Annotated in this window: 61 protein-coding genes (2 of these 61 only partly in view); 33 read left to right on the top strand and 28 right to left on the bottom strand. The window is 65.6% G+C overall.

The features are described from left to right. The 3 genes from VO57_002570 to VO57_002580 form a co-directional block, all read left to right on the top strand. Positions 1-157, top strand: the final stretch of a protein-coding gene (locus VO57_002570; protein XBL70240.1) for a DUF2497 domain-containing protein. 320 nt of this gene lie to the left of the window's left edge; 157 of the gene's 477 nt are visible here — the last part of the coding sequence; its start codon lies off the left edge, out of view; its stop codon occupies positions 155-157. Positions 158-246: 89 nt separating this feature from the next. Beyond that, positions 247-2382: a S9 family peptidase gene (locus VO57_002575; GenBank protein ID XBL70241.1), complete on the top strand. Its 2136-nt coding sequence runs from the start codon at positions 247-249 to the stop codon at positions 2380-2382. After that, the gene (locus tag VO57_002580) at positions 2379-2765 is read left to right on the top strand and encodes a (2Fe-2S) ferredoxin domain-containing protein (protein XBL70242.1); all 387 of its coding nucleotides are present in this window, start codon (positions 2379-2381) and stop codon (positions 2763-2765) included. The genes VO57_002575 and VO57_002580 overlap by 4 nt, the downstream gene beginning before the upstream one ends. Before the next feature lie 6 nt (positions 2766-2771). On the opposite strand, the gene VO57_002585 is transcribed toward VO57_002580, so the two are convergent. After that, a complete protein-coding gene (locus VO57_002585; GenBank protein XBL70243.1) occupies positions 2772-3095 on the bottom strand; it encodes a hypothetical protein in 324 nt (107 codons plus the stop codon). A gap of 88 nt (positions 3096-3183) precedes the next feature. Between VO57_002585 and VO57_002590 the strand changes: the two genes are divergently transcribed. Genes VO57_002590 through xth form a run of 3 tightly spaced genes read left to right on the top strand, consistent with a single transcriptional unit; the run spans position 3184 to position 4787 of the window. Beyond that, positions 3184-3615 carry a CBS domain-containing protein gene (locus tag VO57_002590; GenBank protein ID XBL70244.1) on the top strand — a complete coding sequence of 144 codons (432 nt, stop codon included), beginning with the start codon at positions 3184-3186 and terminating at the stop codon, positions 3613-3615. Positions 3616-3646: 31 nt separating this feature from the next. Next, positions 3647-3976 (top strand): iron-sulfur cluster assembly accessory protein, encoded by a 330-nt coding sequence (locus tag VO57_002595; GenBank protein XBL70245.1) that lies wholly within the window; start codon positions 3647-3649, stop codon positions 3974-3976. A 37-nt stretch (positions 3977-4013) separates the two neighbouring features. Then, positions 4014-4787 carry an exodeoxyribonuclease III gene (gene xth / locus VO57_002600; protein XBL70246.1) on the top strand — a complete coding sequence of 258 codons (774 nt, stop codon included), beginning with the start codon at positions 4014-4016 and terminating at the stop codon, positions 4785-4787. 76 nt (positions 4788-4863) lie between these two features. Here the strand turns inward: xth and VO57_002605 are convergent, their stop codons facing one another. The 10 genes from VO57_002605 to VO57_002650 form a co-directional block, all read right to left on the bottom strand. Next, positions 4864-5526 carry a cell wall hydrolase gene (locus VO57_002605; GenBank protein XBL70247.1) on the bottom strand — a complete coding sequence of 221 codons (663 nt, stop codon included), beginning with the start codon at positions 5524-5526 and terminating at the stop codon, positions 4864-4866. A 216-nt stretch (positions 5527-5742) separates the two neighbouring features. Continuing rightward, entirely contained in the window at positions 5743-6081 is a 339-nt protein-coding gene (locus tag VO57_002610; protein XBL70248.1) for a DUF1491 family protein, read from the bottom strand. Continuing rightward, positions 6078-6548, bottom strand: a complete 471-nt coding sequence (locus tag VO57_002615; protein ID XBL70249.1) for a PaaI family thioesterase — start codon at positions 6546-6548, stop codon at positions 6078-6080. Before VO57_002615 ends, VO57_002610 begins: the two co-directional genes overlap by 4 nt. Then, on the bottom strand, positions 6535-6996 hold the full coding sequence (locus tag VO57_002620) for a PTS sugar transporter subunit IIA (protein XBL70250.1): 462 nt from the start codon (positions 6994-6996) through the stop codon (positions 6535-6537). Before VO57_002620 ends, VO57_002615 begins: the two co-directional genes overlap by 14 nt. A gap of 103 nt (positions 6997-7099) precedes the next feature. Further along, positions 7100-7666 carry a ribosome-associated translation inhibitor RaiA gene (gene raiA, locus VO57_002625; protein XBL70251.1) on the bottom strand — a complete coding sequence of 189 codons (567 nt, stop codon included), beginning with the start codon at positions 7664-7666 and terminating at the stop codon, positions 7100-7102. A 49-nt stretch (positions 7667-7715) separates the two neighbouring features. Next, on the bottom strand, positions 7716-8417 hold the full coding sequence (gene dnaQ / locus VO57_002630; protein XBL71383.1) for a DNA polymerase III subunit epsilon: 702 nt from the start codon (positions 8415-8417) through the stop codon (positions 7716-7718). Between the two features lie 37 nt (positions 8418-8454). Continuing rightward, positions 8455-9063 (bottom strand): dephospho-CoA kinase, encoded by a 609-nt coding sequence (gene coaE / locus VO57_002635; GenBank protein ID XBL70252.1) that lies wholly within the window; start codon positions 9061-9063, stop codon positions 8455-8457. Next, a complete protein-coding gene (locus tag VO57_002640) occupies positions 9060-9917 on the bottom strand; it encodes a shikimate dehydrogenase (protein XBL70253.1) in 858 nt (285 codons plus the stop codon). Before VO57_002640 ends, coaE begins: the two co-directional genes overlap by 4 nt. Next, positions 9914-10462 carry a Maf family protein gene (locus VO57_002645; GenBank protein XBL70254.1) on the bottom strand — a complete coding sequence of 183 codons (549 nt, stop codon included), beginning with the start codon at positions 10460-10462 and terminating at the stop codon, positions 9914-9916. Before VO57_002645 ends, VO57_002640 begins: the two co-directional genes overlap by 4 nt. A gap of 38 nt (positions 10463-10500) precedes the next feature. After that, positions 10501-11337: a pyruvate, water dikinase regulatory protein gene (locus VO57_002650; protein XBL71384.1), complete on the bottom strand. Its 837-nt coding sequence runs from the start codon at positions 11335-11337 to the stop codon at positions 10501-10503. A 315-nt stretch (positions 11338-11652) separates the two neighbouring features. Between VO57_002650 and hemE the strand changes: the two genes are divergently transcribed. The 4 genes from hemE (at position 11653) to VO57_002670 (ending at position 15095) form a co-directional block, all read left to right on the top strand. Next, positions 11653-12678 (top strand): uroporphyrinogen decarboxylase, encoded by a 1026-nt coding sequence (gene hemE / locus VO57_002655; protein XBL70255.1) that lies wholly within the window; start codon positions 11653-11655, stop codon positions 12676-12678. Between the two features lie 22 nt (positions 12679-12700). Continuing rightward, on the top strand, positions 12701-13144 hold the full coding sequence (locus VO57_002660; protein ID XBL70256.1) for a CopD family protein: 444 nt from the start codon (positions 12701-12703) through the stop codon (positions 13142-13144). Positions 13145-13306: 162 nt separating this feature from the next. After that, positions 13307-14572, top strand: a complete 1266-nt coding sequence (gene rho, locus VO57_002665) for a transcription termination factor Rho (protein XBL70257.1) — start codon at positions 13307-13309, stop codon at positions 14570-14572. 4 nt (positions 14573-14576) lie between these two features. Beyond that, positions 14577-15095: an AAA family ATPase gene (locus tag VO57_002670; protein XBL70258.1), complete on the top strand. Its 519-nt coding sequence runs from the start codon at positions 14577-14579 to the stop codon at positions 15093-15095. Here the strand turns inward: VO57_002670 and VO57_002675 are convergent. Together VO57_002675 and VO57_002680 are read right to left on the bottom strand one after the other, a co-directional pair. Next, entirely contained in the window at positions 15090-15491 is a 402-nt protein-coding gene (locus VO57_002675; protein ID XBL70259.1) for a nuclear transport factor 2 family protein, read from the bottom strand. The genes VO57_002670 and VO57_002675 overlap by 6 nt on opposite strands. Then, on the bottom strand, positions 15488-16183 hold the full coding sequence (locus VO57_002680; protein ID XBL70260.1) for a dienelactone hydrolase family protein: 696 nt from the start codon (positions 16181-16183) through the stop codon (positions 15488-15490). Before VO57_002680 ends, VO57_002675 begins: the two co-directional genes overlap by 4 nt. A gap of 92 nt (positions 16184-16275) precedes the next feature. On the opposite strand from VO57_002680, the gene VO57_002685 reads away from it, so the two are divergent. The 6 genes from VO57_002685 to VO57_002710 all read left to right on the top strand — a co-directional run bounded on the left by VO57_002685 (position 16276) and on the right by VO57_002710 (position 22143). Then, positions 16276-16539: a DUF6489 family protein gene (locus tag VO57_002685; GenBank protein XBL70261.1), complete on the top strand. Its 264-nt coding sequence runs from the start codon at positions 16276-16278 to the stop codon at positions 16537-16539. After that, positions 16529-17818: a tRNA uridine-5-carboxymethylaminomethyl(34) synthesis GTPase MnmE gene (gene mnmE / locus VO57_002690; GenBank protein XBL71385.1), complete on the top strand. Its 1290-nt coding sequence runs from the start codon at positions 16529-16531 to the stop codon at positions 17816-17818. The genes VO57_002685 and mnmE overlap by 11 nt, the downstream gene beginning before the upstream one ends. A 62-nt stretch (positions 17819-17880) precedes the next feature. Then, positions 17881-19740, top strand: coding sequence for a tRNA uridine-5-carboxymethylaminomethyl(34) synthesis enzyme MnmG (gene mnmG / locus VO57_002695; protein ID XBL70262.1), 1860 nt, complete (start codon positions 17881-17883; stop codon positions 19738-19740). Then, positions 19737-20378 carry a 16S rRNA (guanine(527)-N(7))-methyltransferase RsmG gene (gene rsmG / locus VO57_002700; protein XBL70263.1) on the top strand — a complete coding sequence of 214 codons (642 nt, stop codon included), beginning with the start codon at positions 19737-19739 and terminating at the stop codon, positions 20376-20378. The genes mnmG and rsmG overlap by 4 nt, the downstream gene beginning before the upstream one ends. Beyond that, positions 20375-21154: an AAA family ATPase gene (locus VO57_002705; protein ID XBL70264.1), complete on the top strand. Its 780-nt coding sequence runs from the start codon at positions 20375-20377 to the stop codon at positions 21152-21154. Before rsmG ends, VO57_002705 begins: the two co-directional genes overlap by 4 nt. Next, positions 21151-22143, top strand: coding sequence for a ParB/RepB/Spo0J family partition protein (locus VO57_002710; GenBank protein XBL70265.1), 993 nt, complete (start codon positions 21151-21153; stop codon positions 22141-22143). Before VO57_002705 ends, VO57_002710 begins: the two co-directional genes overlap by 4 nt. A 36-nt stretch (positions 22144-22179) precedes the next feature. On the opposite strand, the gene VO57_002715 is transcribed toward VO57_002710, so the two are convergent. Both VO57_002715 and VO57_002720 read right to left on the bottom strand, forming a co-directional pair. After that, complete coding sequence (locus tag VO57_002715; GenBank protein ID XBL70266.1) at positions 22180-22974, bottom strand: hypothetical protein; 795 nt, start codon at positions 22972-22974, stop codon at positions 22180-22182. Positions 22975-23112: 138 nt separating this feature from the next. Next, positions 23113-23595: a GAF domain-containing protein gene (locus VO57_002720; GenBank protein ID XBL70267.1), complete on the bottom strand. Its 483-nt coding sequence runs from the start codon at positions 23593-23595 to the stop codon at positions 23113-23115. A 70-nt stretch (positions 23596-23665) separates the two neighbouring features. On the opposite strand from VO57_002720, the gene VO57_002725 reads away from it, so the two are divergent. Next, positions 23666-25129, top strand: coding sequence for a sorbosone dehydrogenase family protein (locus VO57_002725; GenBank protein XBL70268.1), 1464 nt, complete (start codon positions 23666-23668; stop codon positions 25127-25129). Positions 25130-25141: 12 nt separating this feature from the next. Here VO57_002725 and VO57_002730 read toward each other — a convergent pair whose 3' ends face one another. Next, complete coding sequence (locus VO57_002730) at positions 25142-26884, bottom strand: acyl-CoA dehydrogenase (GenBank protein ID XBL71386.1); 1743 nt, start codon at positions 26882-26884, stop codon at positions 25142-25144. A 50-nt stretch (positions 26885-26934) separates the two neighbouring features. Here VO57_002730 and VO57_002735 point away from each other — a divergent pair, with 50 nt between their 5' ends. Then, positions 26935-27906: an L-threonylcarbamoyladenylate synthase gene (locus tag VO57_002735; GenBank protein XBL70269.1), complete on the top strand. Its 972-nt coding sequence runs from the start codon at positions 26935-26937 to the stop codon at positions 27904-27906. Here VO57_002735 and VO57_002740 read toward each other — a convergent pair. The 4 genes from VO57_002740 to VO57_002755 all read right to left on the bottom strand — a co-directional run bounded on the left by VO57_002740 (position 27888) and on the right by VO57_002755 (position 30657). Continuing rightward, positions 27888-28214, bottom strand: coding sequence for a hypothetical protein (locus VO57_002740; GenBank protein ID XBL70270.1), 327 nt, complete (start codon positions 28212-28214; stop codon positions 27888-27890). The genes VO57_002735 and VO57_002740 overlap by 19 nt on opposite strands. A gap of 39 nt (positions 28215-28253) precedes the next feature. Further along, on the bottom strand, positions 28254-29015 hold the full coding sequence (locus tag VO57_002745; GenBank protein ID XBL70271.1) for a head GIN domain-containing protein: 762 nt from the start codon (positions 29013-29015) through the stop codon (positions 28254-28256). Between the two features lie 118 nt (positions 29016-29133). After that, entirely contained in the window at positions 29134-29667 is a 534-nt protein-coding gene (locus VO57_002750) for a CarD family transcriptional regulator (protein XBL70272.1), read from the bottom strand. A 207-nt stretch (positions 29668-29874) separates the two neighbouring features. Next, on the bottom strand, positions 29875-30657 hold the full coding sequence (locus VO57_002755) for a YihY/virulence factor BrkB family protein (protein XBL70273.1): 783 nt from the start codon (positions 30655-30657) through the stop codon (positions 29875-29877). 106 nt (positions 30658-30763) lie between these two features. On the opposite strand from VO57_002755, the gene VO57_002760 reads away from it, so the two are divergent. Beyond that, positions 30764-31702: a tetratricopeptide repeat protein gene (locus tag VO57_002760; protein XBL70274.1), complete on the top strand. Its 939-nt coding sequence runs from the start codon at positions 30764-30766 to the stop codon at positions 31700-31702. Positions 31703-31741: 39 nt separating this feature from the next. On the opposite strand, the gene fdxA is transcribed toward VO57_002760, so the two are convergent. Genes fdxA through VO57_002775 form a run of 3 tightly spaced genes read right to left on the bottom strand, consistent with a single transcriptional unit; the run spans position 31742 to position 35024 of the window. Further along, positions 31742-32080, bottom strand: a complete 339-nt coding sequence (fdxA, locus tag VO57_002765) for a ferredoxin FdxA (GenBank protein XBL70275.1) — start codon at positions 32078-32080, stop codon at positions 31742-31744. A 6-nt stretch (positions 32081-32086) separates the two neighbouring features. Then, complete coding sequence (locus tag VO57_002770) at positions 32087-32389, bottom strand: S4 domain-containing protein (GenBank protein XBL70276.1); 303 nt, start codon at positions 32387-32389, stop codon at positions 32087-32089. A 13-nt stretch (positions 32390-32402) separates the two neighbouring features. Further along, positions 32403-35024, bottom strand: coding sequence for a helicase-related protein (locus VO57_002775; protein XBL70277.1), 2622 nt, complete (start codon positions 35022-35024; stop codon positions 32403-32405). A 232-nt stretch (positions 35025-35256) separates the two neighbouring features. Here VO57_002775 and VO57_002780 point away from each other — a divergent pair, with 232 nt between their 5' ends. The 7 genes from VO57_002780 (at position 35257) to VO57_002810 (ending at position 42258) form a co-directional block, all read left to right on the top strand. Next, complete coding sequence (locus VO57_002780; protein XBL70278.1) at positions 35257-36855, top strand: peptidoglycan DD-metalloendopeptidase family protein; 1599 nt, start codon at positions 35257-35259, stop codon at positions 36853-36855. A 43-nt stretch (positions 36856-36898) separates the two neighbouring features. Next, positions 36899-37894, top strand: coding sequence for a porphobilinogen synthase (gene hemB, locus VO57_002785; GenBank protein XBL70279.1), 996 nt, complete (start codon positions 36899-36901; stop codon positions 37892-37894). A gap of 6 nt (positions 37895-37900) precedes the next feature. Beyond that, the gene (locus VO57_002790) at positions 37901-38458 is read left to right on the top strand and encodes a GNAT family N-acetyltransferase (GenBank protein ID XBL70280.1); all 558 of its coding nucleotides are present in this window, start codon (positions 37901-37903) and stop codon (positions 38456-38458) included. Then, the gene (locus VO57_002795; protein XBL70281.1) at positions 38451-39020 is read left to right on the top strand and encodes a GNAT family N-acetyltransferase; all 570 of its coding nucleotides are present in this window, start codon (positions 38451-38453) and stop codon (positions 39018-39020) included. Before VO57_002790 ends, VO57_002795 begins: the two co-directional genes overlap by 8 nt. Then, positions 39017-41224 (top strand): fused MFS/spermidine synthase, encoded by a 2208-nt coding sequence (locus tag VO57_002800; protein ID XBL70282.1) that lies wholly within the window; start codon positions 39017-39019, stop codon positions 41222-41224. The genes VO57_002795 and VO57_002800 overlap by 4 nt, the downstream gene beginning before the upstream one ends. Then, complete coding sequence (locus VO57_002805; protein XBL70283.1) at positions 41224-41802, top strand: gamma carbonic anhydrase family protein; 579 nt, start codon at positions 41224-41226, stop codon at positions 41800-41802. Before VO57_002800 ends, VO57_002805 begins: the two co-directional genes overlap by 1 nt. Before the next feature lie 177 nt (positions 41803-41979). Next, positions 41980-42258, top strand: a complete 279-nt coding sequence (locus VO57_002810; protein ID XBL70284.1) for a DUF167 domain-containing protein — start codon at positions 41980-41982, stop codon at positions 42256-42258. Here VO57_002810 and VO57_002815 read toward each other — a convergent pair. Both VO57_002815 and VO57_002820 read right to left on the bottom strand, forming a co-directional pair. Further along, complete coding sequence (locus VO57_002815) at positions 42248-42889, bottom strand: YoaK family protein (protein ID XBL70285.1); 642 nt, start codon at positions 42887-42889, stop codon at positions 42248-42250. The genes VO57_002810 and VO57_002815 overlap by 11 nt on opposite strands. A gap of 118 nt (positions 42890-43007) precedes the next feature. Next, the gene (locus tag VO57_002820; GenBank protein ID XBL70286.1) at positions 43008-44600 is read right to left on the bottom strand and encodes a cisplatin damage response ATP-dependent DNA ligase; all 1593 of its coding nucleotides are present in this window, start codon (positions 44598-44600) and stop codon (positions 43008-43010) included. A 90-nt stretch (positions 44601-44690) separates the two neighbouring features. Here VO57_002820 and VO57_002825 point away from each other — a divergent pair, with 90 nt between their 5' ends. Further along, positions 44691-44999, top strand: coding sequence for a hypothetical protein (locus VO57_002825; GenBank protein ID XBL70287.1), 309 nt, complete (start codon positions 44691-44693; stop codon positions 44997-44999). A gap of 295 nt (positions 45000-45294) precedes the next feature. Further along, the gene (locus VO57_002830) at positions 45295-45999 is read left to right on the top strand and encodes a VIT family protein (protein XBL70288.1); all 705 of its coding nucleotides are present in this window, start codon (positions 45295-45297) and stop codon (positions 45997-45999) included. A 31-nt stretch (positions 46000-46030) separates the two neighbouring features. Here the strand turns inward: VO57_002830 and VO57_002835 are convergent, their stop codons facing one another. The 3 genes from VO57_002835 to VO57_002845 all read right to left on the bottom strand — a co-directional run bounded on the left by VO57_002835 (position 46031) and on the right by VO57_002845 (position 49814). Next, positions 46031-47065 carry a ligase-associated DNA damage response exonuclease gene (locus tag VO57_002835; GenBank protein XBL70289.1) on the bottom strand — a complete coding sequence of 345 codons (1035 nt, stop codon included), beginning with the start codon at positions 47063-47065 and terminating at the stop codon, positions 46031-46033. Positions 47066-47105: 40 nt separating this feature from the next. Beyond that, positions 47106-49469, bottom strand: coding sequence for an ATP-dependent Clp protease ATP-binding subunit ClpA (gene clpA / locus VO57_002840; GenBank protein XBL70290.1), 2364 nt, complete (start codon positions 49467-49469; stop codon positions 47106-47108). 138 nt (positions 49470-49607) lie between these two features. Beyond that, positions 49608-49814 carry a DUF1192 domain-containing protein gene (locus VO57_002845; GenBank protein ID XBL70291.1) on the bottom strand — a complete coding sequence of 69 codons (207 nt, stop codon included), beginning with the start codon at positions 49812-49814 and terminating at the stop codon, positions 49608-49610. A gap of 103 nt (positions 49815-49917) precedes the next feature. Between VO57_002845 and VO57_002850 the strand changes: the two genes are divergently transcribed. From VO57_002850 to VO57_002870, 5 genes are all read left to right on the top strand, one after another. Next, positions 49918-50931 carry an NAD(P)H-quinone oxidoreductase gene (locus VO57_002850; protein XBL70292.1) on the top strand — a complete coding sequence of 338 codons (1014 nt, stop codon included), beginning with the start codon at positions 49918-49920 and terminating at the stop codon, positions 50929-50931. A gap of 201 nt (positions 50932-51132) precedes the next feature. Then, a complete protein-coding gene (locus tag VO57_002855) occupies positions 51133-52068 on the top strand; it encodes a UDP-2,3-diacylglucosamine diphosphatase (protein XBL70293.1) in 936 nt (311 codons plus the stop codon). Beyond that, the gene (locus VO57_002860) at positions 52068-53141 is read left to right on the top strand and encodes a glycosyltransferase family 1 protein (protein XBL70294.1); all 1074 of its coding nucleotides are present in this window, start codon (positions 52068-52070) and stop codon (positions 53139-53141) included. Before VO57_002855 ends, VO57_002860 begins: the two co-directional genes overlap by 1 nt. Positions 53142-53287: 146 nt before the next feature. Then, positions 53288-54100 carry a DUF1013 domain-containing protein gene (locus VO57_002865; GenBank protein XBL70295.1) on the top strand — a complete coding sequence of 271 codons (813 nt, stop codon included), beginning with the start codon at positions 53288-53290 and terminating at the stop codon, positions 54098-54100. A 58-nt stretch (positions 54101-54158) separates the two neighbouring features. Beyond that, positions 54159-55426 carry the 5' portion of a long-chain fatty acid--CoA ligase gene (locus VO57_002870; protein ID XBL70296.1) on the top strand. The gene runs 400 nt beyond the window's last position, so only the first 1268 of its 1668 coding nucleotides appear in the window; the start codon lies at positions 54159-54161; its stop codon lies off the right edge, out of view.

Raw genomic sequence — 55426 nt, forward strand, 5'->3', positions numbered from 1 at the left:
GCCGCAGATCGTGCGCTCGGGCGAGACCTCGCTCGAAGGCATGGCACGCGAAATGCTGCGCCCGATGCTGGCCGACTGGCTCGACAAGAACCTGCCGCCGATGGTGGAGGAACTGGTCCGCCAGGAAATCGCGCGAATCGTCAAGAAGCAGGGCTGATCACCGCTGCGGGTTTTCGCCCCGGCTCACCCCGACTCGTCACCAGAATTCGCTTGCGAGGCGCAGCGACAGGCTTAGTTTCGCGCGCCATGCGCAAGGCTTTCAAACCGCTCGCCCTTCTCGCCGCCTCCGCGGCGTTCGTCACCCCCCCCGCGATCGCGCAAGAGACTGCTCAGAGCAGCGCCGCCCAGCCAACGTCCCCGCACCCGATGACCGCGCTCGACCTGGTCACCATGCCGCGTCTCGGTGGCCCAAGCGTCAATGATGACGGCACTCTGGCGCTCTATTCGGTCACCACGACCAATTCCGAATCGCTTGCCCGCAGCACGCAGCACCGGGTCCGAACGATCGCCACGGGGGATGAGGTCACGGTGACCATGCCCGAAGGCGCGTCCTCGCCCGTGTTCGTGGGCGATGACGAAGTCTATTTCCTCGCGCCCGGCGGCGAAGGGTCGACCGGCGCACAGGTGTGGCGCGGGGCGCTGCGCGGCGACAGCACGCTGGCCGATCTGCATCAGGTGACCCAGCTGACCCGCGAGGTCGGCGGATTCGAAGTCTCGCCCAATGGCGAAAGCCTCGCGATCTTCGGCAATGTGCCGCGCGGCTGCGCGCAGTTCGACTGCCCCGATGCCACCACAACCGCGACCGGTTCCGGCAGGCTCTACGACAATGAAGACGGCTTCGTACGGCACTGGGATACGTGGGAGACGCCAGATGTGTTCAGCCGCGTGTTCGTGTTCCCGCTGTCGGGCGGCAAGGCGCGCGGCCCGGGCGTCGCGGTCGACGGGCCTGACGGCGAAGGCGCGCTGGTCGGCGACACGCCGCTGCAGCCTTTCGGCGGGCTGGAAGACATGGCGTGGAGCCCGGACGGCAAGACACTCTATTTCGTCGCCCGTGAATCGGATGCGGCAGAGCCGACCTCGACCGACACCGATATCTACAGCTTCACCATGGGGGACACCGCCCCGGCGAGTCTGACCGATGCGAACCAGGCGACCGACGGCACCCCCGCACCGTCTCCCGACGGCAAATGGCTCGCCTATCTCGCGATGGAGCGGCCCGCATACGAAGCGGATCGCCTGCGGATCATGCTGCGCGATCTGGCCACCGGAGAAACCCGCGCGCTGACGCAGGATTTCGACCGCAGCTTCGGCTCGCTCGCGTGGACCCCCGATTCGCGCTGGATCGTGGCCACCGCGCAGGACGTGCTCGACACGCCCGCCTTCCGGATCGACCCGCGCACCGGCACGGTGACCAAGCTCGACCTGATGCCCGGCAACGAAGCGCATATCGGTAACGTTACTCCGCTCGATGGCCAGCGCCTGCTGTTCACCCGCGATTCGATCGCCGCCCCGGCCGAAGTCTACCTGTCGCGCAACTGGGGTGAGGCAGACCGGCTGACCAGCGTCGCGACCGACCGGATCGATGCACTCGCCCCGGTCGAGACCCGGCGGTTCGATTTCGCAGGCGCGAATGGCGATACGGTGTGGGGCCAGATCACCAAGCCTTCCGGCGCCACCGGGCCGCTGCCTGCAATCCTCTACGTCCACGGCGGGCCGCAGGGTTCGTTCAACGATGGCTGGTCGAGCCGCTGGAACCCCCGCGTGCTGGCGAGCCAGGGCTACGCGGTGATCTCGGTCGATTTCCACGGGTCCACCGGATACGGGCAGGCCTTCACCGATGCGATCAACCGCGACTGGGGCGGCAAGCCGCTCGAAGACCTGCAGAAAGGCCTCGCCGCCGCGCTCGCGCTCGATCCGCAGATCGACGGCGACAAGGCCTGCGCAATGGGCGCGTCCTACGGCGGCTATATGATGAACTGGATCGCGGGTAACTGGTCCGACCGGTTCGACTGCCTGGTGCAGCACGACGGCCTGTTCGACATGCGCAGCTTCTATTACGCGACCGAGGAACTGTGGTTTCCCCGCTGGGACTTCGGCGGCAGCTACGCCGTGGCGCGCGACACCTACGAGCGCTGGAATCCGGTGAACTACGTCGACAGCTGGCAGACCCCGATGCTGGTGGTCACCGGAGAGAAGGATTTCCGCGTGCCCTACACCCAGGGTATCGGCGCCTTCACCGCCTTGCAGGAGCGCGGCATCCCCTCGCAGCTGCTGGTCTTCCCGGACGAGAACCACTGGGTGCTCAAGCCGGTCAACTCGCTGCAGTGGCACGACACCGTGTTCGCCTGGCTCGATCGCTGGCTGGGCGAAGACGCCGAATGAACAAGGCCAGGGAACTGCGCAAGGCGCGCGAGGCACTCGCCAAGACGGGTGGAGAGCGCGCCGCGCGGCACATCTTCCTGTGCGCTCTGCCTGAAAAGGCGAAGTGCTGCGACCGCGCGCAGGGCAAGGAATCCTGGAACTACCTCAAGAAACGCCTGAAGGAGCTGCGCATTGGCCCGTCCAAGGATGACGGGCAGGATCTGCTGGTCCGGCGAACCAAGGCCGACTGCCTGCAGATCTGCGACGCGGGGCCGATCGCACTCGTCCAGCCCGATGGCGTCTGGTACCACTCCTGCACGCCTGAGGTGCTGGAGGAGATCATCCAGCAGCATCTGATCGGCGGCGAACCGGTGGAGGCGTATCGCCTGTATCCGGAGCGCTGAGGGCTCTCAGCGCCGCCAGTCGTCCTCGCCACTGTCGTGCCAGCCATCCTCGTCGGCCAGCGGATTGTGGATCGATTCGTCGTGGCCGGTGCCGTTGGAGAGGAACACCAGCCCCATCAGCGCGCTGGCAAGCAGCATCGTCAGCCCGATGCCCAGCGCGACCGCGATGAAGAAATGCGGGCTGACCTCCGCCTCACTCCAGAAGATCGCCGCCATTGCCGCCGCGACCACGATGATCGTCACCAGCAGCATGAAGCGCATGATCCGCTTGTAGCGGGCCCAGGCGAAGGCGGCCTGTTCGGGATCGTCGAGCGGGGATTTGGGCGGCATCGGGCCCTCCTGTGGCAGGGTGTCGCGCAGATTCGCCAAAACGCACCCTTCGTGTCATGATCCTCCTCCAAAAAAAGGAGAGCTGAGGATGGATATCGAACGGCTTGTCGCGGATCGCGATCCTCATGACATCGTGAGCTGCCAGACGCAAACTCCGATGCGCGACGCGGTTACGCTGCTCGCGGAAAAGCGGATCGGCGCGCTGCCGGTGATGGACGGCGGCAAGGTCGCGGGCATCTTTTCCGAGCGCGACGTGATCTATTGCATGGCTGCGCAAGGCCCGTCCTGCCTCGAAAGGCCTGTGGGCGAGGTCATGACGTCGCCCGCAATCACCGTGACGCGCGATCAGAAGATCGACCAGGCGCTGGCGCTGATGACCAAGCGGCGCATTCGCCACCTCCCGGTGGTCGAGGACGATGCACTGCTCGGCTTCGTCTCGATCGGCGATCTGGTCAAATCGCGCTTCGACGAGGTGGAGCGAGAGGCAGAGGATTTGCGTAGCTACATCCAGACGGCTTGAGGCAAGGCCCCCTCGCGCCCATATCGTAGCTATGACCGATACTCCCGCTCTCACGCAAGCCGCCGCAGCGCGCGTCTCCGCCATTGCCAGCAAGCAGGGCAAGCCCGCGGTTTTGCGGCTCGCCGTGGATGGTGGCGGATGCTCGGGCTTCCAGTATCGCTTCGAACTGGCCGATGGGCCCGAGAGCGACGACCTGACCAGCGAAACCGACGGGGTGACGCTGGTGGTCGATCCGGTCAGCCTCGATCTGGTGGCAGGCAGCAAGGTCGATTTCGTCGAATCGCTGGGCGGGGCGGCCTTTCAGGTCGAGAATCCGCAGGCGGCCGCGGGCTGTGGCTGCGGCTCCAGCTTCGGGATTTGAATTAGACTAGGCGCTGCGCATCAGGCAGGAAGCCGCCATGCGCATCGCCACCTTCAACATAAACGGGATCAAGGCCCGTCTGCCCCGCCTGCTCGAATGGCTGGAGGAAACCCAGCCCGACGTCGCGTGCCTGCAGGAAATCAAGTCGCAGGACGACGGCTTCCCTGCCAGCGAGTTCGAGGCGATCGGCTATCAGGCGCTGTGGCACGGACAGAAGAGCTTCAACGGGGTCGCCGTGCTCGCCAAGCAGGGTCTGACCATGGAAGAGCGTCAGCGCGGCCTGCCCGGTGACGAGAGTGACGATCAGGCCCGCTATCTTGAGGTCGAGGTCGATGGCGTGGTCATCGCCAATCTCTACCTGCCCAACGGCAATCCCCATCCCGGCCCCAAGTTCGATTACAAGCTGGCGTGGATGGAGCGGCTGCGCGCGCGTATGGCGGCGCTGTGGGCGCAGGAGAAGCCCACGATCGTGCTCGGCGATTTCAATGTCATCCCGCAGGACAAGGACGTGTGGTCACCGCCCGCGATGGCGGACGACGCGCTGATGCAGCCCGAATCGCGCGATGCCTATGCCCGCCTGCTGGCGGACGGGTGGACCGACGCGATCGACACGCTCAACCCGCGCGGCGGGGTGTGGACCTTCTGGGACTATCAGCGCGGTGCCTGGCAGCGCGATCACGGCTTCCGCATCGACCACTGCCTGCTCTCGCCCGAACTCGCCGACCGCTTGCAGGCGGCGGGCGTCGACAAGCACGCACGCGGCCGCGAGAAGGCCAGCGATCATGCACCAGTGTGGGTCGAGATCGCCTGAGGATGTACCATCACGCGAAAGGGGCGCAGCACCCTCCCGTGCCGCGCCCCTCTTCAAAAAATCGATCCGGTATCGCTTACCGGTAGAAGATGTGCGTCTTGATGGTTGCCCGTGCGACCTTCTTGCGCGCCCAGCTCGGCTTCACATAGGTCGCGTGGAAATAGAGCGAGTCTTCCGCCGCGCTGTTCCACATGCCTTCATGCGCAATCCGCGCGATCTTGCGCGCGCGTTCCCACGCGGCGGCATTGCTGCGGCGGCTGGGGATGACGCCGTTCTTCACGAAGGAGAACTGCGAACGCTGGGTGACAACCCCGCAATAATCCGAAGGGAAGGCGGAAGATTCGGCGCGGTTGATGATGACCTGCGCCACCGCCAGCTGGCCTTCCATCGGCTCGCCGCGCGCTTCGAAATAGACTGCGCCTGCCAGGCATTCGAGCTGGCGCGACAGCGTCGCGGGTGCATCGACCTCGGCGACCAGTTCGCGCAGCGATGATGCCTGCGGCGTGGCTGCGTCGGCGACCTGCGCCGTCTCGTCCGCCTCGCTCGTGTTCTCTTCCGGCAGCGGCTGAACCACTTCTTCGGAGATGAACACCGGATCGGCCGAAGCCTCCGGCTGCGGCGCGATGGAAATTTCAGTGTCGCCCTGTTGGGCTTGCGCGTCCGCGTAGGTGAACCCTGCGGATGCGATCAGTCCAGCTGCGACAAACGCCGCAAAGCCGAATTTCGTCTTGCTACCCATTGATCCCGTTCAAAGGGCGGTGAACGAACACAGACGCAGGCTGGAACCATCACGCGCCGAAGCGCTTGTTGAAGTTGTGTAAGGTGTGAGGGTTCTTGAAAGGCCTGCCGGCCGTTCCCCGACTGCGTGCTTATCGATGCGACCGTATTGCCGCTTCGACCGCCTGCGCAAATTCGAAGTCGCGGGCCCTTTGCCTGTGCGGCGCGCTAGGTCAAGTTAAGGCCGCATTTGTGCGACGAACCGTTGTGCATTTTCGACCTGTGCCTCGACCACCCACAAATCCTCGTCCTGCGCGTGTCTGCGATCGCAATATTCGTAGATTTCCCCTTCGTTTTCAGGGGTTTTCTCCTGCGTTACTTGCCATTCGAAGCCAAAACCGGCGGACGGGCGTCTTTCGACTAGTTTCACGCTTCCGTCTCGCTCGCGCAGCAAAACAATATAGGTGCCGCTTTCACGGTCACCTTTGGCAAGGATAACTCCATTGCCACCGTCTGCCGAAACTTGCCGCAAAAGAGCACTCACCAGCAGGTGAGTCGGCAGCCGCGAATCGCTCATTGCGATTCGTCCGCGTATCCTTCGAGGCCCGAAAGCGGGATTCGCGAGCGCATGAATGTGCCGGTGCCGCGCCCGATCTCGTCACCCTCTTCGTCGACCAGCCGCGATTCGGCGACCAGCACGCGCCGTCGCCCGCTGATCCACACGCCCGACGCAGTCACCCGCCCCTCGCGCACCGGCTTGGTGAAATGGGCGTTGAACGCGGTCGTCAGCAGGAATCGGTCGGTGACCAGGGTGTTGGCGGCGTAGAAGGCCGCATCGTCGAGCATCTTGAAATAGACGGTGCCATGCGCCGCACCCGCCGCGTGATAGACGCTTTCGGTGATATCGAACTCGATCCGCGCGCGGCCTTCACCCTCGATGGTGAGACCCGATGCGAACAGCGCGTTGATCGGGGCCGAGCGATAGAGTCGCTCGAGCGCGCGATAATGGGCGGCGGGCCCGGGGGAGTCCTCAGGCTGCGTCACGCAGACCCGAATTCGCGATGATCGCGAACAGCTCTTCCTCGCTGCGCGCTTCGAACAACTGGTGCAGCACGCGTTCGTCGCGCGTCACGCGGGATATTGCCGCGAGTGCGTGGAGGTGCTGCGCACCCGCATCGCTGGGCGAGAGCAGGCCCACCACCAGCCGCACGGGGATTCCGTCGGCAGCGTCGAAATCGACGTCGCGGTCGAGATGAATCAGCATCGCCAGCGGGCGATCGATCGTCTCCAGCCGGGCGTGCGGGATAGCCACTGCCCGGCCGAAGCCGGTGCTGCCGAGCGCCTCGCGTTCGCGCAGCGCGTCCAGCACCATGCCCTCGTCGAGCCCGTAGGCGGATGCAAATCCGCGCGCGAGCTCGGCAAGGATGGCACGCTTGTCGCTGCAATGGGCGCAGCGAACCGCCTCGGGAAGCAATCGGAACGGACTCGGCAAGGTACTGTGCTTTCGTGAGCTGACGTCAGGTCTGGCGTGATGCCGCAAGAGGCGCGGCGGGCGCGCCCTTGCTGGTTGGCATCAATGCCGAACCGCTGGCGCGTCAGTGAGGCTCCACCCATCCGATCGAGCCGTCGTGGCGGCGATAGACCATATTATGGCGGCCACTGCCAGCATTTTTGAAGAACAGCGCATTGGTGTCGCGCAGATCGAGCAGCATGACCGCATCGGCGACCGAGACTTCGGGGATGTCGGTCTTGGTCTCGGCGACCACGGGTGCCGATTCATCCACCTCGCTCTCGTCTTCTTCGGCCCGTGCCGCGAAGATGCGGTAGGCGGCTTCCTCCGCCTCGGGCGACAGTGCGCGGTCGGTGTGCTTTTCGCTCAGCCGGCGCTTGTAGCGGCGCAGCTGCTTTTCGAGCTTGGCGGCCGACGCGTCGAGCGCCTGGTGGATGTCATGCGCCTCACCGCGCGATTTCAGCGTCAGGCCCTGCTTGATATGGGCGACGATATCGCACGAGAACGCCCCGCCCGGCACCTTGCCGAAGGTGGCGTGGGCCGAAATCGCGCGGCTGAAATACTTGTCGACGATGGCTGCGAGACGATCGGTCGCGTTTTCCTGCAACGCAGCGCCGGTGTCGATCTGGTGGCCCGAAATCCTGACATCCATGCTCAGCAATACTCCTTCTTATTGGCCGCCTTCGGGGGGAGGGCGGGGCCTATCTATGCCAGATAGGTCTTGTCATACGGTCAAGAAAGGCCGCGTGGGCCGCGAGTTCCTGTTCGCTCGCGGAATGGGGCCGGGCCGGGCGCCGCGGACGATCGCCGGAGGGAAGCATCGCGGCCAGTTCGGGCTCGGCGGGAGCGGTATCGCCTTCGGCAAGCTCACCAATCAGGCCCATCGCGATCTGCCGCCCGCCGGTCAGCTCGATATAGACCTGCGCGAGCAGCTCCGCGTCGAGCAGCGCGCCGTGGAACACGCGGTGACTGCGATCGACCCCGTAGCGCGAACACAGCGCATCGAGCGAATGCTTGCCGCCCGGGTTCTTGCGCCGTGCCATCTCCAGCGTGTCGATCTTGCGGGTCAGGCAGATCGGTTCGCGTGTGCACAACTCCAGCTCGGCATTGAGGAAAGCGAAGTCGAACCCGGCATTATGCGCCACCAGCATGTCGTCGCGGACGAAATCGAGAAACTCGTCGACTGCATCGGCGAAACGCGGCTTGTCCGCCAGGAACTGCGCGCTCAGCCCGTGGATCGCCTCGGCCTCGGCGGGCATGTCGCGCTCGGGGTTGTAATAGGCGTGGAAGGTTTCGCCGGTCGGCATCCGGTCGACCAGCTCGACACAGCCGATCTCGACCATCCGGTGCCCCTGCCTGGGGTCGATCCCGGTGGTTTCGGTATCGAAGATGATTTCGCGCATGGCCGGAGTATCGGCCTCCATGGGCCAACTGGCAAGGTCAGGCGGGGGAAGGGCGCTCGCTTTTCAATAGGGCGATCAGTTCGGCGACCTCCGCCTCGGTTTCGGCGAGCGACTGGCCGGTATCGATCACGTGATCGGCGCGCGCGCGCTTGTCCTCGTCCGGGGTCTGCAGCGCGAGGATCTGCTCGAATTTCTCCTCGGTCATGCCCTCGCGCGCCAGCACCCGCTCGCGCTGGACGGGATGGGGCGCGGAGACCACTACCACCCGGTCGACCCCGCCCGCGCCGCCCTTTTCGAACAATAGCGGGATGTCGAACACGATGATCGGCGCGTCGCTGTTTTCCGCGAGGAACGCCGCGCGACGCTGCGCCACCGCAGGGTGCATGATCGCTTCGAGCCGGGCGAGCTCTTCGCGGTTGCCGAACACCAGCGCGCCCAGCTTGCCGCGATCGACGCCCTCGGGCCCGGTGGTCCCGGGAAAAGCCGCCTCGATCGCGCCGAGCACCGGGCCGCCCGGACCCTGCATCGCGCGAACCTCCGCATCGGCATCGAACACGGGCACCCCGTGCGCCTCGAACATCGCGGCGACCGCCGATTTGCCCATCCCGATCGAACCGGTCAGGCCGAGGATCAGCGGGCGTGTCATGCGCTCAGCAGCTCGCGCAGTTCGGCATCGTGCTGGCGCGGAGGAGGCGCGCCGTAGAACAGGCGAAACGCCTCTGCCGCCTGCCCGATCAGCATCGCCAGCCCGTCGATCGTTGGATGCCCCGCCGCGCGTGCGGCCTGCAGGAATGCGGTGTCGAGCGGGTCGGTGACGATATCATAGGCGATCGCACCGGGCGGTGCATGGCTCCAGTCGAAAGCGAGCTCGTCCTTGCCGCGCATCCCCAGCGGGCTGGCATTGACCACCAGATCGAGCATGCCCTGCCGGTCGTCGAAGGCGAAATCGGTCGGCGCGGCAAAGTGGTCGATCGGGGCGACATGGTGCTCCGTGGTGCCGGGCAGCTGCGCGATCAGCTCTTCGGCCTGTTCGGTGCGCCTTGCGGCGAGCACGAGAGTGAAGCCTTGCACGGCCAGCGCATGGGCGATCGCCCGCGCGGCTCCGCCCGCACCGATGATCCGCGCCATGCGAAACAGGTGCGTGTCTCGCAGCTGCTGCGTCAGCGGTTCGAGAAACCCGGCGGCATCGGTGTTGGTCCCCGCAAGCACGCGATCGAACGCGGGATAGATCGTGTTAACCGCACCGATCGAGGCGGCCGGGTCTTCCACCGAAGCCAGGTACGGCTGGACCGCCTGCTTGAGCGGCATGGTCACGTTGCAGCCGCGCCAGTTCGGGTCGGCCTGCCGCTCCGCAAGATAGTCCGCCAGATCGTCCTCGGTCACGCGGGTAGCGCGGTAATCCCCCTTGATCCCCAGCTTCTGGAGCCAGAAGCGGTGGATCGCGGGCGACTTGGACTGAGCGATGGGATCGCCGATCACCTCCGCAAAGGGCATGCTCATGAGGCCAGCACGTCCTCGTCGCGCAGCGCGCCGAGTACCTGCAGCAGCGGCATGCCCAGGATGGTGAAATAGTCGCCCTGGATCCGCTCGAACAATTGCACGCCCAGCGCCTCGATCCGGAATACGCCGACGCACTGGGCCACCTCGGGCCATTCGGCGGCAAGGTAGGATTCGATGAAATCCTCGCTTAGCTCGCGCACATGCAGCGTGGCGACGTCTTCACCCAGCCACACGATCCGACCGTCGCGGGCCAGAGCGGCCGCGCTGTAGAGATGGAGCGGCTTGCCCGAGAAGAAGCGGAGGTGTTGAGCCGCCGCAGCGCGGTCGCGCGGTTTGTCGAACCGCTCGCCCTCGACCATCACCAGACTGTCACCCCCCAGCACCAGCGCGCCGGGATTTTCCGCGGACACCGCGCTGGCCTTTGCTGCGGCGAGCGCCTGCGCGATCTCTGTGGGCGGCGCATCTGCCATCTCCGCTTCCAGCGCGCGCTCATCCACATCGGCACCAATGGCGGAGGCGATGGAGATGCCCGCCGCCTCCAGCATGGCGCGGCGCGAGGCACTGTTCGAGGCGAGGATCAGGGTCAGATCGGCTTCTCCTGCGGCTTGGTGCGCGAGCCATGTTCGCCGGCCAGCTTGATGATCGCGGCGGCGGTTTCTTCGATCGAGCGGCGGGTGACATCGATCACCGGCCAGTTATTGTCTGCAAACATGCGCCGCGCGAAGCGGATCTCCTCCTCCACCCGCTCATGCTCGGCATAGGCGGTCTGCGATGCTTCGTTGAGCGAGAGCAGGCGGTTGCGGCGGATCTGCACCAGCCGGTCGGGCGCGGTGGTCAGGCCGACGATCAGCGGGCCGCTCAATTCGAACAGCACCGGCGGCGGCGGGCTTTCGATCACCAGCGGGATGTTGGCGACCTTAAAGCCCCGGTTGGCGAGATAGATGCTGGTCGGCGTCTTCGATGTGCGCGAAACCCCGGTCAGCAGGATATCGGCGCGGTGCCAGTCTTCACTGCCCACCCCATCATCATGCGCGATGGTGAAGTGGATCGCATCGACCCGCTTGAAATAGGCATCATCCATCCGGTGCTGGCGCCCGGGGCGGCCATGCGCCTCCTGCCCCAGATGGTTTTCGAGCGCGGTGGTCACCACCCCCAGCGCGTCCACCGCGGGCAGGCCCAGCTGTCGACAGCGATCTTCGAGCAGGTCGCGCGTCTCCTCGTTCACCAGGGTAAACAGGATCAGGCCCGGGGCCTTTTCCAGCTCGGGCATGATCCGCTCCAGATGCTGGCGCGATCGGACCATCGGCCAGAAATGGCGCACCACGTCCGCCCCTTCGAACTGGGCGAGCGCGGCGTTCGCCACCATCTGGAGGGTCTCGCCGGTCGAATCGGAGAAGAGGTGAATATGCGTGCGCGCCAAGGGATGATCCGGCCTGTGGAAAGCTCTCGGGATAAACCACTTCATATCCGCAAGGACAAGTCCGGCACGGTTTTCCTGCCCACCGGCCCCCGGATTCACACCGGGGGTTTGCCAACAGGGATGGCCTTTATCCGCATGCTGGGTACAACCGGGATAAGTTTCGATTGACCGCGCAGCCGTGCGGATTCGGTTGGCTGGAGGTGGCCCGGGTTATGAGTCAGGGGGCTGTGCAGCAGTGGGTTATCCCGCCTGTCCACAGGGCCTACTTCCTTCATCCATCTATTAATAATATTATTATTTAGGATAGTTAGGCGCATGCCCGGTCCTCTTCTCGATTGCCTGCGCGGCGAACGCGCCGAAAGCCCACCCGTCTGGTTCATGCGCCAGGCAGGGCGATATTTGCCCGAATACCGCGCCTTGCGTGCCGAGAAGGGCGGGTTCCTCGATCTGGTTTACGATAGCGAGGCGGCGTGCGAGGTGACCTTGCAGCCGGTCCGCCGGTTCGGGTTCGACGGGGCGATCCTGTTTTCCGATATCCTGATCGTGCCGCACGCGATGGGGCAGACACTCGAATTCCTCGCCGGCGAAGGCCCCAAGCTGAGCCCGCCGCTGGTCGAGAGCGAGCTTGCCGGGCTCAGCGCCGATCCCTCCCGCTACGACCCGATCTACCAGACCGTGCGCCTGTGCCGGAAACAGCTGGCACCCGATGTCACCATGCTCGGCTTTGCAGGCAGCCCGTGGACCGTGGCGACCTACATGATCGCGGGCGAGGGCAGCCGCGATCAGCACGCGGCACGGGCGATGGCCTATGCCGATCCGGGCAAGGTCGAGGCGATCATCGGCGCGATCATCGACCAGACCGTCGGCTATCTGCGCGGGCAGATCGACGCGGGCGCGGAAGCGGTGCAGCTGTTCGACAGCTGGGCAGGGAGCCTCGCACCGGACGAGTTCGACCGCTGGGTAATCGAACCCAACGCGCGGATCGTCGCCGCGATCAAGGATAGCCATCCGGATATTCCGGTGATCGGTTTCCCCAAGGGGGCGGGCGAGAAATTGCCTCGCTATGCGGAGCGGACCGGGGTGGATGCGGTCGGACTCGACGAAACGCTCGACCCCGAATGGGCGCATGCGGCTCTGCCTAAGGGCATGCCGGTGCAGGGCAATCTAGACCCGATGCTGTTGCTTGCCGGTGGCGATCGGCTGGACCACACGATCCGGCATATTCTGTCGGCGCTGGCCGACCGCCCGCACGTGTTCAACCTGGGCCACGGAATCGACCGCCACACGCCGATCGCGCATGTCGAACATGCGCTGGGCGTGTTGCGCGATTGGCAGCGCTAGGCAGAGCCGCTAAGGCAGCGCCATGCAGGAAACGCTCAGCATGCTCTATTTCTGGCTCAAGGCCGGGCACATCATCTTCATGGTGTTCTGGATGGCCGGCCTGTTCATTCTGCCGCGCCAGCTGGTCTACATGCACCCGAGCGCGCCCGGATCGGCAGAGGAAGCGCTGTGGGCGACGCGCACGCGCCAGCTTCGCAACATCATCCTGACCCCCAGCTTGATCGTCACCTGGGTGCTCGGCCTTACGCTGTCGGTCACTATCGGCGCGTGGAGCGACGGGTGGTTCCACGCCAAGCTGTTTCTGGTGTTGCTGCTGACAGGGTATCACGGTTTCATGGTCGCGCTGTCGAAGAAGATGGCGCGCGGCGAGCGGCCGATGGCGGAAAAGCGGCTGCGCCTGTGGGGCGAAGTGCCTGCGCTGCTGCTCGCGCTGATCGTGGTGCTGGTCGTCATCAAGCCGTTCTGATCGGGAAATTCGTGGGCCAAGGTCGATTGACCTGCGCCGCGGACCGACCTATTTCATGAAGCGACCCGGCCGGGTCCCTGTCGGCATCCTGCCGAACACCATCCATGCTTTCTCCAAGCCCTTTCGGTGATGGCCGGCCGCATTCTTTCGGACTAAAAATCTATGCATCTCAAAGACTTAAAGAAGAAGGCTCCGGCCGATCTCGTCAGCATGGCGGAGGAACTGGGCGTCGAGGCGGCGGGCACGATGCGCCGCCAGGACCTGATGTTCTGCATCCTGCGCGAACTCGCGGAGGACGAGGATTACGACGAGCAGATCATGGGCATCGGCACGATCGAGGTGATGCAGGACGGCTTCGGCTTCCTCCGGTCGCCCGAGGCGAACTATCTCGCCGGGCCGGACGACATCTACGTGTCGCCCAACCAGATCCGCAAATGGGGCCTGCGCACCGGCGATACGGTGGAGGGCGAGATTCGCGCACCGCGCGAGGGGGAGCGCTATTTCGCGCTGACCAAGCTGACCAGCGTCAACTACGACGATCCCGAAGCGGTGCGGATGCGCACCAATTTCGACAACCTGACGCCGCTCTATCCCGAACAGAAGCTCAACCTCGACACGCTCGATCCTACGGTCAAGGACAAGAGCGCGCGGGTGATCGACATCATCAGTCCGCAGGGCAAGGGCCAGCGCGCGCTGATCGTCGCGCCGCCGCGCACGGGTAAGACGGTGCTGCTGCAGAACATCGCCAAGGCGATCACCGACAATCACCCCGAGGTGTTCCTGCTGGTCCTGCTGGTCGACGAGCGGCCCGAAGAAGTAACCGACATGCAGCGTTCGGTGAACGGCGAGGTGATCTCCTCGACCTTCGACGAACCCGCGCAGCGCCACGTCCAGGTCGCCGAAATGGTGATCGAAAAGGCCAAGCGGCTGGTCGAGCACAAGAAGGACGTCGTGATCCTGCTCGATTCGATCACGCGCCTCGGCCGGGCCTACAACACCGTCGTTCCCAGCTCGGGCAAGGTGCTGACCGGCGGTGTCGACGCAAACGCGCTGCAGCGCCCCAAGCGCTTCTTCGGTGCGGCGCGTAACATCGAGGAAGGCGGTTCGCTTTCGATCATCGCCACCGCGCTGATCGATACCGGCAGCCGCATGGACGAAGTCATCTTCGAAGAGTTCAAGGGCACCGGCAACTCGGAAATCGTCCTCGACCGCAAGGTTGCGGACAAGCGCATCTTCCCCGCGCTCGACGTCGGCAAGTCCGGCACGCGCAAGGAAGAACTGCTGGTCGAGAAGGACAAGCTCTCCAAGATGTGGGTGCTGCGCCGCATCCTTATGCAGATGGGCACCATCGATTCGATGGAATTCCTGCTCGACAAGATGAAGGATTCGAAGACCAACGAAGACTTCTTCGACACCATGAATCAGTAGGATCATGCGCCGCGCCGTCGTTACCGGGGCGCCGGGGTCGGGCAAGTCGACCCTGCTGGCCGAGGTGGGGCGGCGCGGAATTGCCACGGGGGAGGAGGTCGCACGGGCGATCCTCCAGGCTTCCGGCGGCATGGAGATGCGTGCGGAGCGGCCGACCGACTTCGCGCTCGCCATGCTGGAGGCGCAGCGCGCCTCGTGGGATCGGGCAGGGGAGGGCGATGCCCCGATCCTGTTCGATCGCGGCTTTGCCGATATCGTCGGTTTCCTGAGGCTCGAAGGGCTCGCCGTGCCGCCCGCGATCGACGCGGCATGCCGGGAATATCGATACGAAGGCCCGGTTTTCCACGCGCCGCCCTGGCGCGAAATCTACCGTCAGGATCACGAGCGCATTCAGAGCTGGGAAGAGGCGGTCGAAAGCGATGCGGCGGTGCTCGGCGCATGGCGTGATTACGGGTACAGCCCGATCACGCTGCCCTTCGCCGATCCCGCCGCTCGCGCGGGTTTCGTAATAGAAAGGCTATGAAGCGGACGCTTTTTCCAGCTGTGCCGCCATCATTTCCCAGACCTTGTTCACCGCCTTGACCGGCCGGATCATCACCTTGAAATCGGCAATCTTGCCCGTCTCGTCGAAGCGGATGATGTCGACGCCGTTCACTTGGATACCGTCGAGCACGCAGGTGAATTCCAGCATCACGTTCTGCCCGTCGACCAGTTCGCGCACATAGCGAAACTCGCCCTGACCCAGAGTGGCTGCGGCGGCGCTGAGATAGGAGACGACCAGCGCACGCCCTTCCTGCGGGGTGTGGACGACAGGCGAGTGAAACACCGCGTCCTGCGCCACCAACCGCGCCAGACGGTCAGGGTCCGGCGCGGTGGCGAGCGTGTGCCATTCGGCGAGGCCTTGCTGCGTGGGCGTCATCCCAGATGCTCGGCGAAGAAGGCCATCGTGCGCTTGTCGGCGAGCTGCGCGTTCTCTTCGTTCCGGCGCTTGCCGAACTGGGTGGCGAAGCCGTGGTCCATGCCTTCGTAGTCGTGCAACGTGACCTTGGGATGGTCGTCCAGCCCTTCGTGCATCGCCTTCTGCGTCTCCTTGTCGACAAAGCCATCCTCGGTCGGGATGTGGAGCATCAGCGGGTTGGAAATCGCCTGCTTTTCTCGCAGCAGCTCATCGATGCCCACCGCGTAATAGCCCACGCTTGCATCCGAATCGGTCCGCGCCGCAGTCATGTATGCGAGCCTCCCGCCAAGGCAGTAGCCGACCGCGCCGACCTTCTTGCCCGACTTCTGCCGCGCCCATTTGATCGTCGCTTCGATGTCGCGCACGCCTTCGTCCTGATCGAACTTGCCCATCAGATCGAGCGCCTTCTGAAATTCGGGTTCGATATCGGGATCGAGCTCGATTCCCTCGCCGAGCTGCCAGAACAGGTCGGGCGCGACCGCCAGATAACCAGCCTCGGCCAGCAGATCGCATTTGCGGCGAATGCCCGCATTCACGCCGAAGATTTCCTGAATGACCACGATTGCCGCTCGTGGTTCGCCTTCGGGCTGCGCGACATAGGCCATGAAGTCCTTGTCCCCGTCGAGGGTGGTGATCCGTGTCGTCTCGCTCATCGAAATGCTCCAGTCCTTGGTCGATCCGTGCGCTTGCGCGCTGGCTTTGCGCAGCCCACATAGCCTGCACGAGAGGTAACGGAGAACCCCCGATGAAGGTCCACGTGGAAATCGACTGCACGCCCGAGGAAGCACGCGCCTTCATGGGCCTGCCCGATCTCTCCCGCGCGCAGGCCGCCTATTCGGAAGGCATGGAGAAGGCGATGCGCGGCGTTTCCAACCCCGACCAGTTGCAGGAGCTGGCGCGATCGATGGCTCCGATGGGGCAGGCTGGGCTGAAGATGTTCCAGGCCTTCATGGAAACCAGCGCGGCCAACATGGGCCGCAAGGGCGGCGAGACGAAAACTGGCGACTGACACGCGCGACACGATTTTTGCGCTGTCCTCGGGCGCGCCGCCTTGCGGTGTCGCCGTCATCCGTGTGTCCGGGCCCCGGGCCGCAGAGGCGCTGACCCGGCTGGCGGGGCCATTGCCGACGCCGCGCCGGGCGAGTCTTCGGCAGGTGACCGACCCCTATCGGGGCTGGCTCGATGAGGCGCTGGTGCTGTGGTTTCCCGGCCCCAATACCGCCACCGGCGAAGACTGCGCCGAGATCCACTGCCACGGCGGACGCGCTGTGATCCGCGCAATCGAAACCGCGCTCGAGACAGGCTGTAGCTTGCGCCGTGCAGAGGCGGGGGAGTTCACCCGCCGCGCCTTCCTCAACGGTCGGATGGACCTGCTGGAGGCGGAGGCGCTGGGCGACATGCTCTCCGCGGAGACCGAGTTGCAGCGCGCCGTGCTGGCGAGTTCGGCAGGCGGGGCAGCGTCTTCGCGGTTGGCCGAGTGGCGCGACGAAGTGCTCGCCGCGTCCGCAGCGGTCGAGCAGGAGCTCGATTTCTCGGACGACGACCAGGGTGATCTTCCGCCTGCGCCATGGCGCGGTGCGCTGGAAGGGATCGCATCCCAGATGGATCAATGGCTCGCCACTCCCTCGGCAGACCGCTTGCGCGACGGCTTGCGGATCGTACTCGCCGGGCCGCCCAACGCGGGCAAGTCGAGCCTGTTCAACGCCGTTCTCGACGAAGCGGCAGCGATCGTCTCTCCGATCGCAGGAACCACCCGCGATGTGATCGAGCGTCCGATCGCGCTCGGCGGTGTACCCTTCCTGCTGGTCGATACTGCCGGTCTGCGGGGTGAGGGTGGTGACGAGATCGAGCAGCTCGGGATCATGCGTGCCGAGGGTGAGCTGGGCCGGGCGGACATCATCCTGTGGTTGGGGCCGGAGGGTGAGGGACCTGCGGAGGCGCTGGAGGTTGCCAGCATGAGCGATCTTGAGGACGCTGCGCGAAAGGGGGAGGGCGCGTTTCACGTGTCCTCGACCACTCGCGATGGGTTGGCCGATCTGATCGCACATTTGGTCGCGCTGGGTCGTGAACGCTTGCCCAAGCCTGGTCAGGTGGCGGTCTCGCGGCGCCAGAAGGAGCGCTTGGCGGACGCGCGCGAGTCGATTCGCCGGGCGGCAATCGAAGACGATCTTCTGATCGCCGGAGAAGCACTGCGTCAGGCGCGCCACGCGATGGATGCGATGCTGGGCACGGTGGCGACCGAAGATATGCTCGACGCGCTGTTCGGACGCTTCTGCATCGGCAAGTGATGTTCCACGTGGAACATTGCTCCCTCTGGCGATAGCGACCCAGCGCGCCTATAGAAGCGCGCATGCAGCATTATCCGATTATCGTCATCGGCGGTGGTCACGCCGGCGTGGAAGCGGCCTGCGTCGCCGCGCGTATGGGCGTGCGCGTGGGCTTGGTCACGATGGACGCGAGCAAGATCGGAGCAATGAGCTGCAACCCGGCGATCGGCGGGCTGGGCAAGGGCCATTTGGTGCGCGAGGTGGATGCCTTCGACGGTGTGCTTGGCCGGGCGGCGGATGCGGGCGCGATCCACTACCGCATGCTCAACCGGTCCAAGGGAAGCGCCGTATGGGGACCGCGCGTACAGGCGGACCGCAAACTGTTCGGGGCAGCGGTGCGTGCGCAGGTCGCGGGGGAAGAGACGCTCGACGTGATCGCGGGCGAGGCGGCGGCGCTGGTGCTGGACGGCGAGCGGGTCGCTGGCGTCGAACTGGCGGGCGGAACGCGAATCGGATGCGAGGCCGCGATCCTGTGCACCGGCACCTTCCTTGGCGGCGTTCTCTTCCGGGGAGAGGAGACCTTCGTCGGGGGGCGTGTGCGTGAGGGTTCTGCCGCACGGCTTGCCGCCCAGCTGCGCGAGGCGGCTCTGCCGATGGCGCGGTTGAAGACTGGTACGCCGCCGCGGCTTGATGGGCGAACCATCGACTGGTCGCGACTCGATGAGCAGCCGTCCGACCCCGAGGTGTGGACCATGTCGCCGCTTTCACGTGGACGGGCCAATCCGCAGATATTCTGTGCCATCACCCGAACCAATGCGCGCGCGCACGAGATCATCCGCGCGAACCTCTCGCGCTCCCCGCTTTATTCAGGCGCGATCGGCGCGCAGGGTCCGCGCTATTGTCCATCCATCGAGGACAAGATCGACCGCTTCGGCGATCGCGATGGGCACCAGATTTTCTTGGAGCCGGAGGGGCTCGACACCCCGCTGGTCTATCCCAACGGTATCAGCACCTCTCTGCCGGCCGACGTGCAGGAGGACTTTCTGCGCGCCATCGACGGGTTGGAGCAGGTCCGGGTGGTGGAACCCGGCTATGCGGTCGAATACGACCATGTCGATCCGCGCTCGCTCGATCGCTGGCTGCAGATGCGGTCTTTGCCGGGGCTTTATTGCGCGGGGCAGATCAACGGCACCACCGGCTATGAAGAAGCGGCGGCGCAGGGACTGGTCGCTGGCCTGCGCGCCGCATCCAGCGTTCTGGGGCGCGATGCGCCGGCGCTCGATCGTGCGAACAGCTATATCGCGGTGATGGTCGACGACCTCACGCTGCATGGCGTGACCGAGCCCTATCGCATGCTCACCGCGCGTGCCGAGTATCGCCTGCGGTTGCGCGCCAACAACGCCAGCACCCGGCTGACGCCACTGGCCATCGAGGTGGGCTGTGTTCACGAGGAACGCGGCGCATGGTTCGAAGCCCGAGCGGCTGCACGCGCAGATGTGGAGAGCGCGCTGGCTGAGGATCATGGCCCTGCGCAGATGCGCGCGCTCGGCTTCGGAGCCACGGATGATGCGGGTCGGCAACCGTTGCGGGATTGGACGCGCTTCCCTGGCATCGATCTTTCCGCACTGCAGTATGCAGGGCTTGTTCCACGTGAAACGGACCCGGCCTTGCTGGAAGAGATCGGCGAAGACCTGCACTATGCGCCCTATATCGCGCGTCAGGACGCCGAATTGCGCGAGCTACGCGCCAATGAGCAGGTCCGGCTCGCGCCCGATTTTCCCTTCTCGCAGGTTCCCGGTCTGTCGAACGAGATGGTCGAGCGTCTTTCACGTGCACGGCCCGACAGCCTCGCGCAGGCAGGCCGGGTTGCGGGCATTACTCCTGCGGCAATGGCGGCGCTGCTGGTCTATGCCCGCAAATATCACGAGAGCCGCGCCGCATGATGATCGAGACCGAGGAAGAGGCGAAAGCCTTTGTGGCCGAGCGCTGCTCGGACGCGGCGTTCGCCAAGCTGGAGCAATTCGTCGCCGAGTTGCGGATCGAGGCTGAGCACCAGAACCTGATATCACGCTCGACGATCGACAGTGTCTGGCAACGCCACGTTGCGGATAGCGCGCAGTTGCTTGACCATGTTCCACGTGAAACACCGGGCACATGGCTCGATATTGGTACTGGGGCCGGCTTCCCGGGCATCGTAACCGCGATCATGAGACCGGACCTACCGCATGTACTTTGTGAACCAAGGGCGAAACGCGTCACGTGGCTCGAGCGGATGGTGACGCTGGCCAAGCTGGGGAACTGCCGTGTCGCTGGCAGTCGAGTCGAGAAGGTGGAGACCTTCGCCGCGGATGTCATCAGCGCGCGTGCCTGCGCGTCGCTGAAGGATCTCATCAGCTTGTCCGCACGCTTTTCCACCGACGCCACGCATTGGGTCTTGCCCAAAGGCAGGTCGGCGGCGCAGGAAAGAGACGAGCTTGATTCTCAGCAGCGCGCAATGTTTCACGTGGAACAATCGCTCACCAGTCGCGACGCTGCGATCCTGGTCGGCAGGGGCCGGCCCAAAGGCGGGAGCAGACAATGATCCGCATCGCAATTGCCAACCAGAAGGGCGGCGTGGGCAAGACCACCACCGCGATCAACATCGCGACCGCGATCGCGGCGACCGGCTGGCGCACGCTGCTGATCGACCTGGATCCGCAGGGAAATGCCTCGACCGGGCTCGGTATTCCCAGCCGGGACCGTGAGGATTCGACCTACGACCTCCTGATGGAGGAGGCGACCGTTGCGCAGTGCACCCTGAAAACGCGCATCCCCAATCTTGATATCATCCCCGCGACACAGGACCTGAGCGGCGCCGAGGTGGAGCTGGTCGCGGAGGGCGACCGGGTCGAGCGGCTCAAGAAGGCACTGGCGAATGCCGATCATCATTATGATGTCTGCTTCATCGACTGCCCGCCATCGCTCGGCCTGCTGACGCTCAACGCGCTCAGCGCAGCCGATTCGCTGATGGTCCCGCTGCAGTGCGAATTCTTCGCGCTCGAAGGGCTCAGCCAGCTGCTCCAGACCGTCGAACGCGTGCAGCAGGGAATCAATCCCTCGCTCAACATCATCGGCGTGACACTGACCATGTTCGACCGCCGTAACCGGCTCACCGATGCGGTGGCCGAGGATGTTCGCGAGTGCCTCGGCGGGCTGGTCTTCGATACCGTGATTCCGCGCAATGTCCGTCTGTCGGAGGCCCCCAGCCACGGGTTACCGGCATTGATCTACGACCACTCCTGCGCGGGCAGCCGCGCTTACATGGCGCTTGCCCGTGAACTGCTCGGCCGGATGCCCCTGGAAAGGAAAGCCGCATGAGCAGCAAGCCCGAAGTCTCCACCGCCGCCGACGTCACACCGGATCGCGCAAAGCGCAAGCTGGGCCGCGGGCTCGGCGCGCTGCTCGGCGAAACCCATCGCGAAGAAAGCGTTGCGCCGAGCGAAGGCGGGACTGCGCTGTCGAGCGCTGCAGGCCAGGGTGAGGGCGGCGCGGGTGCACCGCGCAGTGGCCTCGCCTCCATTCCCGTCGCCCGGATCGAGCCGCTGCCCGGCCAGCCGCGCCAGATTTTCGACGACGAAGCGCTCGACGATCTGGCACGCTCGATCGCGCAACGCGGGGTCATCCAGCCCGTCATCGTCCGTCCGCTTGAGCGCAAGGGCCGCTACCAGCTGGTCGCCGGCGAACGGCGCTGGCGCGCGGCGCAACGCGCCAAACTGCATGAAATTCCAGCGATTATCCGCGATCTCGACCAGCGCGAGGTGATGGCGATTGCGCTGATCGAAAATATCCAGCGCGAAGACCTCAACCCGATCGAAGAAGCGCGCGCCTACCAGCATCTCGCCGACGAAGAGGGCATGAGCCAGGCGGAAATCGCCGAACTGGTCGACAAGTCGCGCAGCCACGTCGCGAATCATCAGCGACTGCTGGCGCTCCCCGAAAAGGTCATCGCCTATGTGGAGCGTGGCCAGCTCAGCATGGGACACGCCCGGGCTCTTATCGGCCACGATGCTGCGGAGATGCTGGCCGAAGAGGCGGTGACCCGTAATCTGTCGGTGCGGGACGTGGAAAAGCGCGTTCGCAGCAAGGGCGGCGCTTCGGGCCGCGCGTCGTCAGCCAAGGCCAGCAAGTCTGGCAGCCACGAGAGCGAGGATATCGCCGCGGTCGAACGGCACCTGGAAGAATTCCTCGGCATGTCGCTCAAGATCAAGCCCGATGCCGATCCGAGCTCTGGAGCGATCACGATCAAGTACAAGACGCTCGATCAGCTGGACCTGCTGTGCCAGCGCCTCACCGGCGGGAAAATCTAGCACGGGGGTGCGGCGCGCCAGATTGCGCCGCACAACTCAGCGCTGCTTGGTGTAGCGAATCCGCTTGTCACCCCGTGGCCGTTCTACGGGCACGGGGACGTAGTCGGTAACGCGTTCGCGAACCGTTTCGTACTCGGTCGTCTCGTACGTCTCTTCGATGATTTCTTCTCGAATAACAGGCACATAGCGTTCGCCGCGCTGGTGTTCGACAACCACCACTACGCCCGTCGCATAGCCCCCGCCGGCGTATCCACCAGCATAGCCGCCCGAGTAACCCCCGCCGCTCGCGTAGGCGTAGCCACCGCCACCATATCCGGGCGCAGCATAGGCGTAACCATCGTCATACCCGTAACCGTAGCCCCCCTGATCGTAGCCGTAGTCGTAGTCGTAGCCATATCCGTCAGCTGCACGCTCTGCAGCTGCGCGTTCGTAGTGATCCAGCCAGGCCCTGCAATCGCGGCGCTCGTCGTCGCGACCTGCGAGACCGATTGCCGTTCCGATAGCAACTCCGGCCAGGCCACCGATCCCGCCGCCGATCAACGATCCGGCAAGCCGCGAACCATCGTCCGCCAGCTCATTGCCCAGCAGGGCGCCGCCGGCCCCGCCGATCAGTCCGCCAACGACTCCGCCGGTCTCGCCCCGCCGACGGCGGTCGCGAAGATAGGCGCGGCACTCGCGAACCCAGTCGCCCCGATCATAGCTCGGCGGTAGCGGCGGGCTCGTGCGGGCAGGTACAGGCGCATAGGCGGGGCGCGGCGCGTAGTACTGGGCCGACGCAGGCGCGGCGAGCCCGACAAGCGCAGCGGCACCGGAAATGAGAAACAGACGCATGGCAGACCAACCCCTTGTTGACGGGAGGCGCGCTCCAAGGACGCGCTCCCGATATACTTAATTTCGGGTTAGCGCTTTTGCTCCGTTGATGATTGTCGAACGATCCGACCTGTCCCGGGCTGGGGCAGCGGCTGCGCCTCAGACCCTGGTAGCGATACGCTTGGCGACTGCCTCGATACCGCGTGCATCGGCCTCACCGAATCGAGCTTTGCTGGGGCTGTCGAGGTCGATCACGGCGATAACCTGCCCATCACGGACCACCGGCACGACCAGCTCGGACGCACTTGCCGAATCGCAGGCGATATGGCCGGGGAAGGCATGCACGTCTTCCACCAGCTGGGTTTCCCCGCTGGAAGCGGCGGTGCCGCAAACCCCCTGACCGAAGGGGATACGGATGCACGCGGGGCGCCCGATGAAGGGGCCAAGCACCAGTTCGCCATCGACCACACGATAGAAGCCGGCCCAGTTGAGATCGGGCACGAAGCTCCAGATCAGCGCTGCCAGGTTGGCCATGTTGGCCACCGCGTCGCTCTCACCATCGGTGAGGGAATCCCCGGCATTGGCGAGCTCGCGATAGCGCTCTTCATCACTGGTATCGGCGGGCAGGGCAAAATCGAACATGAAGGCTCCAGAATCAGGGCCGCGATCATTGGCGATTGCCGCCTGCGTGCCCGCGCCCTATTTCGGGTGCATGACCCTTCTTCGCAATATCGGCATCGCCCTGCTCGTCATTCTGGTTGCGGCTGCCATCGCCATCGCGCTGCTGTTGCGCGGATCGAAGGCCGAACTCACCGTGGATGAGGTTAGCGGAACCGATCCCACGCTGGTTGAGCCCGACAACGAGTGGTTTCCGACGATAAAAATTGCGGAGCCGGTCGGCTGGGCGCAAGACGAGGCCCCACCGGCCGCGAAAGGCCTCGAGGTCATCCGTTTCGCCGAGGGATTGGACCATCCCCGCGTGCTCTATCGCCTGCCCAACGGCGATGTTCTGGTTACCCTCACCAACAGTCCACCGCGCGATGTCGGCGGAATCCAGGGCCTGGTAATGAAATATCTGATGGGTGAGGCAGGCGCTGGAGTGCCTTCGCCCAACAAACTGGTCTTGCTGCGCGATACCGATGGCGACGGGCGCGCAGAGGTGCAGAAAACCCTGCGCGAAGCCGACCTCGATTCGCCTTCCGGCATCGCTTACGGCGACGGCAAGCTCTACATCGCCAACCACAACGCCCTGCTCGAATTCGATTACGAGCTGGGTTCGGACAAGGTGGCCGGAAGCCCGCGCAAGCTGATGGACCTGCCGGGCGGCGGCAACCACTGGATGCGCAACATCATCCTGTCGCCCGATGGGGAGCGAATCTACATCGCGGTCGGATCGTCGAGCAATATCGGCGAGAACGGGATGGAGGCCGAGGAAGGCCGCGCCGCGATCTGGGAATACGACCTGACAGACGACTCCAAGCGGATCTATGCCACCGGCCTGCGCAACCCCAACGGGCTTGCCTGGAACCCGATGTCGGGCGAGCTGTGGACGACTGTGAACGAGCGCGACATGCTAGGCGGCGATCTGGTGCCCGATTACCTGACCAATGTGCCGATCGGCGCGAACTACGGCTGGCCCTGGGTCTATTACAAGAACGAGTTCGATCGCCGGGTCGATGCGCCGATGCCGAACTTCCTCTCCGAATATGCGCGCTATCCGGAATTTGCGCTCGGCCCGCATGTCGCCGCGCTCGGCCTTGCATTCAGCAGCGAAGGCAACCGGCTGGGTGAGCGTTACGGACGTGGTGCATTCATCGCTCGCCACGGCTCATGGAACCGCAAGCCGCCCTCGGGTTACGACGTCGTGTTCGTCCGCTTCGACGAGCGCGGCAATCCGCTGGGCAAGCCGGTTCCCGTGCTCGGGAGCTTCCTCAATGGTGACGGCGAGACGCGCGGGCGGCCGACCTGGGTCGAATGGGCCCCTGATGGCGGACTGCTGGTAAGCGACGATACCGCCGGGATCATCTGGCACGTCATCGACCCCAAGGCCGATCCGTCACCCGCGATCGAGCGCAACCAGGGCAAGTCGCTTGACCCGCAGGTCGAGCTCAAGGGTGATCCGCGCGAAGCCTTCACCGATGAGTTCGCCCGCGAATTCAATCCGATGGGGAACTGATCCCCATCGAGTTCAGGCGGCGAGCACGCTTCCGTCAAGTTCGTACAGCAGCGCTGCTCCGGCGGTTGCCGAGGCTTTGAGGCCGATCGCTTCGGGCACGATGTGATCGAGGATGAAGCGCATCGTGACCTTCTTAGCGTGGGCGCGCTGGGTATCGTCGCTCTCGGTAAGCGCCGCGAGCTGCTTCGTCAGGCACCAGCCTGCCACTGCGACCGCGCACATGGTGGTGAAGGGCACGCTGCCCGCAAGCCTGTCGTCGAGCGACGCGTCTTCGCGCATCCACCTGGCGATTGCCGCACACTCGCCGGCCAGCGCCTGTAGCTGCGGTTCCTCGCCCGCATCACGAGCGATATCGGCGAACAGCGCCTGCAGAACTTCGCCATTCTCCAGCCCCAGCTTGCGGGTGACCAGATCGGCCGCCTGGATGCCGTTGGTGCCTTCATAGATCGGCGCAATCCGCGCGTCGCGGAAATGCTGCGCGGCGCCGGTTTCCTCGACGAAGCCCATGCCGCCATGGACCTGGATGCCGAGCGAGGCGACCTCGATCCCGGTATCGGTCGCCCAGGCTTTCAGCATCGGGACCAGCACTTCGGCGCGTGCCTTCGCGGCAGCATCGCCGATATCGCCACGGTCGACCTGTCCGGCGGTGTAGTACAGCAGCCCGCGCATCGCCTCGGTCAGACTGCGCATGCGCAGCAGCATGCGACGCACATCGGGATGGTCCATGATCGCGACCGGCGTGCGGTCCTCGGCCCCGGCACGGGCCGACTGGACCCGCTCCAGCGCATAGGCGAGGGCCTGCTGCGTCGCGCGCTCGGCGATCTGCACGCCCTGCGAACCGACATTGATCCGCGCATTGTTCATCATCGTGAACATTGCGGCGAGGCCGCGATTCTCGGCCCCGACCAGCTCCCCGATGCATTCGTCATTGTCGCCGTAGGACATGACGCAGGTGGGCGAGGCGTTGATGCCAAGCTTGTGCTCCAGACTGACGCAGCGCAGGTCGTTATGCGCGCCCGGCGTGCCATCGTCCTTCAGATGGTACTTGGGCACCAGAAACAGCGAGATGCCGCGGCTGCCCTCGGGCGCGCCGGGGAGGCGGGCGAGAACCAGGTGGATGATGTTCTCGGCCAGCTCGTGCTCGCCCCAGGTGATGTAGATCTTCTGGCCCTTGATCCGGTACTTGCCCGCATGCTCGCCGTCTTCGATCGGCTGGGCGGTGGTGCGCAGTGCGCCCACGTCGCTCCCGGCCTGCGACTCAGTGAGGTTCATCGTGCCCGACCACTTGCCGCTGATCAAATCTGGAAGATAGCGCGCCTGCTGCTCGTCCGTCCCATGCGCGGCCAGCGCCTCGATCGCTCCGACAGAGAGCATCGGCAGTAGGTTGAAGGCGAAATTCGCGCTGCCGAGGTTTTCGAGCACGTTGCAGGCGAGGGTGAAGGGCAGGCCCTGGCCACCATACTCGGCGCTGCCCGCGATCGCGTTCCAGCCCTGCTCGACATAGGCCTGATAGGCCTCCTCGAACCCGTCGGGCAGCCGAATCACGCCGTTCTCCAGCTTGGCGCCTTCCAGATCGCCCTTGCGGTTGAGGGGTGCCCACTCCCCTGCCGCGAACTGGCCCACACCTTCGACGATCGCCTCGACAAGGTCGGGCTCGGCGGCGGCGAAGTGTTCATGCTCGGCCAGTTCGGCGATGCCGGCATTGGCACGAATGGCGAGCAACTGGTCTTGCGTGGCGGGCTTGTAGGGGGTCACTTGGCTCACATCCTCTTGGAATTCCTACGCCCCGGATATAGCGCGCGGCGATGGACCGCAAATACGTTACGGAACGGCTAGCGCCCGACTCGACCGGAATCGCACGCACTGCGCAGATCCTGCGCGACGGCGGTCTGGTCGCGGTGCCGACGGAGACGGTCTACGGCCTGGCGGCGCGCGCGGATAGTGAAGACGCGGTCTCGCGGATCTTCGCAGCCAAGGGACGACCGAGTTTCAATCCGCTGATCGTCCATGTGAGCGATGTGCAGCAGGCTGAGGCACTGGTCACGATGGAGCCGCGTGCCCTTGCGCTCGCCGCCCGCTTCTGGCCCGGACCGCTGACGCTGGTGCTGCCCCGGCACGAGAATGCTGCCGTGGCGTCATCGATCCACGCAGGCCTACCCACGCTCGCAGTGCGGTGCCCGGCGCACCCGGTGATGCGGGCAGTGCTGGACGAGCTTGCCATTCCGGTGGCCGCACCCTCGGCCAATGCGAGCGAAACCGTCAGCCCGACCACGGCAGAGCATGTCCTCGCGACGCTGGATGGCCGGATCGACTCCGTGCTCGACGCGGGCGCGAGCGAGCGAGGGCTCGAGTCCACCATCGTCGCATTGCGTGCGGACGGGGGCTGGTCGCTGTTGCGCGAGGGGCCGATCGGACGCGAAGTGCTCGAAGATATGCTCGGTAGTGAGGCTTCTGATGGCCGTGGGATCGAGGCCCCGGGCCAGATGCGGCGGCATTATGCACCAGGAAAGCCGTTGCGCCTTAACGCCCGAAAGGCCGAAGCAGGGGAATTTCTGATAGGTTTCGGCGCAGTCGAAGGTGACGTCACGCTGTCAGCAACCGGTGACGTCAACGAAGCCGCAACGCGTCTCTACGGCTGCCTCCATCTGGGAGCGGCTTCGGACAAGCCTCTAATCGCTGTGGCTCCGGTGCCCGAGGATGCGGTAGGCCGCGCAATCAACGACCGCCTGCGCCGTGCTGCCGCCCCGCCCGAGGGCGATCAGCGCTCCGGTTCGTAGGGCACCGTCGGCAAGAGCCGCTGGATTTCCTCGTAGGTTTCGCGCGCTTCCTCGCACGCGCGGCGGTCGCCGTCTTCGCAATCCTCGCGCAGGTCGCGGTAGCGGCGCTCCAGCTTGCCAAGCCGTTCCTCGCGCTTGCGCAGCTCGCGCCCGCGCTTTTCGTCCGCCTCGCTCTGGCTGGTCGTCGCCAGGTCGACCGCCTTGCTGCCCGCCTTTACCGGCAGCGTGGCGACATCCCAGGCGGTCTTGGCGAGACACCCCTGCAGGGTGAGGGCGGCAAGCAGGGCGAGCGGAATGATCGGTTTCATACCGCCAGCTTATGCCCTGCGCCGCCCCGGCACAAACGCCTATTCGGCGTCCTCGGCTGCCGCACCGCTTGCCGCGGTGCGCTTGCGGCATTTCAGCTCGCCCGAGCCCATCGAACTGACCGAGCAGCTGGCATTGCCCAGCACCTCGACCGTGCCCGAGCCCATGATGCTCGCCTCGACGTCGCCATCCGAGGCGAAGGCGGCATCGCCCGATCCGGCGATCGCAACCTCGGCGCTGTCCACCTTGACGTCGCGCATATCCAGATCACCCGACCCGGCAATCGAGAGATCGAGCGTCTTGGCCGCACCCGCTGCCTTGAGCGAACCCGAACCCGCGACATTCACCTCCAGCGCGTCCGCATCGATCCGGCCGACCTTCGATTCGCCCGATCCGGCGATCGAGATCTCCGCCTCACCGCCCTTGCCAAGCCGATCGACGGTCATCGTACCCGATCCGGCCATGGACATGCGGGTCGGGGTGGGCATGGTCACGCGGATGGTCGCGACCCCGTTTTGACGCCAGTTGCCCTCACGCCCGATTCCCAGAGAATCGTCGTCGAGATCGAAGCGCAGACCCTCGGTCACGCTCGAATCGCCTTCGACGTCGATGGTCAGCGTGTCGCCCGAGGTGACGATCACCCGGTCGGGGCCGGCCAATGAAATGCCGGTGGGGGTTGCGCCTTCGTAGTCGAGCTCGGCAAGCGGCACGCCGTCGCTGCTCGAGCTGATGTTGAAATCGGTGTTGCATGCCGAGAGCATGGTGGCTGCGGCGGCAACGGCTAGGCCTGGCCAGAACTTCATGACGATCTCCCTGTCGATGACTGTGTTAGCGATCTAATACAGGATGCGATGGGCGCAAAGCAAGAGGGCCGCCCCTTTCGGGACGGCCCTCTGTCGGACTGCGTTGGCAGCCGGTCGATCAGGCTTCTTCGGTATTCTCGTAATATTGCGGCGCGTGTTCGCGCAGCACCGAGAGGATCTTCTCGAGCGCGGCAGGCTCGTCGGTCTTCTCCATCGCGGCGAGTTCGCGTGCGAGGCGGCTGGAGGCTGCTTCGAAAATCTGCCGTTCGGAATAGCTCTGTTCGGGCTGGTCGTCGGGGCGGAACAGGTCGCGGGTCACTTCGGCGATCGACACGAGGTCGCCCGAGTTGATCTTCGCTTCGTATTCCTGCGCACGGCGGCTCCACATGGTCCGCTTGACCTTGGGCTTACCCTTGAGCGTTTCCATCGCTTCCTTCAGCGTCTTGTCGCTGGAAAGCTTGCGCATGCCGATCGCTTCGACCTTGTTGACCGGTACGCGCAGCGTCATCCGCTCTTTCTCGAAGCGCAGCACGTAAAGCTCGAGCTGCATTCCCGCGATCTCTTCGCTCTGCAGTTCGACCACACGGCCGACGCCGTGCTTTGGGTATACGACGTAATCGCCGACATCGAAGGCCAGTGCCTTGGCTGCCATGAAATTTCCTTTCATCCGAAGACAGGGTGTGCATCGGACGCAAGAAAAGACCGGCCGCCTGCAAGAGGCGAAGGTCCATTCGCGTCGTGATGCTGGGGGAACCTGCCTTTCAACTTCCATAGGCCGTCGCGACCGTGGATCGCGGCGGGAGTGCCTATATAGCAGGTTCTTGCGAATATTGCGAGTCGATGAAACAAATGCCGCAAGTCATGTCTGCTCCGCGCGTGCCTGGACGAATTCGCCGCCCAGCAGCAACACGAAGGCGCTGAGGTAGAACCACGTCAGCAGGATCACCACCGCGCCGAGCGAGCCATAGGTGGCGTTGTAGTTCGCGAAATTGGCGACGTAGCTGCCAAACAGCGCAGTCGCCCCAACCCACACCAGAGCGAACAGCGCAGCGCCGGGCAAGACCGCGCTCCACGGCGGATCGGGCCGGTTGGGCGCGAAGCGATAAAGAAATCCTGCGCCGAGCATCCCGGCGATGAACATCAGCGCGAAGCTTGCCACCGGTGCCGCCGCCCCGGGCAGCGCCGCAGCGAGCGAAATGGCCGTGCCCGCCAGCGCCAAGGCGAACACTGCACCCAGCGTGACGACGAGTGCAATCGCGTTACTCTTCAGAAAGCCGCGATCCTCCTCGACATTGAAGACCACGTTGAGTCCGCCAATGATCGAACGGGCAGCGTTGCGCGCGCCGAACAGCGCGATGGCAAGCGCCACAGCAAGGCCCAACCCCTTCGCATTATCCTTCGCTTCGGTCACCGATTGCAGCTGGTCGCCGATGAGCGATGCGGCACTGGGTGGCAGTCCGCGACCGAGCGCGTCGATATCGCGCGCGACAGCATCGGGTGTTGCGACGAGGCCGTACAGTAGCACACAAACCGCCAGCAGGGGCACCATCGCGAGAAAGGCGTAGTAGGACACGCCGGCCGCAACGAGTCCGGCATTGTCTTCCGACGCGCCGCGCCAGGTCCGCTTCAGCAGGTCGAGCATTCGATTCCCCCGTGTACCCCGAGACGACGCAGCGGGGTGCTGTCGGTTCCAATCGTCCTGAACCAACAGGATCGACACAAAGGCCTGCCCGCCATACGCTGACGACATGTTTACGCTAGCTCTGGCACTCATGCAGCCCGTCGCTGCCGAGACGCCACTGCAGGAACCGGCGGACGTGGTGGGCGAGGAGGCGTATAGCGCCGAAACGCTTGGCATCATCGATACTATCGACCCGGCAGACCCCGACACTGCTATTGCAGCTCTGGAAGCGCTGGGGGAAGCAGGCGATGCCTCCGCGGTGGAGGCATTGGGCGAACTGTTCGGCGCGGGCGCGCGGGGTATTCGTCGCAACCCCGCACGGGCGTGTGATTATTTCGAACAGGTTCCCGCAGAGCGAGCCGATGCGCAGCACAATATCGCAACCTGTTATTACGACGGTGTGGGTCGCCCGCGGGATCATGCCAAGGCGCGGGTCCATTACGCGCGCGCGATTGCAGCCGGCTTCACGCAGTCGCAATGCGCGCTGGGAAACATGCTGATCAAGGGCGAGGGGGGCGCGCCGGACGTCGAGCGCGGACTGGCGCTGTGCAGGCAGGCTGCCACTGCAGGAAACGCCCATGCGCAGACCGATCTGGGCGGCTATCTGCTCATGGGCCAATATACCAAGCGCGATCCGGTTGCCGCGCGATACTGCCTCGAGAAGGCGGGCGCGCAAGATCAGGCCAACGCCAGTTATCTGCTGGGCCAGATTTATCAAAAGGGCGATGGCGTCGACCGTGATCTCGCCAAAGCGCAATCATGGTTCGAGCGCGCCCATGCCCATGGCCGCGCGGACGCGGCATTCCGGGTTTTTCAAACGCTCTTCCAGCGCGGCTACGTTAGCGACGGGGAACGGGCGAGCGTCGACCCTGGATTGCTGCAAGACGCCATCGAATGGGCGCGAATCGCAGCAGAAACTGATCCCGATGCTGAGAACCGCACCCTTGCGCGAGAGGCCCCGGACGCAATTAAGCGTATGCTGGCGGCCGTGAAGGCAGCCGATTGACGAGCGTAAGATGCGCGCGGCCGCTAGCGGCCAGCTGCGTCAGTCGCCCTCGCCGGGTTCCGGGTTGAAGAACTTTTCGAACTTGCCCTCTTCGCCCTTGTGCTCGTCGGCGTCCTCCGGCGGGTCCTTCTTCTGGGTGATGTTGGGCCACTCGTTCGAGAACTTGGTGTTGAGCTCCAGCCATTTCTCGAGGTTATCCTCGGTATCGGGCAGAATCGCTTCGGCCGGGCACTCGGGCTCGCACACACCGCAATCGATGCATTCGCTGGGGTTGATCACCAGCATGTTTTCGCCCTCGTAGAAGCAGTCCACCGGGCAGACTTCGACGCAATCGGTGTACTTGCACTTGATGCAGGCGTCGGTGACGACATAGGTCATGGGGCGTTATCCTTGCGCGCCGTTTGAATCTCGCGCTGCTGCTAGTGGGTCGGTGCCCGCGCGGTCAAGCAGGCTGTAACATTCACGCGCTTCTGCTGGTGGTCCGCGACGCTCGGGCAGGGCCTCGATCCGGATGACCAGAACCCCGGATGTGCGCGGAATGGTCAGCACGTCGCCGACGGTAATCTCGCGCGAAACCCGCTCTACGCGGGTGCCATTTACCCTCAGATGTCCGCTTTCGACCAGCCGCCGTGCCGCGCTGCGCGCGCGCACGAAGCGCAACCGGCACAGCGCGAGGTCGAGCCGCATCAGGCCCCGCGCATCAGGAAAGCATGTCCTTCAGCGCGGCAAAGGCGTTTTCGGGCCGGGGCTCGCGTGGCTTGGCAGGGGCGTTCTGGCCGCCCTGCCTGGGACCACGGCCCTTGCCGGCCTGCTTCCCTCCAGGCTTTCCGCGTCCCTTGTTCTGCTGCGACTTGCCTCCGGGCCGATGCTGCTGACGGCGATCATCGCCGCCCTTGCGAGAGGGCAGCCAGCGCCACCGGTCGGGCAGAGCGGGGCCGAATGCGCCTTCCGCCACAGGTCTGCCATCGATCATGCGGAATCCTGCCGCACCCAGCAGCCGCTTGATGCTGTCGGGAGTCAGCCCGGTCGACACCGCGAGCGAGAGGTCGAGCACGAAGGGCGCGCCACGGCCCTTCTTGCCGTCGCCCTTTCCGGCTCTCGCCTCGTGCGCCTGCTTGAACAGCTTTTCCGCAATATCGACGCGGACCAGCTGCTCGCCCGCCGGGCGATAGCCTGCGGGCAGCGGCTTGGTTGCGGGGATGACCGATCGCATCGCCTCGTCGATCGGGCGCGGATCGATGCCTGCCTGCTTCATCGCGAGACGCGGAGCGGGCTTGAGCAGCGCGGGTGCAAATATGTCGAGCGCGCCGAAGGTCACACCGACCCTGCGCAGGAACGGACGCGCTTCCTTGGGCAGGTTCTCGATCCCCGCCTGTTCTCGCGTGGCGATGCCGTGCCCATCGAGTAGGTTGAGCAGCAATGCCCGTGCCCACGAGGTCGCATCCTCGCTCTTCGAGGCGAGCTGGAGCTTGCGCAAAGGTTCGAGCGGGGCGAGCCATTCGGTCACCTTGGCCTCGATCGCCGCGAGAAAGGCCTCGCGCGCGCCGTCGGGCAGGCGGTCCAGCTCTCGCGCAGGCTTGAGCCGGGGCTCTGCCGGGTCGACCGGGTGTTCCAGCCGGGCGATCTCCTGCCCGGCCCACATCACCCGGCCATTTTCCAGCGTCACGCCTTCAAGCTTGTTCTCGCGCAGTCGCTCGGCCTGGGTGGCGAGGATGCGGGGAAGCGCCTTTTCGCCTGCCGACAGCAGCATCTTGCGGTCGCCGACCGCCGCCTGCGGGTCGATCGCGAAGCGGAACCCTTCCAGCTTCCCGATCGGCTGGTCCTCGACCAGCAAAGTGCCGTCGTCCTCCAGCGAAATGGGGAGCAGCGCAGGGTCGTTTCCAAGATGCTTCATTAAAACGGAGGTCCTTCGATTCACGAATCGCTCGGTCAGGCGCATGTGCAATGCGTCCGACAGGCGTGCTTCGACCGCGCGGGCCCGCGCTGCCATTTCGTCGCGCGCGAGCACCCAGTCGGGCCGCTGACAGATATAGGCCCAAGAACGGATCGCGGCTATCCGCCCCTGCAACACGGCAATATCGCCGCGCACGGTATCGAGTTCGGCGATCCGGGCGGCGACGAAGTCCGCGCCGATATAGCCTTCGCGCAGATCCTGCCAGAGCCGGGTGACGAAGCGCGCATGAGTCTCCACGCCCGAGGCGCGGAAATCGGGCAGCGAGCAGACCTCCCAGAACCGCCGGACATTGGCAGGGCCGCGAATCATGCGCGCGAAGGGCTGGTCGGCAAGCTTGCGCAGAACCGCCAGGTCGATCGCTTCGGGCGCGGGCGCCAGTTCGCGCTCGTCGGGCCGAGCGCACAGGTCTTCGATCAGCACGGACAGCGAATCGAAGCGCGGCTCCGCCTCGCGCCAGTAGAGTTTGGTCAGCGGCTGGAAGCGGTGTTCCTCGATCGCGTAGATCTCTTCGTCGGTGAATTCGGCGTCATGGCCGCCGGTGCCCGTCAACGTGCCGAAGCTGCCGTCGCGATGGTGGCGCCCGGCGCGCCCGGCAATCTGCGCCATTTCCGCCGGAGTCAGCCGCCGTCGCTTGACCCCGTCGAACTTGGCGAGACTGGCGAAGGCGACATGGGTGACGTCAAGATTGAGTCCCATCCCGATGGCATCGGTCGCGACGATGTAGTCGACCTCGCCATTCTGGAACAATTCGACCTGGCGATTACGCGTCTCCGGGCTCAGCGCGCCCATCACCACCGCCGCTCCCCCGCGATGACGCCTCAGCATTTCCGCGATCGCGTAGACCTGATCGGACGAGAAGGCGACCACAGCGCTGCGCTTGGGCAGGCGGGAGAGCTTTTTCGCGCCCCCATGGGTGAGCGTCGAAAAGCGCGGCCGCTCGATTAGTTCAGCATGCGGGATCAGCGATTTGATGACCGGCGCTGCGGTGGAGGAGCCCAGCAGCATGGTCTCTTCACGACCGCGTGCATTGAGCAGCCGATCGGTGAAGACATGTCCCCGCTCCCGGTCGGCGGCCAGCTGAACCTCGTCGAGCGCGACGAAGGCATGTCCTCCGCCATCGTGCGGCATCGCCTCTGCCGTGCACAGGAAATAGCGTGCGTCGGGCGGCTCGATCCGTTCCTCGCCGGTGATCAGCGCAACCGCCTTCTCGCCCTTGATCGCTACCACGCGGTCATACACCTCGCGCGCCAGCAGGCGGAGCGGGAAGCCGATCGCCCCGCTCGAATGGCCGCACATCCGCTCGATCGCGAGGTGCGTCTTGCCGGTATTGGTGGGGCCCAGGACGGCCTTGATTTCGGGGGCGGACATGCCAGCCAATGTGGCAAGGTCGGCAGGCCCCCGCAAGCGAACGCGGTTCGCCGCGTACCAGCCTCCGGTCGTCGACCAGCCGGGCAAGCACTATAGCGTGATTAAACACGGATTAAGTTTGCCGTGGCACATAATCCTCTCACCCGATATGCGCCGCCCGGTCATGAAAAGACAGGTCCGGGCGGCAGCACCAGACTATCGGAGACGGGATCTGACCAACGCCGAACAGCAGGTGACAGGGGAGCAAGCGCCCGCACCTGCGGATGACGACATTGCCGCGATCAGGGACAGGGCAGCAGCCGAGTCCACCAAGGCCAGCGTGCGCATGGAGCGTGCGGTGAAGGCTTCGCGCGCGTGGTTCTCGTCGCAGGCGCAGCGGATCGAGCGGGCCGACCTGGCCCCCGATCTCGCCCAGAACATCGGCAGCCTGCGCTGGTTTCGCGGGGCGGCCACCTTCCTTTCGCTATCCGCTGTCGCACTGGCTTTCTGGCCCGACTTTGCTCCGCTGGAGGCCGCACCGGCAGTCCGGCTGGACGAGCAGGCGCGCGACGAATTTCGCAGCCAGACCATTCAACCGCTCGCGCTGGGCGGCGATACCGGCACGCGGATGGCGGCTACCGCGCTGGTTCGCCCGCTTGCCGATGCGCCCGAGCGCCCGCAGCTGGAGGCGACTGCGACCTTCGGGCGGGGCGACGATCTTGCGCGGATGCTCGCGCGGCAGGGTGTCGGCAAGGCCGACGCGGCGCGCGCTGCCGAACTGGTCGCGCAGGCGATCGCGCTCGACGAGATCGAGCCCGGCACCCAGATCGATGTGACGTTGGGCCGCCGCGCAGCGCCCAACGCGCCCCGTCCGCTTGATGAAGTGCGCTTCCGCGCGCGCTTCGACCTTGCGCTGGCCGTCGCGCGTGGCGACGACGGCAATCTCTCGCTGATCCGCGAGCCGATCGAAGTAGACGAGACGCCGCTGCGCGTGCGCGGCACGGTGGGCGGCAGCCTCTATCGCTCGGCCCGTGCGGTCGGCGCACCGGCGAGTGCCATCCAGTCCTACCTCAAGGCGCTGGGCGATTACGAGGATCTCGACCAAGCACTCCAGCCGGGCGACACCTTCGACATGATCGTTTCCTACCGCCGCGCCGCAACCGGTGAGCGCCAGGCGGGGCGGCTGCTTTACGCCGGTGTCGAACGTGACGGGAAAGACAAGATCCAGCTGATGCGCTGGGGCAAGGACGACCAGTTCTTCGAAGCCTCCGGCGTGGGCGAGCAGCGCTCCGGCCTGCTCGCGCCGGTGCCGGGTCCGATCGGCTCTCGCTACGGCATGCGTCGCCACCCGATCCTTCGGTACAAGCGGATGCATGCCGGCGTCGACTATCGCGCGCGCTACGGAACGCCGATCGTCGCCCCGACCGATGGCCGGGTGACCAGTGCGGGTCGGATGGGCGGCTGCGGCAATGCGGTGAAGCTGTCCCACGAGGGCGGCCTCGGAACCAAGTTCTGCCACATGAGCCGCATCGCCGTGTCGCGCGGACAATATGTGAAGCGCGGCCAGATCATCGGCTATGTCGGTTCGACCGGCCTCTCAACCGGGCCACATCTCCATTACGAAATGTACCGTGGTGGCCGCCATATCGATCCGCTGAGCGTACGCTACGTCACCCGCGCGCAGCTGAGCGGCGCCGAACTGCAGCGCTTCCGTTCCACGCTGGAGGTGCTCAAGACCGTCGATGCCGGGGTTGCGCTGGAAGAGATGCGCCCGACCAAGCCGGTTGCGGAAGAGCCGCTGCGCGAGATCGACCGGATCGCGCTGGTCGCACACCGCCGCCGCGGCGGCTAACGCCCCTTGCGGGGGGCGCGGCCATGCGCCACACCTCGCCGCCATGGCTGCTGCATTTCCCTCGACCCGCCTTCGTCGCACCCGCACCCACGACTGGAGCCGCCGGCTTCACCGTGAGACCACGCTTTCCCCTGCCGACCTGATCTGGCCACTGTTTGTGATCGACGGGGAGGGGCAGGAGCAACCCGTCGCCAGCCTGCCCGGTGTCAGCCGCTGGTCGGTCGATCTGCTGGTGGAGCGCGTGGGCGAGGCGATCGACCTCGGCATCCCGTGCGTCGCGCTGTTTCCCAATACGCCAGCGCAGCTTCGCAGCGAAACGGCGGAAGAGGCCTGGAACCCTGATAACCTGCTCTGCCGCGCGGTCCGCGCCATTCGTGAACGCTACGGCGATGCGATCGGCGTGATCTGCGATGTCGCGCTCGACCCCTATACCAGCCATGGGCAGGATGGCTTGCTGGACCAGCATAACTATGTCGCCAACGACGCGACGATAGAAGCGCTGGTGAAACAGTCGCTCAATCAGGCTGCGGCGGGTGCCGACGTGATCGCCCCGTCGGATATGATGGACGGGCGCGTTGGCGCGATCCGGCAGGCGCTGGAAGAAGCCGGGCACACCAACGTCCAGATCATGAGCTACGCCGCCAAGTTTGCGTCCGCCTTCTATGGCCCGTTTCGCGATGCGGTGGGCACGGGCGGCAGGCTGAAGGGCGACAAGCGCACCTACCAGCTCGATCCCGGCAACAGCGACGAAGCGATGCGCGAGATCGCGCTCGACATTGCCGAGGGTGCCGACAGCGTGATGGTCAAGCCCGGGCTCGCCTATCTCGACATCATCCGGATGGCGCGCGACCGCTTCGATGTGCCGATCTTCGCCTATCAGGTGAGCGGCGAATATGCGCTGATCGAGGCGGGCGTTGCCGCCGGCATTGGTGAGCGGGAGGCGTTGGTGATGGAGAAGCTGATCGCGTTCAAACGCGCGGGGTGCGCAGGCATACTGACCTATCATGCGCCGCTCGCAGCTCGCGTCCTCGCTGGCTGAGCATCCGTGGGCGAATTCCGGCATCAAACCGACCGGCTGACCCTGCGCGACTGGCGCGAGGAGGATTGGCCGCTCTTTTGGGAGGGGACCAACACGCCCGCGGTCATGCGCTGGCTGGGCGGGGTGTGTGATGCGGACAAGCGGGCCGGGGCGCAGGATCGCCTGCTGGGCTATCAGCGCGATCACGGCCACACCTTCTGGGTGCTCGAGCGCAAGGCGGATGGCGCGATCCTTGGCTTTTGCGGGCTCAAGCGGTGCAACCAGGCGGGCGGGCCGCTGGGCATGATGGAGGTCGGCTGGCGGCTGCGCGAGGATGCGTGGGGTCAGGGCTATGCCAGGGAGGCGGCCACCGCCTCGCTCGACCTCGCGTTCGAGCGTTATGGGGCCGATGAGGTCGTCGCGCTGACCGTGGCGCGCAACATCGCGAGCTGGGGTCTGATGGTGCGGCTGGGCATGCAGCGGCGCGAGGATCTCGATTTCGCCAATGCCGATTTCGACCCGGAAGAGCCGACGATCATCGTGTATTCGATCACGCAGCGCGAATGGCAGGCAGCGCGTGGCTGAGTGGATCCTCGAGACCGAGCGGCTGCGGCTGCGCCGGATCGAGCCGGGCGATGCCCAGCTGCAGTTCCGCCTGCTCAACACCCCGGCGGTCATGCACCACTTGGGTGGATCGCTTTCTCTGGAAGCGATCGAGCAGAAGCACCGCAAATCGATGGACCTCCACGAGCGCGAGGGTTTCAGCTTCCTGTTCCTGATCGAGCGTGAGACCGGCGAGCTCGTGGGCCACTGTGGCCTCAAGCGGGTCGATGCCGAGGGTGCGCGCAATCCCGGAGACTTCGAGATCGGCTGGCTGATCCGCGAGGATCGCTGGCGGCGCGGCTATGCCATCGAAGCTGTCCCCGCGGTGCTGCGCTGGGCCTTCGTCGACCACCATGCACCGCATGTCGTCGCGCTGACATCGCGCGCCAACGAGCCAAGCTGGCGACTGATGGAACGGCTGGAGATGGAGCAGCGCGAAGACCTCGACTTCGACGACCCGCGCTTCCCGCCCGAGGACAACCCGACCATCCTCTATTCGCTCAGCCAAGAGGCGTGGGCCTCGGGCCACGCGACCGTCGCATGAAGGCACCTGCGCGCCCGCTCTTCGTCGCGACGATCCTGCTCGGCAGCTTTCTGCTGTTCCTCGTCCAGCCGCTGGTCGCTCGGCTTGCGCTGCCGCAGCTGGGCGGTGCGCCGGCGGTGTGGAACAGCGCGATGCTGGTCTATCAGGCGCTGCTGCTGGGCGGTTACGCCTATGCCCACGCGATCTCCCGGCTCACGATCCGGCGGCAGGCGCTGATCCACCTCGCGCTGATGGTGGTGGCGCTGGTGTTCCTGCCCATCGCGCTGGCCGATGTGCCCCGGCCCAGCGGGTACGAGGTGTTCTGGGTCCCGCTGCTGCTGGTCGCCACTATCGGTGCGCCCTTCTTGGTGGTTGCTGCGCAGGCCCCGCTGATCCAGCGCTGGTATGCCGCCGAGCCGTCCGCAGGCGACCCCTATTGGCTGTATGCCGCGTCCAACATCGGCAGCTTTGCAGGCCTGCTGAGCTATCCGCTGCTGCTCGAGCCCAATCTGCCGCTGGCGGGCCAGAGCATTGCCTGGGCGGCGGGCTACGGCGTGCTCATCGTGTGCATGGCGCTGCTCGCCTGGACCCGGTGGCGCACGCCAGATGTCGCTGCGCAGAGCCTTGCAGAGGAGGCGGCTGCGGAGCCGATCGGCTGGCGGCGCATCGCGTTGTGGCTCGCACTGTCCGCGGTGCCTTCTGGCCTCATGCTCTCGACCACCACGCATCTGACCACCGACATCGTCGCGATGCCGCTGCTGTGGGTGTTGCCGCTGGGGCTGTACCTGCTCAGCTTCGTGTTCGCGTTCAACGCCCGCAGCACGCTGGGCTTTGCGCTCGCCCGTACCGCGCCCACCGTGATCCTGCTGGTCGGCGCGATGGCGATGGTCAGTCGCGGGGCGGACGGCATCTCGATCGCGATCGCGGCGGTGCTGATGCTGTTCGTGGTCGCGACCGCGCTCCACCGCCGTCTCTATGCCACGCGCCCGGAGCCCGCCCGGCTGACGCTGTTCTACCTCGTGATGAGTGCAGGGGGTGCGCTGGGCGGGCTGTTCGCCGCGATCGTCGCGCCGCTGCTGTTCGACTGGGTGTGGGAGCATCCGCTGCTGGTGCTCGCTGCCGCTGCGCTCCTCCCGCAGACCCCGCTGGTGCCGTGGATGGACCGGCTGGGGCTGAGCGCGCGCCAGCGCAGGGTCGCACGCCTGGCTCTCGTTCTCGGGGCGGCGCTGCTCGGCTGGTGGATGGCCGCCGCGATCGATGCGCAGGCGGACATGACGGTCCACCTGCTGCTGCTCGGGATCGCGCTGCTGGGCGTGCTAGCGCTGGGCAACAGATGGGCGTTCCTCGCGATCCTGCTGATTCTGATGCTCGCGCGCGGAGGCTGGACGACGCTGGGCGAGAGCGCGGCGGGGATTCGCGAACGCAGCTATTTCGGCGTCTACACCGTGCGCCAGTTCGACAATCCGCCGACCCGCGTGCTGTCGCACGGGACCACGATCCACGGGCGCCAGTTCCTCGATCCCGAGCGGCGCGACCTGCCGACCAGCTATTACGGGCCGACCTCTGGCGTGGGCCTCGCCCTGTCGGCAGCGGACGCGATCTATGGCGACAACGCGCAGATCGGCGTGATCGGCCTCGGCACAGGTACGCTCGCCTGTTACCGCGAGCCGGGGCAGCGTTACACCTTCTACGAGATCGACCCGATGGTGGTCGACTACTCGCGCAATGGCGTCTTCACCTACCTCAGCGACTGCGCCCCCGATGCGCAGATCCACCTGGGCGATGCGCGGCTGGAGCTGGAGGCGGAGCCTGCCCAGCAATACGACATCCTCGCGGTCGATGCGTTCAGCTCCGACGCGATCCCGCTGCATCTGCTGACCCGCGAGGCGATGCATGCTTATGGCCGGGCGCTGAAGCCCGACGGGCTGATGCTGATCCACATCTCCAACCGCTACGTCAATTTGCGGCCGGTGATCGCCGCACATGCGCTGGAGAACGGCTGGATCGCGCTGATGCGCGACGATCCGGGCGATCCGGAGCAGGGCATTTCGGCCAGCTACTGGGTCGCGATTGCCAGCGATGCCGTACCGATGGCCAAGCTGCTGCAATCCAGCCCGCAGACCAACTGGATCGAACTGGGCGACCCGCGCGGCCCCGCGTGGACCGACGATTTCGCCTCGATCCTGCCTTTTCTCGACTGGGGCACCATACTGGGAGACAGATGATGACCGACACGAGCAGCAGGCCCGGCGTGCGCCTGATCGATATCCACGGCAAGGCGCCGCAGATCCACGAGAGCGCGTTTATCGCGCCCGGCTGCACGATCGTGGGCGATGTGACGATCGGGGCAGGCAGCTCGATCTGGTACAACTGCGTGCTGCGCGCCGATGTCAGCAGCATCACGATCGGCGAGCGGACCAACGTGCAGGATGGCAGCGTGCTCCACTGCGACGGCCCTTCGCCGCAATACCCCGATGGCTGCCCGCTGGTGATCGGCGACGACGTGCTGATCGGCCACATGGCGATGGTCCACGGCTGCATTATCGAGGATCGCGGCTTCGTCGGCCTTGGCGCGATTGCGATGAACAAGGCGGTGATCGCCAGCGATGCGATGCTGGCGGCGGGCGCGATGCTGACCGAGACCAAGGTGATGGGCGCACGCGAGCTGTGGGGTGGGCGGCCGGCACGCAAGATGCGCGATCTGGACGATGCGGCGATTGCCGGCATGAAGCTCGGCGTGGCGCACTACGCCGAAAACGCGAAGCACCACGCGGCGGCGGTCGCCGCAAGCGGGCAGCCCTGACACACCTGACACACAGTCCAGAGGCTGAAATTCACTCGATCGATTCGGGCGGGGTAATCGCCTGTCTCGATCATGAAGCGATCGGGACGCGCACAAGAACACGGACGATGGGAAAGAACTGCCTGACCATGCCATGGCCTGGTATCTGTAGGACAGCGCGCAATCGAGCCGAGTGCGATGGCGCGCCCCAAGGCTGACCTGCCCGATGCGCAGGCGCTGCGGGCGCTCGTCCAGGCGGGCGAATTGCGCGTGCGGGTGACGCCCGGCGCACGCACCGAATCACTCGCGATCGTCGATGGCGGCGTGCAGGTGAAGGTCCGCGCCAAGCCGCAGGACGGCGCGGCGAACGTGGCGGTTGCGGAGCTGGTCGCCAAGGCGCTCGGCATCCCCAAATCGCGCTGCACATTGTTGCGCGGCGCAACTTCGCGCGAGAAGGTGCTGGGCGTTACGCTTTAACGGGCGCGATCCGCGTTGCCGCCAGGCACAGCGTCAGCGCCAGCCCGCCTGCAACCCACAGCGAGGCGGCGCCCCACTGCATCGCGAGCACCCCGCCGCACAGCGCGCCGGTCAGCAGGCTGACCCACAGCAGCGCGAAGGGCAGCGGGTCGGCGGTGCGATCTCCGGATATGCGATCGGCGAGCAACTGGCCCGTGCGCACGAGCGCGCCGGTCATGTAGGTCAGCCCCACGGGGCTTTCCCGATTGGCGCTGAGCACGGTGTTGAGCGCACCCATCGCAATCACCAGAAGGCCGAGCGAGATTTCCCGCATCTCCGCCATCCGCGCCAGCGCCGCGCAGATCAGCAGCGTGGCGACCAGCCCGGTGACCACCACCTTGCGTCGTGACGCCACCCGGTCCCCCACCAGCGTCCCCGTCACCACCCCGATCACGAAACCCGCGATCAGCAATGCGGGCACCGCCACGCGGCTCGCCCCCTCGGCCAGATCGCGCGCGAGAAGCGTGGTGTTCCCGGTCATGAAGGAGACGAAGTAGCCGTTCAGCTGGAGATAGCCGGTGACGTCGACGAAACCCGCGAGACCGGCCACGGCATAAGCGAAGAGACGCTGTGGAGGCGTGAAGCGCTGCATGCAGGTGGCGGTACACCGCGCGGGAGCAGGATTGAAGACGCGGCGGTGGTGCTGTCGTGACGTCAGTATTCGCGCCGACCTCTCTATCTCGTCAGCCGGGGTGACGAGGAAGAAGAGGTCAGTCCCGCACTAGCGCGCGCAATGCCTCGATCCGGTCAGCCTCGTGCGGGGGCTTGTCCCAGCGGATGCGGTGGATGCGGGGGAAGCGCATCGCGAGGCCGGACTTGTGCCGCTTGCTCGCGTGGACCGAGTCGAACGCGACCTCGAACACCAGGCTCCGGTCGGTCTCGCGCACAGGGCCGAAGCGGTTGACCGTGTTCTGGCGCACGTGGCGGTCGATCTTTTTCAGCTCGGCATCGGTGAAGCCCGAATAGGCCTTGCCCACCGGCAGCAGGTCCGCGCCTGCATCGGGATCGCCGTCCCAGCAGCCGAAGGTGTAGTCGGAATAGAAGCTGGAGCGTTTGCCACTGCCGCGTTGCGCGTACATCAGCACGCAGTCGATCAGCAGCGGGTCGCGTTTCCACTTGTACCAAAGACCGGTGCGCCTACCCGGCACGTAGGGCGAATCGCGCCGCTTGAGCATCAGTCCTTCGATCGCATCGTCGCGCGCGCCTTCGCGGATTTGTGTCAGATGCTCGAAATCGCGAGCTTCGACGATGGCGCTGAGGTCGAAGCGCTCGGGCGGCAGCCGCGCCATCAGCGCTTCGAGAACCGCGCGCCGCTCGTGCCACGGCTGCTCGCGCAGGTCCTCCCCATCGAGCGAGAGGACGTCGTACACGCGCACGAAGGCGGGGCTCTCGGCGAGCATCTTCTTGCTGACGGTCTTGCGCCCCAGCCGCTGTTGCAGCGCGTTGAAGGTGGCAGCACCGCCTGCTTCACCGCCTTGCGTGGTCCCTTGCACCAGCAGCTCTCCATCGAGGATCGCGGGGAAGTCGAGCGCGGGCAGCATTTCGGGGAAGGTGTGCGAGATATCGTCGCCGCCGCGCGAGAAAAGCCGCGTCTCGCTTCCGGCATGGACCAGCTGCACGCGAATCCCGTCCCATTTCCACTCCGCGACATAATCGTCGAGGCTGACGACCGTGTCTTCCAGCGGATGCGCGAGCATGAAGGGCTTGAACAGCGGGATGCCCGCCATGTCGGGCGGGTCCGCACCCTCGGCGGCCCAGGCGAACAGTTCGGGATAGGGCGGGGCGAGCCCGTGCCAGTATTCCTCGACCTCCTCCACCGGCACGTCGAACGCATCGGCAAAGGCGACCTTCGCGAGCCGCGCGGAAATGCCGATCCGCATCGCCCCGGTGGCGAGCTTCAGCAGCGCGTAGCGGCCCGAAACGTCCAGCCGGTCGAGCAGCGCGGGAAGCTCGGTCAGCACGGACTTGCGCGTCATCCCCTTGAGCAGCTCCACCGTCTCGCTCACGCTCGGCGGGGAAGGCGCATCGTCGGGTTGGGGCCACAGCAGGCTCGCGGTTTCCGCCGTGTCACCCACGAAATCGCGGCTGAGCGTCCACAGCACGGGATCGACCCGTTCCTTGAGCAAGGTGCGAATGGTGGAGGATTTGACCGCGGGAAAGTCCAGCCCGTCGCTCAGCGCGGCGAGCGCCCAGCCGCGATCGGGATCGGGCGTGGCGCGCAGATATTCGCCGATCAGGCGCAGCTTCTCGTTGCGGCTGCGGGTATAGACCAGCGCGTCGATCAGGGCGGCGAATTGCTCCATGTCTCAATCCGTTCTTGCGCACCGCGCTGGGCGTGCGATGATCGGTGCCGGGCGCATCGCGCGCCCCGCCATTCCACCGGAGAGACTGCCATGAAGACCGCCCTTTTTGCCCTGCCGCTGCTGCTTGCGACCAGTGTCGCCCCCGCAATCGCGCAGGACGACCATTCCGGCCACGAAGAGGCCGCTACCGCCTACACGATCGAGACCCCGATCGAGGCGCTGATGGCGAACGAGACTACCAGGGCGATCGTCCTCGCCGAGCTTCCCGGCCTCGACGAACATCCCGCCTACGGCCAGTTCAAGGCGCTGAGCCTCAAGGCCGTACAGCCCTTCTCGGAAGGCGTGATCACCGACGAGAAGCTGACCGCGATCTCGGCGAAGCTGGCCGAAATCAAGTAGGTCCGTCTGACATATGGCCGGTGTCCGCCTGTCGTCGGGCACCGGTCGTACTCCGCTCGTGCCGCGCAATCGCTGCCTTCGAGGGGATCCGCGCAGAGCCGCGCCGATCGCAGGCAACCGGTCCTTGCGGGTGCGGAGATGGCAGGTCGCGTCGGTCGAAGCGGCGAAAGGTCCCATGCGGCGATAACCAGGGACCGGCCCGATAGCTCCCGAGCGGGCCCGGATGCGTATCGAATGGGCGCAGTTGCGCGGCGCAAGGGGCAATGGCACATCCTGTCGCCACAGGGGGCACGCCATGAGTCGACTTGGTTTACACACCGAAGCGCACGCGACATCGCGGATCGGATGGCTTCGGGCCGCGGTCATGGGTGCAAACGACGGCATCGTGTCGACCGCCAGCCTGATCATCGGTGTCGCGTCCGCCAGTGCCAGCGCCAATGGCGTGCTGGTTGCCGGGATTTCCGCGCTCTTCGCCGGTGCAATGTCGATGGCTGCGGGCGAATATGTCTCGGTCAGTTCGCAAGCCGACACCGAAAAGGCGGATCTCGCACGCGAAGCCGCCGAGCTGACCGACCAACCCGATCAGGAACTCGCCGAACTGACCCGGCTGTACGAGGAGCGCGGGGTGCAGCCCGAAACCGCGCTTGCCGTCGCCCAGCAGATGACCGCGTTCGATGCGCTGGGCGCGCATAGCCGGGACGAACTGGGCATTTCGCACGCGACGAAGGCGCGTCCGCTGCAGGCTGCGCTTACCTCCGCGCTGACCTTCACGGCCGGTGCGGCGGCTCCGCTGGTGGTTGTGCCCCTTGCACCGCCGCACATGCTGGTCCCGGCGGTGGGTGTGATTTCGCTCGTCTGCCTCGCCGTGCTGGGTGCGTTGGGTGCGCGGACCGGCGGCGCGCCGATCCTGCCATCGGTGCTGCGGGTGGTCTTCTGGGGTGCGCTCGCGATGGCCGTCACCGCAGGGGTGGGCAAGCTGTTCGGCGTCGCGGTGGGTTAGCAGACGAGGCTCCGACTCTCCGCCGTCCCCGTCAATCGTCCTCGTCCTCGTACCCGACCAGCGCGAGCGCGCGGGCGGGCCGCTGGTGCAGCTGGCACCAGCGCAGCAATGCCTCCTCGCGACCATGCGTGATCCAGGTTTCCTGCGGGTCGACCTCGCGGATCGTATCGGTCAGCTCGCCCCAGTCGGCATGGTCGGAGATGATCAGCGGCAGCTCGACATTGCGCTGTCGCGCGCGCTGGCGCACGCGCATCCAGCCTGACGCCATGGCGGTGATCGGATCGGGCAGGCGGCGGCTCCACCGGTCGTTGAGCGCGCCAGGCGGGCACACGACGATGTGGCCGCGCATGGCGTCCTTGTCGTGATCGGAGACGAGCCGCAGCTCGCCCAGATCGACGCCGTGCTCTTCATACAGGCGGCACATCCGCTCCATCGCGCCGTGGAGATAGATCGGATCGGCATGCCCCGCCGCGCGCAGCTCTGCGATCACCCGCTGCGCCTTGCCCAGCGCATAGGCACCCATGAGCACGCAGGAATCGGGATGCGCCGCCAATCGGTCGGTCAGCTTGGCCATCTCGCCTGCGATCGGCGGGTGGGTGAACACCGGCAGGCCGAAGGTCGCCTCGGTGATGAAGATGTCGCATGGCGTCACTTCGAAGGGCGGGCAGGTCGGGTCCGGACGGCGCTTGTAATCGCCGGTGACGACGATCCGCTCGCCCGCATGTTCGAGCAATATCTGCGCACTGCCCAACACGTGGCCTGCGGGAATGTAGGTGACGTCGACGCCGCCCTTCAGGCGGATCGTCTCGCCATAGCGCACCGGCTCGGCCCGGTGCGGAATCTCGCCCGCGTCGTCCTCAGCCCCGGTGCGGTAGCGCAGCTCCATGATCGCCAGCGTTTCGGGCGTCGCATAGGTGGTGCCATGCCCACCGCGTGCATGGTCCGCATGGCCATGGGTGACTAACGCAAGGTCAACCGGTCGTGACGGGTCGACCCACGCATCAGCGGGCGTCACGTGGATGCCGTGCGGATGCGGCTGAATCCAGGAGAAAGGGGCGGCGGGCATGTGGGTGAAAGTACCCTGCCATGCCCGCCGTTCCCGGAGGTTAGCTTTCGCTAGACTTGTCCGCACCCGATTGGGCGTCGCCTTCGGGCGCAGTCTTCTTCTTCGCGGGAGCCTTCTTCCGCTTCGCCTTGGGCGGGGCGGGCGTCAGCTCGAAGTGCGGCTTGCCGTCCTTCAGCGTCACGTTGACCTCGCCGCCGTCGGCCAGCTTGCCGAACAGCAGTTCCTCGGCCAGCGGCTGCTTGATCTTTTCCTGGATCAGGCGGCCCATCGGGCGCGCGCCGTAGAGCCGGTCGTAGCCCTTGTCGCCGAGCCATTTCTTGGCTGCGTCGTCGAACTGGATGTCGACGTTCTGTTCGGCCAGCTGAAGCTCCAGCTGGATGATGAACTTGTCGACCACCCGCGCGATGGTGTCCTTGCCGAGATAGCCGAACGGCACGATCGCATCGAGGCGGTTGCGGAATTCGGGGGTGAACATCTGCTTCACCGCCTCCTCGCTCGCGTCTTCCTTGCTCACATCGCCGAAGCCGATGCCGCTGCGCGCCATGTCCGCCGCGCCGGCATTGGTGGTCATGATCAGCACCACGTTGCGGAAATCGACCGTCTTGCCGTGGTGATCGGTCAGGCGGCCATTATCCATCACCTGCAGCAGGATGTTGAACAGGTCGGGGTGCGCCTTCTCGATCTCGTCGAGCAGCAGCACGCTGTGCGGATTCTGGTCGACCGCGTCGGTCAGCAGGCCGCCCTGATCGTAACCGACATAGCCCGGAGGCGCGCCGATCAGGCGCGAAACGGAGTGCCGCTCCATATATTCGGACATGTCGAAGCGCTTGAGCTCGATACCCATGATGGAGGCGAGCTGGCGCGCGACTTCGGTCTTGCCGACGCCGGTCGGGCCACTGAACAGGAACGAGCCGATCGGCTTGTCCGGATCGCGCAGCCCTGCGCGGCTCAGCTTCATCGCGGTCGAGAGTTTCTTGACCGCCGCGTCCTGCCCGAAGACGACCTGCTTAAGATCGCGTTCGAGGTTTTCGAGCGCGGCCTTGTCGTCCTTGCTCACCGATTTCGGAGGGATGCGCGCCATCGTGGCGATGACCTGTTCGATCTCGCGCGCGGTGATCTTCTTGCGCCGCTTGCTGGGGGGCACGAGCATCTGCATCGCGCCAACCTCGTCGACCACGTCGATCGCCTTGTCTGGCAGCTTGCGGTCGTTGATGTAGCGCGCGCTCAGCTCCACTGCGGTCTTGAGCGCATCGGCGGTGTAGGTCACCTTGTGATGCTTCTCGAACGCGGATTTGAGGCCCTTCAGAATCTTGACCGTATCCTCGATCGTCGGTTCGTTGACGTCGATCTTCTGGAACCGGCGCAGCAGCGCGCGATCCTTTTCGAAGTGGTTGCGGAATTCCTTGTAGGTGGTCGACCCGATGCAGCGAATCGCACCGGAAGACAGCGCGGGCTTGAGCAGGTTGGACGCATCCATCGCCCCGCCGCTGGTCGCACCGGCGCCGATCACCGTGTGGATCTCGTCGATGAAGAGGATCGCGTGCGGCATCTTTTCGAGTTCGGAGACGACCTGCTTGAGCCGTTCCTCGAAGTCGCCGCGATAGCGCGTGCCCGCGAGCAGCGCGCCCATGTCGAGCGAGTAGATCACCGCTTCTTCGAGCACTTCGGGCACATCGCCTTCGACGATCTTGCGCGCCAGACCTTCGGCAATCGCGGTCTTTCCGACGCCGGGGTCGCCCACGTAAAGCGGGTTGTTCTTGGACCGGCGGCACAGGATCTGCACGGTGCGATCGACCTCGGGCCCACGCCCGATCAGCGGGTCGATCTTGCCACCCTGCGCCTTGGCATTGAGGTTGACCGTGAACTGGTCGAGCGCGGTTTCCTTCTTGTTGCCCTTGGCCTCTTCCTTCTCCTCGGCCTCGGCCTCGTCGGCACCGCGCGGCGAGCGCGGCTCGATCGCCTGGCCGCCCTTGCCGATGCCGTGGCTGATGAAGCTCACCGCATCGAGCCGGCTCATATCCTGCTGCTGGAGGAAATAGACCGCGTAGGAATCGCGTTCGGAAAACAGCGCGACCAGCACGTTGGCACCGGTCACGGTATCCTTGCCAGAAGATTGGACGTGCAGGATCGCGCGCTGGACCACGCGCTGGAAACCGGCGGTCGGCTGCGGTTCGCCCGATTCCTCGGCTTTGAGGGACTGGTATTCCTGGTCGAGATAGGTGCGCACCACGTCGGCCAGCTCGGCGAGGTCGACCCCGCACGCGCCCATCACTTCGGCTGCATCCTCGTCGGCGATCAGCGCGAGCAGCAGGTGTTCGAGCGTGGCATATTCGTGACGTCGCTCCCGCGCGCCATCGAGCGCGGCGTGGAGGGTCTTTTCGAGATTCTGGGCGAAGCTAGGCATGATGCTCCTGCGGGGTATGGCAGCGCGAAGCTGGGCTGCGGAATGTCACCGAAAATCTGCGCAAGGGGTTTAGCGCAAGGTGAACAGGTTGCCTGAGATATTGGATGCCGCCGGTGCCATGTGAAGGGCGCGGCACGCTCAATTCTCGTTTTTCTTGGCAAACAGCGCCTCGGCGGCACTGCGCTGCTGCGAATAGCGCGTTCGGTGCTGTTCGACCCGCGCGATTTCCAGCTGCAGCATGCGGATACGCTCGTCGAGTTCGAACTGCGACAGGCGCGTCAGATCCTCCGCAGCCAGCTGGCTGGCCGCATCGCTGGCAGGGCGGGGGCCGACGTCTTCTTCCATGACCGTGCCACCTTCCTCCCAGCGTCGCTTGCTGTCAATGCACGCTGAAGCTAGGTGGCGGGCTCGCGACAGACCTGTTGACCGCGATTTTGGGGGGAAATCGATGCCAGCCGTACCCGACACCATGCAAGCGATCGGCTTTGCCGAGCCCGGCGGACCCGAGGTGCTCAGGCTGGAGCAGGACGTGCCGGTGCCCCAGCCCGGGCCGGGCGAGATCCTGCTGAAGGTCGCCTATGCGGGGGTCAACCGGCCCGACTGCATCCAGCGTGCGGGCAATTATCCCGCCCCGCCGGGTGCTTCGCCGATCCTCGGCTTGGAAGCTGCGGGCGAGATCGTCGCGGTGGGCGAGGGCGTCGATCCGGCGCGGCTGGGCGAGCATGTCTGCGCGCTGACGCCGGGCGGTGCCTATGCGCAATATTGCGCGGTGCCCGCCGGCCACACGCTGCCGGTGCCCGACGCGATCACCCTGGCGGAGGCGGCGGCGCTGCCCGAAACGCTGTTCACCGTGTGGCACAATGTCTTCCAGCGCGGAATGGCGCGCGACGGGGAGACGCTGCTGGTCCATGGCGGCACCAGCGGGATCGGCACGATGGCGATCATGCTCGGCAAGGCGTTCGGCCTGAAGGTGATCGTGACCGCGGGCAGCGAGGAAAAGTGCGAGGCCGCGCGGCGTGTGGGCGCCGATCACGCGATCGATTACAAGACCACCGATTTCGTCGAGGCGATCGGCAATATCACCGGCGGCGAGGGGGTCGATCTGGTGCTCGACATGGTCTCTGGCGACTATGTCGCGCGCAATCTCAAGTGTCTCAAGCCCGGCGGGCGGCACGTGACGATCGCGGTGCTCGGCGGAATGAAGGCCGAGATCAACATGGCGCTGGTCATGTCCAAGCGGCTGGTGCTGACCGGATCGACTTTGCGCCCGCGTTCGGACGCGTTCAAGGCCGCGCTGGGCAGCGAGATCGCGCGCGAGGCGTGGTCGCTGGTCGAAGAAGGCGCGGTGCGCCCGGTGATGGACGAGATCTTCCCGCTGGCCGAAGCGGCCGCGGCACACACGCGGATGGAGGCGGGCGATCACATCGGCAAGATCGTGCTCGCGGTCGACGAAGAACTCTAGGCACGTTCAAAGTCGCCGACTTCATGGCGATATGACGGACAAGGCTGTGGAAATTAGCGGTACTGTAACCGTTCTGTGAGTCGCCTGTAACAATAGCGGTCTACCCCACGCCCAATATACCGCACGGAATACGAGATATTCTTTGCGGGCTTTTGGACGACGAACCTCCCTTCAGAGGGACAACAGGGGCCGCCCACCGCCATGTTCGACCAGACCACGCCCGACGGCTTGCCAAAGGAATTCGCCGCCTTCGCGGGCGGTGCCGACAACGTCTCCGCCTTTCCCTCGATCGAGCCTTCGGTGCCCGAGCCACAGGACGGCAAGCGCCGCCGTTTCCGCACGATCTGGATCAGCGACGTGCATCTGGGCACCAAGGGCTGTAATGCGGAGATGCTGATCGATTTCCTCGACAGCACCGATTCCGAAACAATGTATCTGGTCGGCGACATCATCGACGGCTGGCGGCTGAAGAAGAAGTTCTACTGGCCCGCCGCGCATAACGACATCGTCTGGCGGATCCTCAAGCGGTCCAAGCGCGGCACGCGGATCGTCTATATTCCGGGCAACCACGACGAGGTCGTGCGGCCGTTTTGCGGGATGAACTTCGGCGATGTCGAAATCCGCCGCGCCGCGTTCCACACCACCGCCGACGGGCGCCGGCTGATGGTTCTGCATGGCGACGAATTCGATACCGTGATGCTCACCCACAGGTGGCTCGCATTCGTGGGCGATACCGCCTACCATCTGATGATGGCGCTGAATCAATGGGTCAACAAGGCCCGCACAGCGCTGGGGATGCCCTACTGGTCGCTGTCGAAGGCGGCCAAGCACAAGGTGAAGAATGCGGTCGAGTTCATCTCGAAATACGAGGAAATCGTTGCCCGCGCCGCCGGAGAGCGCGGAGTCGACGGGGTCGTGTGCGGCCATATCCACACCGCAGAGCACCGCATGTTCGCGCATCACGGGCGCGAGATCGAATACTGGAACGATGGCGACTGGGTCGAAGGGTGCAACGCACTGGTCGAACATTTCGACGGGCGGATGGAAATCCTCCACTGGCCGGACGAGATCGCGAAGCGCGAAACCGCCCCTGCCGCGCATGACGACGCGGCGGACGATGTGCGGGCGGTCGCCTGATGCTGCTGGTCGAACCGGGGGGCCTGGCTGAGTTGGCCGAACTGCCGCCCAAGTCGATCGCGATCGTCACCGACGCGTGGTATCCGCAGATGAACGGCGTGGTCCGCACGCTGACCACCACCTGCGACATCCTGCGCGCGCACGGGCACCAAGTGGATATGATCACGCCTGATCAGTATCCCTCGCTGCCCTGCCCGACCTATCCCGAAATCCGCCTTGCGCTGACCCTGCCCGGCACCGTGGGCCGGCGGCTGTCGGACCTGCACCCCGATGCGGTGCATATCGCCACCGAAGGCCCGCTGGGGCTGGCCGCGCGGCGATACTGCATGGCCAAGGCGGTGCCGTTCACCACCGCCTATCACACGCAGTTTCCCGACTATGTCGCGCGGCGCACCTCGCTGCCCTCGGATGCGTTCTGGCCCTATATCCGCTGGTTCCACCGCCCCGCGCAGCGGGTGATGGTGGCGACCGAGAGCATCCGCGAGGAACTGCGCGCGCAGGGCCTCACCCGGCTGCACCACTGGGGACGCGGGGTCGATCTGGAGGCCTTCCATCCCGATGTCGGGCCCTGCGAGGATTACGAGGGGCTGGTCCGTCCGATTCAGCTTTATGTCGGCCGGGTCGCGGTCGAGAAGAATATCGAGGCCTTCCTGCGCACCACGAGGCCGGGCACCAAGGTTGTGGTCGGCGACGGGCCTGCCCGCGCCGATCTGGAGGCCCGCTATCCCGAGGCGGTGTTCCTCGGCAAGCGCAGCGGAGACGCGCTCGCCCGCTGCTATGCCAATGCCGACGTGTTCGTGTTCCCCAGCAAGACCGATACCTTCGGGCTGGTCATGATCGAGGCACTGGCCTGCGGCACGCCGGTTGCCGCCTTCCCCGTGCCGGGCCCGCGCGACGTGCTGAGCGAGGAAGCGGGCGCGATGCGCGACGATCTCGACGATGCGATCGCCAATGCGCTGCTGCGCGACCGCCAGACCTGTGCCCAGTATGGCGCGCAGTTCAGCTGGGAAAAGGCGACCCTGCAGTTCGTCGCCGGGCTGGAAGAGTTCGATGGAGAAACCCTCACTCCCTGAGCGAGTCCCTGAAATGCCGATCTTCCTTGCCCAAAGGCGGCGCGATCCTTACAATGGCGCTTACGAGGCCGCTCCTGCATGGGGCGGCCCTTTCATTTTCAGGGCTCCGCCAACAGATCGGGGCCGAGCAGTTCAGGATGACCGTCATGGCCGACCAACCCACTCCGCTGATGCCGCACGCGACCGCCACCTGGCTGGTCGACAATACCGGCCTGAGCTTCGAGCAGATCGCCGAATTCTGCGGGCTGCACATCCTCGAAGTGCAGGCGATGGCAGACGATCTGGCGGGTAGCAAATATACCGGGCGCGACCCTGTCTATGCCGGCGAGCTGACCCAGGAAGAGATCGAGCGCGGTCAGGCAGACAGCACCTACAGCCTCAAGATGCAGAAGGCTCCTGCGGAAGTGACCCGGACCAAGGGGCCGCGCTACACCCCCGTGTCCAAGCGGCAGGACAAGCCGGACGGCATCGCCTGGATCCTGCGCAACCACCCCGAGGTTACCGACGCGCAGATTTCCAAGCTGATCGGGACCACCCGCAACACGATCGGCGCGATCCGCGAACGCAGCCACTGGAACATCCAGAACATCCAGCCGAAAGACCCGGTGACGCTGGGCCTGTGCTCGCAGCGCGAGCTTGACGCGGTGGTCAAGGCTGCGGCGAAGAAGGCCGGGCTGGAAAACGCCGTCTCCGACCCCGCGGTCGAAGCCAGCGACAAGGCGCGTCTGATCGAGGAACTGCGCCGCGAACGCGACGATAACGAGAAGGCCGCCGCCGAAGCCGCGCAGGAAGCCGAAGCCGCCGCATGGCTGCAGGCCAAGCGCGCGAGCGAGGAAGAGCAGCTGAGCGGCATGCCGGTCGGCACCGCAAGCGAAGCGCCCGCCGAGCCGGAAGCCGAAGCGGCCCCCGCCGAAACGCCAGCCGAAGTCGACGACGCCGAGGAGCAGACGGAAGAATAATCCGCCTGCGCTCAAGCAAATACTTGCCGAGCCGCGCGCGCGTCTGCATCATGCTTACATGGATGTAAGCAGCAGCAATTATCACCACCCGCGCCCGTGGGACACGCCCATCGAATCGACCACCATGCCCGCGCTGCTGGCGCGGGCGGTGGCGGCGCACCCTGACCGCACGCTGATCGATTTCCTCGGCCGCAAGCTCAGCTATCAGGCAATGCATGCCGAGGCGCGGCGCTTTGCCGCTGGACTGCAGGCGGCGGGGATCGGGCGCGGCGACCGGGTCGGGCTGTTCCTGCCCAACGTGCCGATCTACCTTTCCGCCTATTACGGCGCGATGCTGGCGGGCGCGACGGTGGTCAATTTCTCGCCGCTCTATTCGGTCGACGAGCTTTCGCATCAGGTGGAGGATTCGGGCACCCGGCTGCTGGTCACGGTCGACGCGAACGCGCTTTACGGCACCGCGCAGGCGGTGCTCGAAGGTTCTTCGCTGGAAACGCTGGTGGTGGGCGAACTCGCCGGCATGCTGCCGACGCTCAAGGCGCTGGGCCTCAAGCTGTTCAAACGTAGCGCGATCGCCAAGCCCGCCTATGGGAAGAGCATCGTGCGCTGGGACGGGATGCTGCCGCGCAGCGAGCCGACCCCGCTCGACATCACGCCCGACGAAATCGCGCTGCTGCAATATACCGGCGGCACCACGGGCCGGCCCAAGGGCGCGATGCTGAGCCACGGCAACCTTGCTGCCAATGCCCAGCAGGTCGATGCGATCGACCCGTTCGAGCGTGACGAGCCGGACATCATCATGGGCGCGCTGCCGCTGTTCCATGTCTTTGCGAACACCTGTGTGCTCAACCGCAGCATCGTGCGCGGGGCAACCATCGCGATGGTGCCGCGGTTCGAAGCGGGCGACGTACTCAAGACGCTCAGTCGCGCAAATGTGACCGGTTTCCCGGGCGTGCCGACCATGTTTCAGGCGCTGCTCGACCATCCCAAGGCGGCGACGACCGACTTCTCCTCGCTCAGAATCAGCATTTCGGGCGGCGCGCCGCTGGCCGATCCGCTGCGCGACAAGTTCGAGACGCTCTCCGGCGTGCGGCTGGTCGAAGGTTATGGCCTGACCGAGAGTTCTGGCGTGGTTTCGACCAATCCCTACCTCGCCACGCGCAAGACGGGCACCATCGGTCAGCCGATTCCGGGCACGAGACTGCTGTTGCTCGACAAGGAGGACGAAACGAAGCTCGCCCCCGAGGGTGAGCCGGGCGAGCTGGCGATCAACGGCCCGCAGATCATGCAGGGTTACTGGAACCTGCCCGAAGCCGACGCCGAGGTGTT

The sequence above is a fragment of the Citromicrobium bathyomarinum genome (assembly GCA_001306305.2).
Taxonomy (GTDB): Bacteria; Pseudomonadota; Alphaproteobacteria; order Sphingomonadales; family Sphingomonadaceae; genus Alteriqipengyuania; species Alteriqipengyuania bathyomarina.

Coding starts and splice junctions, on each gene's coding strand:
- VO57_002575 (XBL70241.1), top strand. CDS start 247: ATGCGCAAGGCTTTCAAACCGCTCGCCCTTCTCGCCGCCTCCGCGGCG.
- VO57_002580 (XBL70242.1), top strand. CDS start 2,379: ATGAACAAGGCCAGGGAACTGCGCAAGGCGCGCGAGGCACTCGCCAAG.
- VO57_002585 (XBL70243.1), bottom strand. CDS start 3,095: ATGCCGCCCAAATCCCCGCTCGACGATCCCGAACAGGCCGCCTTCGCC.
- VO57_002590 (XBL70244.1), top strand. CDS start 3,184: ATGGATATCGAACGGCTTGTCGCGGATCGCGATCCTCATGACATCGTG.
- VO57_002595 (XBL70245.1), top strand. CDS start 3,647: ATGACCGATACTCCCGCTCTCACGCAAGCCGCCGCAGCGCGCGTCTCC.
- xth (XBL70246.1), top strand. CDS start 4,014: ATGCGCATCGCCACCTTCAACATAAACGGGATCAAGGCCCGTCTGCCC.
- VO57_002605 (XBL70247.1), bottom strand. CDS start 5,526: ATGGGTAGCAAGACGAAATTCGGCTTTGCGGCGTTTGTCGCAGCTGGA.
- VO57_002610 (XBL70248.1), bottom strand. CDS start 6,081: ATGAGCGATTCGCGGCTGCCGACTCACCTGCTGGTGAGTGCTCTTTTG.
- raiA (XBL70251.1), bottom strand. CDS start 7,666: ATGGATGTCAGGATTTCGGGCCACCAGATCGACACCGGCGCTGCGTTG.
- dnaQ (XBL71383.1), bottom strand. CDS start 8,417: ATGCGCGAAATCATCTTCGATACCGAAACCACCGGGATCGACCCCAGG.
- coaE (XBL70252.1), bottom strand. CDS start 9,063: ATGACACGCCCGCTGATCCTCGGCCTGACCGGTTCGATCGGGATGGGC.
- VO57_002640 (XBL70253.1), bottom strand. CDS start 9,917: ATGAGCATGCCCTTTGCGGAGGTGATCGGCGATCCCATCGCTCAGTCC.
- VO57_002645 (XBL70254.1), bottom strand. CDS start 10,462: ATGCTGGAGGCGGCGGGCATCTCCATCGCCTCCGCCATTGGTGCCGAT.
- hemE (XBL70255.1), top strand. CDS start 11,653: ATGCCCGGTCCTCTTCTCGATTGCCTGCGCGGCGAACGCGCCGAAAGC.
- VO57_002660 (XBL70256.1), top strand. CDS start 12,701: ATGCAGGAAACGCTCAGCATGCTCTATTTCTGGCTCAAGGCCGGGCAC.
- rho (XBL70257.1), top strand. CDS start 13,307: ATGCATCTCAAAGACTTAAAGAAGAAGGCTCCGGCCGATCTCGTCAGC.
- VO57_002670 (XBL70258.1), top strand. CDS start 14,577: ATGCGCCGCGCCGTCGTTACCGGGGCGCCGGGGTCGGGCAAGTCGACC.
- VO57_002675 (XBL70259.1), bottom strand. CDS start 15,491: ATGACGCCCACGCAGCAAGGCCTCGCCGAATGGCACACGCTCGCCACC.
- VO57_002680 (XBL70260.1), bottom strand. CDS start 16,183: ATGAGCGAGACGACACGGATCACCACCCTCGACGGGGACAAGGACTTC.
- VO57_002685 (XBL70261.1), top strand. CDS start 16,276: ATGAAGGTCCACGTGGAAATCGACTGCACGCCCGAGGAAGCACGCGCC.
- mnmG (XBL70262.1), top strand. CDS start 17,881: ATGCAGCATTATCCGATTATCGTCATCGGCGGTGGTCACGCCGGCGTG.
- rsmG (XBL70263.1), top strand. CDS start 19,737: ATGATGATCGAGACCGAGGAAGAGGCGAAAGCCTTTGTGGCCGAGCGC.
- VO57_002705 (XBL70264.1), top strand. CDS start 20,375: ATGATCCGCATCGCAATTGCCAACCAGAAGGGCGGCGTGGGCAAGACC.
- VO57_002710 (XBL70265.1), top strand. CDS start 21,151: ATGAGCAGCAAGCCCGAAGTCTCCACCGCCGCCGACGTCACACCGGAT.
- VO57_002715 (XBL70266.1), bottom strand. CDS start 22,974: ATGCGTCTGTTTCTCATTTCCGGTGCCGCTGCGCTTGTCGGGCTCGCC.
- VO57_002720 (XBL70267.1), bottom strand. CDS start 23,595: ATGTTCGATTTTGCCCTGCCCGCCGATACCAGTGATGAAGAGCGCTAT.
- VO57_002725 (XBL70268.1), top strand. CDS start 23,666: ATGACCCTTCTTCGCAATATCGGCATCGCCCTGCTCGTCATTCTGGTT.
- VO57_002735 (XBL70269.1), top strand. CDS start 26,935: ATGGACCGCAAATACGTTACGGAACGGCTAGCGCCCGACTCGACCGGA.
- VO57_002740 (XBL70270.1), bottom strand. CDS start 28,214: ATGAAACCGATCATTCCGCTCGCCCTGCTTGCCGCCCTCACCCTGCAG.
- VO57_002745 (XBL70271.1), bottom strand. CDS start 29,015: ATGAAGTTCTGGCCAGGCCTAGCCGTTGCCGCCGCAGCCACCATGCTC.
- VO57_002750 (XBL70272.1), bottom strand. CDS start 29,667: ATGGCAGCCAAGGCACTGGCCTTCGATGTCGGCGATTACGTCGTATAC.
- VO57_002755 (XBL70273.1), bottom strand. CDS start 30,657: ATGCTCGACCTGCTGAAGCGGACCTGGCGCGGCGCGTCGGAAGACAAT.
- VO57_002760 (XBL70274.1), top strand. CDS start 30,764: ATGTTTACGCTAGCTCTGGCACTCATGCAGCCCGTCGCTGCCGAGACG.
- fdxA (XBL70275.1), bottom strand. CDS start 32,080: ATGACCTATGTCGTCACCGACGCCTGCATCAAGTGCAAGTACACCGAT.
- VO57_002770 (XBL70276.1), bottom strand. CDS start 32,389: ATGCGGCTCGACCTCGCGCTGTGCCGGTTGCGCTTCGTGCGCGCGCGC.
- VO57_002775 (XBL70277.1), bottom strand. CDS start 35,024: ATGTCCGCCCCCGAAATCAAGGCCGTCCTGGGCCCCACCAATACCGGC.
- hemB (XBL70279.1), top strand. CDS start 36,899: ATGGCTGCTGCATTTCCCTCGACCCGCCTTCGTCGCACCCGCACCCAC.
- VO57_002800 (XBL70282.1), top strand. CDS start 39,017: ATGAAGGCACCTGCGCGCCCGCTCTTCGTCGCGACGATCCTGCTCGGC.
- VO57_002805 (XBL70283.1), top strand. CDS start 41,224: ATGACCGACACGAGCAGCAGGCCCGGCGTGCGCCTGATCGATATCCAC.
- VO57_002810 (XBL70284.1), top strand. CDS start 41,980: ATGGCGCGCCCCAAGGCTGACCTGCCCGATGCGCAGGCGCTGCGGGCG.
- VO57_002815 (XBL70285.1), bottom strand. CDS start 42,889: ATGCAGCGCTTCACGCCTCCACAGCGTCTCTTCGCTTATGCCGTGGCC.
- VO57_002820 (XBL70286.1), bottom strand. CDS start 44,600: ATGGAGCAATTCGCCGCCCTGATCGACGCGCTGGTCTATACCCGCAGC.
- VO57_002825 (XBL70287.1), top strand. CDS start 44,691: ATGAAGACCGCCCTTTTTGCCCTGCCGCTGCTGCTTGCGACCAGTGTC.
- VO57_002830 (XBL70288.1), top strand. CDS start 45,295: ATGAGTCGACTTGGTTTACACACCGAAGCGCACGCGACATCGCGGATC.
- VO57_002835 (XBL70289.1), bottom strand. CDS start 47,065: ATGCCCGCCGCCCCTTTCTCCTGGATTCAGCCGCATCCGCACGGCATC.
- clpA (XBL70290.1), bottom strand. CDS start 49,469: ATGCCTAGCTTCGCCCAGAATCTCGAAAAGACCCTCCACGCCGCGCTC.
- VO57_002845 (XBL70291.1), bottom strand. CDS start 49,814: ATGGAAGAAGACGTCGGCCCCCGCCCTGCCAGCGATGCGGCCAGCCAG.
- VO57_002850 (XBL70292.1), top strand. CDS start 49,918: ATGCCAGCCGTACCCGACACCATGCAAGCGATCGGCTTTGCCGAGCCC.
- VO57_002855 (XBL70293.1), top strand. CDS start 51,133: ATGTTCGACCAGACCACGCCCGACGGCTTGCCAAAGGAATTCGCCGCC.
- VO57_002860 (XBL70294.1), top strand. CDS start 52,068: ATGCTGCTGGTCGAACCGGGGGGCCTGGCTGAGTTGGCCGAACTGCCG.
- VO57_002865 (XBL70295.1), top strand. CDS start 53,288: ATGGCCGACCAACCCACTCCGCTGATGCCGCACGCGACCGCCACCTGG.